We start from the raw sequence: 56,208 nt of genomic DNA, 5'->3' as shown, positions 1-56,208 counted from the left end.
GAAGCTTCCAGGGTCGATCCGTTGGCTCTCGGCCTCCTGCCGTTCATGGAGGAGGATCAAGGCGTGTGGTTCATGGTCGCGCGCCTCAACGGCGCAGATGACCCGCCGCTGGTAGTTTCTTTTGATGTGGTGGGACCCGAGATGCAGTGGCAGCCGCATGTGGCGCGCTTCTCCGATCTGATCTACACCCGCCTGTGGGACGTATTCCCGGACGGATTTTCCCTAAGCGGTCGAGCGCTACCAGTAACCCAGGTCGATTTGACGACGCTCGGAACAGAGCTCCAACAGATGCAGTCTTCGTTTGAAGTTCCTGCCGGGACCACTTTCCGGTATGCCGACCGGTCCGGCGACCAGCGGGTGCTTTTGGTCGAGAGGTCACCGAACTGCTGGGATATCACCTTGTGGTCGGCAGGGAGAGAACTACTGAAAGATCTCGCTGCAAGGCTGGGATCAGTCAGCTTCCTACCAGAGCTTGCCTGATATCGCTGAACACCACAGCCACCCGCGCCTGACACTGCGGGGGAAACCTGTTGTGTTCATCCCCAGATGAGGGTTGTCCCGGCAGAAACCGGGACAACCCCGCAGCCCCAACAACAACAAAAAGCTGCCTTCAGACGCGAAAGCAGCACTCGTGCGATCGCTCATCTGAAGGACAGGAAGATCCCCACCACCCACTACCGCGACCCCCTCGGCGCCCTTTCTCTCGTCGCCAAGACAATCACCGCCCTCGACTTCCAAGAGCTGGTGAAACCCCTGTCACCAGGCCAGCGGCCAAGGCGCGACACGAAATGCCGATCCGACCCCTCAGAACAGCGCCAGGCCTTCACCCCTGGTGTCGGCGATGACCGGCCGGGACTGGGCGGGCAGGTCGTCCAGGCGGTCGGGGCCGGTATCCCGCTCCCTCGAACGGCAGCCTGTCGAAAAGATCCCGGCGCTCGATCCGGGACAGGCCGTATGGAAGGTCGGTCCGGACTACGTCGACATCATCCAGACCGTCCTCAGCGAAGAGGAAGCCACGCTCACCGACACATCCTCGCGCCGCCGCAAGGCGCAGCAGGCCCTGGCCTCGTTGTTTCACGGCGGCGGTCGGTTGATCTTGCGTCCGTGATGTCGCGTTGATTCCTGTCCGGGGACGGTGCCGGTCAGGGGCGCGCGTCGGCTGACGTACCGGATGACGCCGGGTTCCACGGGCCCGGGGCCTGCTGGTGGCCCCCTCTCGGCGTTCGATGTGATCGTTTGTGCTGGTCAGATGGGGTGCGGCAGAGCGAGGATGCGCCGGAAGGCGCGGATGATGATGCCGGCCCAGGGCCAGGTGCCGGGAAGTTTCAGGCGTCGTTTCCGCTGGCCGCGGACGAGGCGGGCGGGCACGTGGAGGACGCGGTAGCGCAACGTCTTCGGAGTGGCCCTGGCCATCTCGCCGTCCAGGGCGAGGAGCTGGAACCAGCAGCGGAGATCGGCGGCGAGGGTGGTGGCGGTGAGCCAGGAGGCGTTGACGTTCAACTCGCGCGAGGGCAACAGGCCGATCCCGGACGCCTTCTGATCGCGGATCTTGGGCTCGATCCTGGCGTGCTTGCGGTGCCGGCCGTCCAGATGGGCGATCTGTCCCCGGCGATGGTTGGTCGCGAAGGTCTGGTAGCGCGCCTCGTGCTTGATCTCGTAGGCGCTGGCGTCCTTGACGTAGCGGGGGTGGAGGGGTTCCTTGCGGGGTCTTCGAAGTTAAGCGGTGCGGAGGTGTCCGCGGGCTCGGCGGGTGGTCACGCAGCGTGTGCGTAGGCGCTGGCTGACGGCATTGCGGAAACCGAACGCGTTGCGGGCGACCAGCTTGATCACGCGGTTGATTCCCTCGCTCTTGGCGTTGTGGTGTCCGGTGTCGATGAACTCGGCGATCTCGGGCGTAGCGCCAGGCGGTGGCCGTGCTGATGCCGAAGCCTGCGGCGATCTGTTCGAGGGTGTCGTGCTTGCGCAGGTAGACCAGGGTGCACCGGGCCCGGTCGTACGGACGCAGTCTGCAGCGCCGGCCGGCTTCACAGGACACGATCACCATCGTGACCAGCTCCAGGAGCTCCGGATCGACATCGCATCCGGCACCATAGGAGAACACGGGGCATCTCCGCAGGTGAAGGTTATGTCTGGCGACTCTCCAAACCAACGGGATGCCCCGTTCGGCACGCCACCGGCAACACTTTGCCGACCCTCACCCGCAGGCCGTACAAGTGAAAAAGGCTCATTGACGTCGACTACTGAGACTGGGAGTCAGGACGCGAAATTCCTACCATCGATGACCCCCGAATCCTAGGAATATTATCGCCGCCCGTGTTCACCTCTCACGAGGCCGGAAGCTCAGAAGGGGTGTGGCTGCGTCTCGGCGCTGGGCTGTTGCGGCTGCTGACCCGGGACTGGTGCGGCTGCTCCGCTGCCGCTGGGCCGATAGGCCTTGGTGACAGACGCGGTCGCGTACGTGAGGGAGACCGCGACGTCTTCGGCATCCATCTCGACGACGGTGCGGCGCTGTCCCTCGTTGTCGTCGAAGGTCCGCTGCTTGAGCCGTCCGGTGACGATGATGCGCATGCCCTTGGTCAGGGACCCGGCAGCATTCTCGGCGGGCTGCCGCCACAGCGAACACCGCAGGAACAGCGGCTCGCCATCCACCCACTGGCCCCGTTCACGGTCGTACGTGCGCGGCGTCGATGCAACCGTGAAACCGGCCACCGGAATTCCTGCCGTTGTGAACCGGAGTTCCGGATCAGCGGTCAAGTTCCCCACAACCGTCGCCAGCGTTTCGCCCGCCACTGCCCACCACTCCCACCAAGATCGTTCAGGATGTCCGGCCACAGTAGCCGGTCCCCCTGACGGTGGAGGCATCAACGGCTGAAGGCACAAGCGCAGACCGGCAAGGTGCGCGCGTACGCATGCGGCAGCCGGGCTTGCTTCGAGCCGTGGCAGCCCGGGCTCAACAGACGGCGCCAGGTCAGATCCCGGGTCCGTAACCGGGGGCCGGGTGCTGGCGCGGGGTCCACCACTCCGTGAGCGCCCCACACCCCGAATGCGAGCGCGGCCACGGCCGCGAGTGCCGCGGCCCGGGGGCGGCGCACCCACCGTATGGTCAGCACCCAGGCGAAGGCCGGAGCCAGAGCGCCGCCAAGCACGATGAGCGGCAGACCGACGAAGAGTACGCTCAGATCACGGCATGGCCTTCGAACCCTCCATCGATACTGAACGCGGCCCGCGGCGCCCACACGAGCGCCGCGATAGCAGCACCGAGGCCGGCGAGGAGGCATCCGACGCCGCCGGAATTCTTCGAAGTCATGGTCAATGGCCTCCAGTGATGGTCGCTCGTGCTCGCGATAGACGTTGGCGGCACGGTTCGCAGTTCCGACCGGCAGGGAAGAGTGATCCCGCCGACCGGGAAATCCGATTTCCTCAAAATGGGCAATCGCCTCTTCCAAGGTGAGTTTCAGACGGTCAGCCGCTGCTATCTGACCAATCCCGGTCCTGGATTTCTGTGCCCTCGGGGCCCAGTCCAGTGCGGTCGGCGTGTTCTCGCATGCGACTGCCGTACTCGGCGTGGTGGGTCAGCGAGGTGTAGTCGTCGAAGTCCAGGTCGATCACTCCGGCGAGTTCGGCCAGGTACACATCGAGTCCCGGGTACATCACGGCGACATAGGGCAGGTCGTCAATATCGGTCACCAGGATGGGGTATTCACCGGTGGAGTCGGCTTCCCCCGGATACAGCAGGCGCCGGGAGTCGCAGCCACCGACGAGGGGGAAGCACCGCCCAGGCAGCAGCCCCTCGAAAGCGGTGAACACTTCCACCCATGGGCCGTCCTGTTCGGTGAACCCGTGCATCTGCGCCGTGGTCTCGCCCAACGGCTGGCCTTCCAGGAGGGGGTGCTGTGGGCTCTTGAGCCAGCCCAGCTCGGTGAGCCACGAGCCGTCGAAGGCGAGCCAGCGCTGCAGGCTCGGCGGCAACGACCTGTCTCCGGGCAGTCGCAATCGGGCTATCACTTCTGCTGGCACCGGCACCGGATCGGAAATGACCGGCGCATCCGTCGTGTCCCAACCGTGCTGCGTCACCTGCTCGACCTCGGGTATTCAGCCGGGCGAGCCGGTCTGACTCGGAGTTAGCGAAAGGTGCCCCGTGGCCTGCGAGGATGCGAGTGTCGAGGTCGTATCAGCGCAAGAGTCAGGTGCACCTTTCTGGGACCGGCGGCTGTCTGTGACGGCTGATGGGAAGGGGCTGGTCGGGCATGCCGGGGTGCTGCTGCACGGGTCGCGGACCAGGTCGGGCTGACCGCCGCGCTTGCGCGGCTGTGGCCGGCAGGCGGGAGCGCGAACTGGCGGGACCGTACGCACGTGCTGCTGGGCCTGGCCTCGGCGATCGTGCTCGGGGCGACGAACCTGTCCGACGCCGGGCAACTCCAGGCCCACCACCAGGCGATCTTCGGCCCGGCCGCGTCGGACTCCACCGCGCACCGTCTGCTGGCCGACCTCGACCGGCGGGCGCGCGGGCGGATCGCGAAAGCCCGCGCGCGGGTACGCCGCCGGGTGTGGGACGTGCTCGCGCTGCGTCCCGGCGGCTTCCCCTGGCTGACGGTGGCCGGCAAGGTGCTGACCGGCTGGATCGTGATCGACATCGACGCCACGATCATCAACGCGTCCTCCAAGAAGGAGGGCGCCGCGGCCACCTTCAAGAAGACGTTCGGCTTCCACCCGCTCGCGGCGTGGTGTGCCAACACCCAGGAGTCGTTGGCCATGCTGCTGCGCGAGGGCAACGCGGGCTCGAACACGGTCGCCGACCACCTCGCCGTGCTCGCGGACGCGCTTCGGCAGATCCCCGACAGCTCCCGCGCGAAGATCCTGGTCCGCGTCGACGGCGCGGGCGCCACCCACGAACTGCTGGAGCACCTGGAGAAGCTGAACACCGCCCGGCGCACCGTGCGCTACCTGACCGGCTGGACCATCACCGCCGACGACGAGCAGGCCATCGTGAAACTGCCGGCCGCAGCCTGGGACGCGCTGCTCGAACAGGACGGCACACCCCACGAAAGCTATGGGGTCGCGGAGTTGACCGGGCTGAACCGGCGGCCGGGCTGGCCGGACGGGATGCGGCTGCTGGTCCGCCGGGTCAAACCGTCCGGGCGGCAGGTCAAGAAGCTGACCGCGTTCGAGAAGAAGACCGGCTGGAAGTACAGCATCGTCGCCACGAACATCCGCCACATGTGGGGCATCGCCGGCTCCCACCAGCCGCAGTGGCTCGATGCCCTCAGCCGCTCCCACGCCACGGTCGAGGACCGCGTGCGTGGTGACAAGGCGATGGGCCTGCGTAACCTGCCGTCCAAGAAGTGGCAGGTCAACCAGGGGTGGATGCTCGCCGCGAACATCGGCCACGACCTGGACTGCTGGGTCCGTCTCCTGGCCCTGCACGACCAGGACGATCTGGTGCGCGCCGAGCCCGACACGATGCGGTTCCGGATCTACCACCTTCCCGCCCGCCTGGCCCACCACGCCCGCCGCCGGTGGTTGCGGATCGAACGCACCTGGCCCTGGGCCCACGCGTTCACTCTGGCCTGGCAGCGGCTGACCGACCTCCCGGCCGTCACTTGACGGTCGGCCACCATCCCAGCGAGGACCAGGAAGGAGCAGACCGGAAGGACTCCGGCCCCGTGGAGGCCGGCGCACCCGCAGCGTCACGCGACGGCCCGTCCTCGAACGGCAGAGGACAAAACGGGCAGCCCGCCAGGCCAGTCAGTCGATGGCCACCGCTGAAGAATCGAGGTCGATCACCCGATCGACCAGGTGGACCCCATGCATATCCACGTTCATGGTCCGGACGATCTCATGTGCCGTTGACAGCGGCTGAGCGCAGCACGTACTCAGTCTCTGCTCTCTCGGTGTACCCGGACCCGGTCCTGTGGATTTCCGCTACCGCGGAGGTAAGTGTCCTGTGGTACCAGCACGACGCGCTCGATCAGCGAGTCCCGTTTCTCGACATGGTTACCGGGCTGTGAGCGTCGGGCATGCCGGTCCAGCGGCAGAGGAGGGAATCAGAACGAACGGCCGGAGGACATTACGGGCGAACTGTCGAGCAGGTCAGCTACCGAGTCCTGCTGACGAATCGAGGTTGGGGACCTGGTGATCTGTAGGGTGAGCGGGGGCAGACCTTGGACTACTCGTGGGGCGCTGGAGCCTTGGACAGTGAAGGGGACTCTGTGTCCGTGCAGCCCGAGCATCCGGCAGACAGCCGGGTTGCCGCGATCCCTCGGACCATTAGTGCCATCGGCGACTCTCTGACTGACGAGGACCGTGCGCGCTTTCACGGCGAGGTACTGACCGTTGAGGAGGACGAGGTTCCCGGCGTGATGCGCCGCTGGTGGAAGGCCGTCATGCTCGACCGTGCCCGGGAGGCCGAGACCAGTCGGGTCAGCGCCAGCCGCCCTCTGTTCGCGGTCGAGGACCTGTTGGAGCAGGTAGAAAAGGGGGTCGGATGACCGGCCGGCCACGGCGCGGCTGGACGGTATGGACGGAGGAGATCCCGGCGAGTGTCATACTCGATATGCCCCCGGAACTGTCCAAAATGGTCCTGCATTTCTTGCATGCCCTGGGAATCGAGGCGGGCACCGCTGTCGATGCCAACCGTAAGCCGCCCGGCGATCCGATGGACGACTCCGGCATCCGCTACTCGCTGGAAGTCCCTGAAGAGTCAGTCATCATCGAATACGCGGTCATCCGGGAAGAACGGCAGATCAGGGTTTCGGCCCTGGTCTGGTTTCATTGAGTCTCCCACGGCCTGGGCCTCGTCCTGGCGGACCCACAGCGGGGTAGAGCACCTCCCTGGACCATCAAAATCCATTGTCAGGGTGTCCACTCCCAAAGATCAGCCTCACCGCGCGCGGGGTCGGGCAGGGGATACTCACGGCCGTCGCTGTGCTTGAGAGCCTCGCCTCGATAGCCGGCCTGCCTTGAAGTCCAGCACACACACGGGTGGCCTTCGCGTCCGAGACGGCGTGCCACAGCCGATGCCGACGCTGCTCCTGACGGACCTGAAGCCACCGGCTGGCCCACCGCTACGGGCCTGGAGAGGTTCTGGCCCTGCCGGGGACACTACGGGGCCCCGGAGGTTCAGTCTGGGCACGGCATACGAAGTACTTCCGCGACCTTGCTTCACCGCATCCTTGTTTGAGTGCTTCAGTCGCCTGCATACGCCGCCGCTCCAGATCAACTGGACTCAGCTTGTTCTTTTTCTTCCGGCCCCGAACGGTGTCTCGAACTAAGTCGCTCACCTGAGGGTTCGTCGGACGTGGGGGCGGCCTTCGTCTGATCATGTGCTCCGACCAAGGTGCACGTGACCACGACGAAGGCCGTGAGGATGAGTCTGCTGCCTGATGCTGTCCGCAGGGAAGCGTTCGCGGAAGCGTCACGCTTCCGGGGCGAGTTCTACGAGTGTCTGACCGCTCGGCGCGACGAACTGTTCGAGTTGGTGGACGCGGTGCTGTGTGCCGATGGTGCGGTGAAGTCCGCGGTGGACTTGACCCTTCTGCCCGAGCATCGGCGCGGGCACGGAGCGATGTACGGAGGCTTGAACCGCGGCCGGATCGACGTCGACCGGCTTCGGACGCTGCTGGCAGGGCTGCCCTTGCCGCGTTTCGACGGCGGGCGCCTGGTCTTGGCGGTCGATGTGTCGCCGTGGCTCCGCTCGGACGCGCCGTGCTCAGCCGACCGGCTGTTCTGTCACGTCTATGGCCGCGCGAAGACGGCATCGCAGTTCATTCCGGGCTGGCCCTATTCCTTCGTGGCCGTCCTGGAGCCGGGTGCCACGTCCTGGACCGCGATCCTGGACGCGGTCCGGCTCGGCCCGGCGGACGACGCGACCGCGGTCACGGCCTCCCAGCTGCGGGGTGTCATCGAACGGCTCATCGCCGCAGGCCAGTGGCAGGTCGGGGGCCCGGATATCGTGCTGGGTCCTGCGCGACCTGCCCGTCGAGCTGGTCGGCCGGGTCCGTTCCGACCGCGTCATGCGCCTGCCGAAGCCGCCTCGCGTCCACGACCCGAAGGGCGGGCGGCCACCCAAGCACGGCCCGGAATTCCGCTTCACCAGGCCGGAAACCTGGCCCGAGCCCGCGATCACCACGGTCACTGACACCACCAACTACGGCAAGGCCGAAACCCAGGCCTGGGACCGGGTCCACCCACGGCTCACCCACCGCTCCTCATGGCTCGACCACGACGGTGAACTTCCCCTGGTCGAGGGGACGTTGATCCGGTTGAAAGTCGAGCATCTGTCCAAGGACCGCGATGCCCCGCCGGTATGGTTATGGTCCTCCAAGACGGGCGCCACCCCGGAAGACGTGGACCGCTTCTGGCAGGCATTCCTCCGCCGCTTCGACCTGGAGCACACCTTCCGATTCGCGAAGCAGACCCTCGGCTGGACCACTCCGAAACTGCGTACTCCCGAGGCGGCGGACCGCTGGACCTGGATCCTGATCGTCGCTCACACCCAGCTCCGGCTCGCCCGGCCCCTCGCCGAAGACCTCCGCCGGCCGTGGGAGAAACCCGCCACCTCCGACCGGCTCACCCCGGCCCGGGTCCGCCGGGGGTTCAGGAACATTCGCGCCTACCTCGCCTGCCCGACCCGTGTTCCCAAACCCCGAGGCACCGGCCCCGGACGACCACCCGGCGCCAAGAACAGACACCGGGCACCCCGCTACGACGTCGGCAAGACCGTCAAACGCCCCGAGAGCCTCAAAGCCATCGGCAAGCCGGGAAGGTCTTGGTAGATAAAGAACAAGCTCAGTGTCTGTCTGAGATCTCTGGCCCTACGTTCCGGTGATCGGGATGCTGGGCGGTATGGCGTCTGGTGGGGTGGTTCGAAGGTATTGCCGGGAGTGTGGGGTGCCGCTGTCGCCGGCGAAGCTGGCGACAGCGGTGTTCTGTTCGGGTAGGTGCAGGTCACGGCGGTGGCGGGTGCTGGATCAGGCTCGCCGACGGGTGGCGGCGATGCAGCGTGGGGACGATGCGGTGTGTCCGGTCTGCGGCCGGGGATGGACGGTGGGGGTTGAACATCGGCGATCGGCGGTGTTCTGTTCGTCGCGGTGTCGCACTCGGGCCTAGAGGGGCAGGGTGCCACGGGATTCCGTCACGGTGACGTCATAGGCGAACGCTGCTTCCGTCCCGGCAGGACCACAGGTTCCGCAGAGGGGTAACGGCCTCGTCGTCGCGCATCGCGCGCCTCCCTCGCGCCTGCCGCTGGGGAAAGCGGGGCTCCACTCTGGTCGTGACCTGGGCTGATGTGTTGTCGTGCGGCCGCTGTCCGGTGGGTGGCCCTGCCCGGGATGAAGAGGGTGGAGGCGGTATGTCGGAGCGGGTCGGGAGCGTGTCACGGACGCGTTACGAACAGCTGGTGGCCGAAGCGAGGGAACTGGTCGCGCAGGTCGCGAAGACCCAGTTCGCTCTCGGGGACAAGGCTGTGGAGATCGAACCGATAAGGCCGGTGGGCGGATCGGTGGCCAAGGGCACCGAGGAGCTGTTCACGGTCGAGGAGCCGCTGCAGATGTTCGCCGACGACATCGGGGTGGCCCTGGCCACGGTGACGGACTGGCGGTGGACCGCGTCGCGCTGGCCGGCCGGCAGGCGCAAGGACGGAGTGCCGTTCACCGTCCACAAGATCCTTGCGTCGATTCCGGACGAGGCCGAGCGGTGGGCCGCCATCGAGGACGCCCCGTTCAACCCTCGGGCCAACAAGAAACAGTGGACCACGGACGGGGCGAAACGCCTGGTCGGGCAGCAGGTCGACCGGCCGGTGACGGTCGAGGAGAAGGTCCGGGCGGTCAGGGATCTGACCCGCGACGACGAGGTCGCCGTGAAGGTCACGGCCAGTCTGCTGAGCCGTCCGGAGACCGCGGCCGCGCTGCCGGCCGCTGACCGGGTCCGCGTGGTGAAGGAGCTGACCCGCGATGACGAGGTGGCCACGCACGTCACCTCCGAGCTGCTGCAACGGCCCCGCGTCGCGCGGCAGGCCATGCGCAACGACGACACCCGCTTCACGGTCAACCGGGCCCAGTTCGACAACAGCGAAGAGACCCGGGAGAAGATCCGCGACCGTATCCCGGCGGTCCGCAGGATCGAGCACACCCTCGAATACTTGGACCTGGTCGGCTCCTGCCACCAGTATGTCGCCACCCTGGGCCGGCTCGTCCCGCGGATGCGCGACCAGGAGTTCACCAACGACGAGCGCGAGACGATCCGCGGCGGGATCGCGAAGGTCCGCGGTGCCGCGGACTGGCTGGAGGCCGCGGTCGACACCGGCCACTTCACCCTGGACGAGCAGCTCGCCCAGCTCTCCTCAAGGGCGAATGAGCCATGGCCGCCCTCGCGCAGCACCGGCCGGCCAGACGATCTCCACAGGGAGCCCGTAGGCCTGGGCTGTGGCTACGACATCCGCCGTCCCACCGCGCCCACCCTGGATGCCGTCCCACACGGCCATCAGCAACTCGGCACGACCCAGGAGCACACGGTTGGCGGCAACATAGGCATCATGCGTGGTCCGCCGGTACGGCATCACCTTGATTTCAGCGGCCGCCTGGCACAGGCGATCAAAGTCATCGGCATGACTCGGATCCACCATGCGTTCCCGGTAGTCCCACGAGGGGATCACCGCGATTAACCGTCCTCCCACGGCCAAAACGGCATCCGCGAAGACCCTGTCCGCACCTGCGGCCAGGCAAGATATACCAGCCAACTCCAAGGCTGGGTATCGGAGGAGCCTAGACACCAGGGCTTCTCTGATCAGAGGCTTGCTCACCTCCGTGAGGTTCGCATGCCCAGTCACTGCGATCGATGTCATCTCATTCACTCGGTCTTTTAGCGGAGCTGGCATGGAAAACGGCTGATCGTGGCGCTGGAAACAAGGCGAGCACGCGCCCCTGCCACCCTACGAAATCCCGATGAAGCCAGACCATCTTCTCCAGCTGAGCAGATCACCTGGCCAGAGATTTCGAACACTCACTTAACGTGAAACATTGCTGGGCTGATGTCAACTCGACTCAGGAGAAGCGGAATTGGGCTTCTCATTTGTCGGTGTCGTGCCGTAGAAACGAGTGGCCCACACAAGACAAGGGGCGCGCCCTGACACTTTGGCGAGAGGCAGGCGCGCCCCTTGAGAGGATCAGGAGGGACATGTCCGTCCCGACCCCCAGTGCACCGCCCGATCGGCAGCGACGGCACTATGGGTACTGTTCCAGTCGCTGACTGATCACAGCGTTCGTCGACTTCAGGGGGGTGGGGTCTTGCCGGTGCACAGTCCGTTCACGGCGGTATGGGGCGACGGTCAGCGGGAGGGTAGCCTGCCAGCCCAACGACCCCGCCCTGAGTAGCCGACTTGTGTGAGGGCTCGTCAGACTGCAGAGTAAGGCCGTTGCTGTTGATGAAGGACGGGAACACAAACCGGGGCTTGTGAATCGCCCTCCCGGCCTCATCCCAACCGAAGCGGCGAGGCTAGCTCCAGATCACGAGGTGAAGGCACCGACCTTGGCGGTTGTTCCTCCCATGTATATAGCTTCGCCCCACTTTTCCACCGCGAGGTAGCCAAACTCGTCAAAATTGAGCTGCGCGCTTTCAAGGGACGGCTTGGACGCGTCTACTGTGTACCAGAGTAGTGCTGTCGCCGTTGCGTGAGGCTTGAGGGTGATGGGGGCCTGGGCGGCGTCCGTAGTGCTCTTGACGGGCAAATCATTTCCGGCGGCGCCGAACGTGGCGTCCAAGACCTTCGGCAACACGCAGTCCTTGGACGACGTGTTCTCCACCATGAACCTGCCCTTGCCTCTGGTTCCCGCTTCGGAGAGACCGTCGAGACTGGCCTTCAACTTCTGCTTGTCGCACAGCATGGCGTGCTGTCCGTATCCATCGCCATCGCTGTATTCGTCTGGGCCAGGTGCGCCGTTTCCGTATCCATCGCCATCGCTGTATTCGTCTGGGCCGGGCGCGCCGTTGCTGCTGCCGTCCGTGGTGCCCTTCGACCCGCCGGAGGAACCCGTTCCTTCGGAGCCCTTAGTGGGTGCCGACGGGGATGCCTTGCCGTTATCTCGACCGGCTTTGGTTGATGTGCTCGCGGAGGACTTACTGGCCGCCTTGCCTGTCTCTTCGTCGGTAGTGCAGGCCGTCAGGGCCGCGAGACTGGCCAGCAGAAGGGCGGCGATGGTAAGCCGATCGCTAGTTGACAACACCAAATGCTCCTTGCGCCTTCGAAAGCAGGTCAGGTGGGGGATCCAAAGATTCTGGCACCCCCCGTTCCGCTGACTACCCTCAGCTCAGGCAGCGCCCCCTGACTAGAGCAGCCGATACTCGATAGCGTGAACTGTCAGGGTTTTCTGGATCTGATCCGAAAATGAAGTAGTGCCCGGGCAGGTCGAGTTGACTCTCCGGCGTCGGTGTCCTGATGGATGCGGCAGGCGGGGAGGGTTCAGGTGGTGGCGGGGCAGGATTTTGGAACAGCCCTGGGCCCCACCTGATCAAGGGGTCGGTGTCCAGGGCGATTGCAAAGTCCTTCGATCGTGTGTCGCGCAGGTCAGTTGAGGCCGAGTAGGGCCAGTGGCCGCTCGTAGGGGCGGAGGGCTGTGGTGCGGAGTCCGGCGGCGATGTTGGTGTGGCCGGCGTCGCGGAGTTGGTTGATGGCGAAGCTGCGGAGGGTGGCCATGTTCTCCGGGCTGTGCCCGGTGCGGATCTTGGAGGCGTCTTCGCGGAAGGCGGTGTCGCGGACGAAGTGGAGCCTGTTTTCGATCACCCAGTGCGCCCTCAAGATCGTTGCGATCCGTTCGGGAGACGCTTGGCGGCTGGTCAGGTCGGTGATCACGTAGACCGTTTCCCGGCTCTGCTTGCCGGTCTTGGTGTCGGTGCGGTGGCGTACGGCCTTGGCGACCTGGGCGGCGTGGGGTACTCGACCGTCCGGATCACAAGATCGTTGACAGAACCCTGATCTTGACGTTGATGGCATCGACGAACAAAACGGGGTAAACACCTTGAGTTCTATTGGTTGTTGCGAACGCTCCGGAAGGAGAGTGTTTGCATGCCGAGGTACGCCCCCAACAGAGTGCCGACTGCGGTGAAGAAGAGGTACTTCGAGCTGCTGCACGCGGGGTATCGAGGTGCGGCTGCCGCCCGCCAGGTCGGGGTGTCCACGAGCTGCGGTTCGTTGTGGTTCATCGATGCTGGGAGCATGATCATTGCTGACCCCGGCCCGATATCGCCGCGCTTCCTCACCCAGGACGACCGCATCGCGATCGCCGACGGCCTGCACTCCGATCAGAGCGTGAAGCGGATCGCGGCCTCGATCGGGAAGAGCTTTCAGAGCGTCTACCGGGAGATCGAGCGCAACAGCAAGCCGGACGGCCGCTACAACCCCTGGTGGGCCCACAATCGCGCCCTCCTGCGTCGCAGGCGTCCCAAAGAGGAGAAGATCCGGGTCGGCGAGCCGCTGCGGACGTTCGTGCGCGAGAAGCTCACTGAGAAGTGGTCTCCTCAGCAGATCTCGCGTCACCTGGCCCGCGAACACGCCCACGACACATCGATGCGGGCATGCCCGGAGACGATCTACCGGGCCCTGTTTGCCGGCCTCCTCGGCCGGCGCGACGCTCAAGCTCCGCACCGGCCGAACCCGACGCAAGAAGCAGCGTCGCGGCGTGCCCACCCTGAACAAGATCAAGAACATGACGCTGATCCACCGGCGCCCCGTTGAGGTCAACGACCGCAGATCTCCCGGGCATTGGGAGGGAGACCTCATCATCGGCCGCGGACAGGGCTCGGCGATCGGCACCCTGGTCGAGCGCACCACCCGTTACGTTCACCTGATCCACCTGCCCGGCGGCTGGAAGGCCCCGCAGGTGCGCAACGCGCTGATCACGCAGACCGCGCATATCCCGCCCCAGATGAAGAGAACCCTCACCTGGGACCAGGGGCGCGAACTGACGCTCCACGAGGACATCGAGGCCCTCACCGGCTTCCGGATCTACTTCTGCGACCCTCACTCGCCCTGGCAGCGCGGCACCAACGAGAACATGAACGGCCTGCTGCGGCAGTACTTTCCCAAAGGCACCGATCTGTCAGTCCACACCGCACAAGACCTTCGCGCCGTCGCCCGCCAACTCAACCACCGACCCCGCATCGTCCTCGGGGACAAGACCCCGGCCGAGGCCATGCAAGAATGCCTCACAGGCCCATTGACCAGGTGATTCGCAACCACTGATGGAAACCGCCCTTGCTCCCAGCCGGTGAGGTCGAAGCCGTCGAGCGGCGCCATGTCGACGTCGGTGGCCAGGAGGTAGGCGCACATGTCGGCTCCGGGCAGCATGCGTTCCAGGAAGTTGCGGGCGTCGAAGATTTTGCCCTTCAGGCGTCCTTGCATGTCCGGTGCGGCGAGCATGATCTGGGAGATGGTTCGCTCCTCGACCAGGGTATGGAGCGTTTTCATGGAGAGCGTGCGCCGGGGCCGGGGGCCTTCGACGGGGGTGGTGGGTGCTGTGGTCATCAGTAGCCTCCGGTGAATCCGACGGCCTCACTGGGCAGAGCGGCGTGGGCTGCGGTGAGCTGGTAGTCGCGTTTGCCGCGGGTCATCCAGGTGATTGCGGCCAGCAGGAGAGCTACCAGAAGGCTCAGGCTGGCGTAGTTGAAGGATTGGGCGGTGATCGGCGCGGTCTGCGGCAGGCAGAACACCACGGTGATGATTACGACGTAGGTGATGGCGATGACGCCGATGGGCCGCCGCCACCGCCCCAGGGACCAGGCCCCGGGCTGGTAGTGGCGGCCCTTGCGCAGGGCGAGGAAGACGGGGATGCCGTAGGCGGGGACCATGCCGACTGCGTTGATCGCTGTGATTGCGCCGTAGGCGGCCGGAGACCACAGGGCAGGCAGGGCGAGGATGAACGGGACCGCGGTGCAGAGCCAGACGGCTCGGGTGGGGGTCTTCGTCCTCGCGTTGACCTGACGCCAGCTCTGCCAGCCGGGCAGGGCGCGGCTGCGGGAGAACGCGTAGACCATGCGGCTGCCCGCGGCTACCTCGGCGTTGCCGCAGAACAGCATCGCGATGATGACGACCAGGAGGAGTGCCTTAGCGCCTTGGGCGCCGAGGACGTCGAGGAAGATCTGTGCGGGCGGCACGCCGGTCGCGGTGTTCTGGGTTCCGGCGTAGTCCTGGATCGCGAAGAGCATGCCGGCCAGCAGGACGAACCCGGCCAGCCAGGAGACCCAGATGGAGCGGACGATGCCCTTGGGGGCGGAGGTGGAGGCGTCGGTGGTCTCTTCGGCCACGTGGGAGCTGGCGTCGTAGCCGCAGAACGTGTAGCCGGCCAGCAGAGAACCGACGACGGCCACGTAGACGGGGCTGGTGAAGCCGGTGTCGTTGTGGAAGTGCGTGAACACGAAAGCAGCGGACTGGTGTGGGGCCGGGGCGAGCATGAGGGCGCCGACGATGGCCGTTACGCCCAGGAGCTGCCACCACACCGAGATCGAGTTCAGGACGTTGACTCGGCGCACGCCGGCTGAGTTGAGCAGTCCGTGCAGGAGGAGGATGGCCCCGAATATCAGCAGGGTGCCGGTAGTGGTGGGGGTGATGTCCCACTGGAGCTGTGCGAAGGCGCCGATGAAGGCCGCGGCTCCGTAGTCGATGCCGGCGATCGCGCCGAGCAGGCCGAGCAGGTTCAGCCAGCCGGTGTACCAGCCCCACCGTCTGCCGCCGAGTTTCTCGGCCATGAAGTAGGGGCCGCCGGAGGTGGGGTAGGCGGAGACCACGTCGGCCAGCGACATGCCCACCAGCAGCGTCATGCCGCCGATCACGGCCCAGCTGCCGAGCATGACGACCGGTCCGCCGTGGCCGAGGCCGAATCCGAATAACGACATGCCGCCGGCCAGGATGCAGATGACCGAGAAGCTGATCGCGAAGTTCCCGAAGGAGCCCATCTTGCGGGACAGCTCCGGCTTGATCCCGAGGGCGGCCAGGACGTCATCGTCATCCAGCACATGCGGACTGGCACTTCTGTGAGACACCAGAAACCTCGTTCCAGACAGGAAGGGACGAGAAGGGGCGGGGTGGGGGTGGTGTGGAGTGAAGGTCAGATGCGGGAGCGGTGAGGCGGTGCGCGGATGGTCATGCGGACACGGCCCTATCGAGGACAGCGGTTCGGATGCGCAGGAACTCGTCCGCCCACTCTTTGGAGCGGCCGAGGCTGTCGTTGACGTCCTTCCACGGCTGCGGCGTCGCGTAGGGGCCCAGAGCGCGAAACACCTTCGCCGCCCGCGCGGTTTGTCCGCAGGCCACCAGGGCGTGCGCCAGGTGGTTCAGGTCCCAGTGCGACACCCAGCAGTACTCGGTCGGCGGGACATGGGCGAACCACTCCTCGTAGGCCCTGGTGGCGTAGTGGGCTACCTGGGCTGTCTGCCAGAACTGGAGTGCACCGCTCTGGCCTTTGCCGTGCTGAGCCCGGTAGAGGTCCATCAGCGCGTACAGCGGCAGCATCAGCAGCTCGGGATTCTCCAGGCGGCCGGAGACGAGCCACTGCGCGTACTGGAGAGAGACACCGGCGCCGGCGCGGTACAGGAAATGCTCGCGCATGCGGTGGTGGCCGTCCCGGCTGCCGGGGTGACGCACATTGGCCTCAGCCAGAAGGGGCCAGGGCCCGGGGAAATGCATCGTGGGGTCGTTCAGCCGGTCCCAGGGCAGGGGACGGCTGCGCCGTAAGGGGTCTAAAAGGATCGGATCGAACGGCAGTCGGCTCAGCTGGAGGCGGCCGCACCACGGTTCCGGAGACTGCGGCCACAGGTCAGCCGCCCTCTTCCATTCCTGCTGCGCCATCGAGGCGGCGCGGCCCATCACGCTGAGGCTTTGGCCCCTGCGGGCGAGGTCGGTCGCTCCCTGGGTGAGCGCGCGAGCCCACAGCATGGACGCGTACTGGTTGGCCGGTTCCTCATCCCGCCACATCTTGAGGATGCCGCGCAGGCCCGCGTCTGCCGCCAGGAGCTGGCTGCGGCTGGCGAGGAGCGACCAGTTGGAGCCTGTCCGGTGCAGCAGGTCGCGGGCGGCCGCGTAGCGGCCCAGCTTCAAGTCCTCCAGTGCTGCCCGCAAATCGGAATCGGCACCGACCGGGCTGAGGATGAGATGCATGCCATTGGGGGGCGCCGTACGGACTCCGCGGCGGGTGGGCGCACCACTGGTCACTGATGAATCGGGCATGGGGAGCCTCGGCGAGGTTGGGGGTGGTGGGGCCGGTTCAGTCAAGGTCCGTCGGGGCCAACTGGGTCGCTCGAGGACGCCGACAGGACGGCCTGCACGGTCTTCCCGGTATGTCCGCCCGAGTGGTCCGAGAGGAGCTTCCAAAGCAGACGTCCTCGGTAGTGGCTCACCCACCAGGGCGTGGGGCTACGGCCTTGGCAGGGTGCACGAGGCAACGCCTCACGGTCTCGTGCTGTCGTCACGGTCCTCTCCCATCGATCGCATGTCACGTGGTGCGAGTCCGGCGCGGGGCGGGGTAGGCGGGGGGTTTCCCGCGCCGGACGCTCAGGCCTGCCCGATGGCCTTGGGATTGTCAGGCAGGGGTTTGTGCCTCTGCCAGCTCTCGTTGCAGCGTGTTGAGGTCGAGGACGCGGAAGCTGCTGAGCCGGCGGATGAGCTGGGAGGCGAGGAAGGTCGTCAGATTGGGGTGGCCGTAGGGCAGGGGCTGGTCGGGCTTGGCCACCACGTGGACGCCGTCACCGTTCAGGCCGTAGAGGGTGCCGGTCACCCCGTACAACGGGGCGCTGGTGGCCAGGAAAACCATCGGCTTCGCCTCCAGGTGCGGGCACAGCGCGGCAGCCGTACGGGCATGTCGTGGGCAGACGGGGGGCTGGTTGGTGAGGATCTGCGGCTGGGTGGGGTCGTGGTCGCCCGGCCCGGCGAGGAAGATGAAACCGAGTGGAGTGCGTGCATGTCGGGTACACACCTGGCAGCGCAGCGCCTGCATCGTCATCATCTGCCGGTAGGGATGCATGAGTTTCCATAACGGCGCGCCCGTTGGCATCCCACGCTCGTCGACCGCATTGAAGGCGCAGCGCGCCCACAGCACCCCGCGCAGGTCCCGGTCCCTTACGTCCTCGTCACGGTAGTGGAGCCGGTAGTTGCCGGGTCCGTGCTGGAGGATGAGCAGGTTGTCCGGTGCGGCCTGTTCACCTTCCCGGTGGGTGATGAAGGGAATGAGGCCCGGCTCGCTCACGGAGTGCATGGATCGGTTCGTCTTTCTCGTCTGCGACAGGCTGTAGGAGATGAGTGGGGGAGCGGTCATGTCGCTTCGTTGAGTCGCTTGCCGCGGCCAGTTGATCGAGGAGCTCGTTGACGGTCCAGGCCATGCGGCGCAGGCGCTCGACGGCCTGCCTGACGTCTTCCGGCAGTTCCTGTGCGCGGAATTGCGTGCTGGCCAGCCAGCGGGTTATCGCTCGAGCCTTTGTGGCTGGCTGGGGATGCGGCGGCGATGTCGGCCAGCTGTATCAGGTGCTCGTGGAGCCGTTGGGCAAGGACGGCGAGGTTGTCCTTGCGAGGTGGCACATCGTCGAGGGCGTCACAGATGTCCTCGAGGGGCGCGTCACCGTCGAAAGTCCCCCACTGTCGCATCTTCCCCAGCAGCGCGCTCAGCGCTGTGGCATCCAGGCGTGATGCCCAGGCCTGCGCGGATCGGGTGGGCATGGTGGCGGTCGGTGTCATGGTCGTTCCTGTGCCGAAACGGCCAGAGTGCACCAGGTGGTGGCGCCGGCGTTGTCGGTGCCCCACGTCCCGTTGTTTACCTCCGCGATGGCCTGGACGAGGTGGAGGCCGCGCCCTGATTCGCTGTGAGTGCCCCCTTGCCGGCGGGTGGCGGTGCCCGGCATTCCGTCCGTGACGGTGACGCGCAGGAAGCCGCCCTGGACCGTGATGACAAGGCTGATGTCCTGGCTGCCGCTGTGCAGGACGGCATTGGTCAGGAGCTCGGAGACGATGATCATGACGTCGTCCGTCATTGAGGCCAGTCCGCAGTACCTGAGTCGTGCGGCGGCGATCCGGCGCATGATTCCCACCCGGTATGCGTCCTCGGCACGGGGCGGGGCGTCATTGGGGCAAGGAGCGACCTTGAAGCGCGCTTGCATCACTTCGCCGCTGCAGTGGGGTGCCGCGCGAGGCGTCCGTACGGATGTCGTCATCATCACGTCCTCTGGGGGCAGGAGAGGGTGCAGAGGCGACTTGCCCCGCCACGCCTGCTTGCTTACGTGTAGTCAGACAACCGCTGTGCAAGGGGTCGTGTGGATGCCGTATAGGCCGGGACTTGTCTGCAACCCCTCTGCCGTTTTGACGCTCTCTTTAATCTTCGCTGTGGCGAGGAGACCTAACGTTTTGACATGCCGGAAGCACGGAACGACACGTTCGCATCGTGGCTGCACGAGCACGGAGTGCCAGTGGGGGAGCTAACGTCCCTGGTCAACACGGCAATCAGTGATCTGACAGGTCGCTACGGAACAGTGCACGACCGGCACATCTACAAGCTGCTTAGCGGGGAGCACCGGTCGCCCAATGCACTGATGAAGGCAGCGCTCCACAAAGTGACGGGCCGAACAGCCGCAGAGTTAGGCTTCGTTCCCCGGGGAAAGCAGAACTCAGATTCCCCAGCACCCGAGGACGACCCCGTGTATCGACGCGCTTTCCTGGCCGCGGCCACCGCCGCAGGCGCTTCACTGACCGCGCCCTCCGCCACGCAACGCCGGCTTGGATCGGCCGACGTGGACCGGATGAATGCCAAGTTGGCGGCCGTCGTCAGTATGGATAACAAGTACGGGGGCACGGCGGAGCTCCAACGGCACGCCGCCGGGCTCGCCGAGGAGACTGTGCGCCTGCAGAACTCTCATGCCGCATCCAACCGCATTCGGTCCGAGCTGTACGGTGTCGCGGCCGCATTCACGGCGAGCGCCATGTGGGCCGCTATCGACGGCCGGCGCCTCGACGAGGCAGAGCCCTACCTCAACCAGGCCGTCACTCTTGCTGGCCTGGCCAACAACCGTCACGTCCTCTTCCGGGTATGGGGCCATGCCGGGATCATGTACCGGCACCTTGGCCGTCCCGCCGATGCCATTGCTGCCGCTGAAGCGGCCCGTGCGACGTCTATCACTCGCAGTGACCCGCTGTACGCTTCTCTGGCGCTGGCGCGACTCGCGACCTTCCACGCCGACGCGGGAGACGAGCGCAGTGCGCTCCGGTCGATCAGTCTCGCGCAGGCCAGCTACAACCGGGCCGACCAGACGAAGCACCGCCCGCCGTGGATGGGCTTCTACGATCAGGCGGAACTCGACAGCCTGGCCACCTTCGCTCACCTGCGGCTCATGAAGTGGGAGGACGCCGAACGTCACGCACACCGTTGCCTTGCTGCGCTGCAACCTGACCTCGAACGGAACCGCGCCCTGACGCATGCCAACCTGGCCCTCGCCCAGCTCGGTCAGGGCGACATCGAGCCAGCCGTCACGGCGGCTCGAACCGTTCCGGCTGGGATGGTTGGGCACGGTCGCATCTCCATGCTCTTGCACAAATTCACCACCCAACTCACGTCCGTGGCGCCGCGCAGTCCAGAGACCACTGCGTGGCTCGAGCACCGGAAGGCAGCCGCATGAACGACAGGATCGCTTACCGTCGGACCCGTGACGTAGAGAAGGTCCGGGAACTCATTGTCGGGATCCACGTCGAAGTGCGTGGAGAGTTCGGGCTGATGGATCGGCCCTTCTACCAGCGTGAGCGGTTCAACGAGCGGCTGACGGCGTACTCGTCCCGCCCCGGCTGGGAGGCCGTCGTCGGATATCAGGGCGAGGAACCAGTCGGATACGTCTTCGCCGTGCCGCTCGGCGAGGACACCGGATGGTGGTCTGCCGAACGCGAGCCCCTCGCCGCCAAGTACGTGACGGAAGACGGCACGAGGACCCTGGCCCTCAACGAGATACTCGTACGCCGACAGTGGCGGGGAGCCAAGGGCAAGGGGGCTGCGCATGCCCTGCACGAGGAGCTGCTGTCGCAACGCCAAGAGAAGCGCGTCACACTGCTGGTCAATCCAGCGCTTTCCGAGGGGCGCCTCAAGGTTGTGTACGAGTCCTGGGGCTACAAGCAGATCGGTACTCAGCAGCCGTTCGACGACTCGCCGGTCTTCGCGACGATGATGCGGGACCCGCTGCGTTAGCGACAGGCTCCTTCTCGAGTGGGTCTCTCTTGTCAGCCGCGGCTGCCTCTTCCCCGGCGCGTGCCTTCTTCACCGCGGCATGCCAGGGATGGTAGGGCAGCCGGAGTCAGCTGGAGGGTTGGCGCAGGGATCGGAGCCGCTCGGCGATGTCGTACGAGTCGAGCTGCAGGGCACGGATGTCCGCGATCAGTTTGCGCCACTCCTCGAACTTCGTGTTCACTCGCTCCCCGTGCAGGCCCAGGTAGGCGACGGCCACACCGAAGCCGTACAGCTCGTTGCGGGTGGGCAGCGGGCGCAGCAGGATGCACTCCTCCAGCATCACCGCTGCCCGCCAGAATGCGTCGGGCTGGTGCTGGTCATGGCGGGGTGGGTCGACCTTGTGTCGGGCCGCAAGGCCTACGAACACGGAGTAGTCGTTGACCGAGAGGTCGTCCAGCAGCTCCGCTTGCCGTTCCAGGAACCACCGGTAATCGACGTAGTACTCGGCAGGCACTGGTCAGGCTGCCCGAGGGGCGTGCTCGGCTTGCGCCGGGCCGCCGTACTCGGCGTCGAAGGCCGCGACCGTGTCCGGGTCGCCGGTCACCCGGCGGAAGATCTCGGCGCCATCGGCCAGCGCACGCTCGCGCCGCTTCTCGTCGGCTACCTGGGCCAGATAGCCGTCGAGCGGCAGTCCAGCCGCGTCGGCTAGGGACTGCAGCGCATCCCGGGTGGTGTCGTCAATCTCGATGCCAGCCATGCGTCGAGTATGCCGCGTACCGCCCTCCTCAGAGTACCCACTGGGGAGAGTGGCCTGGACCTGCATCTTTATGACTCCGTCGTCTCCGGCGTCCAGCGGGTCGCCGGCACCCGGCGGACGGCCCGCACATCCTCTCGAATCCCGGCGAAGCGTCACTTGCCCCTGTGACTGGCATTCGTTTTGGTGGTGAAGGCCGGTGGGATACACCCATACTCGGTAGTGTTGACTACTTTCCGCTACCGTCAGTCACATGAGATAGCGCTGCTGGAGGATCTCGCGTGCCGGGTCGCCCGGGCCGTTGAGGAGCTCGGTCATGAGCTGCTGTGAACGATCACGTAATTCCCCGGGCCCGGCGTCACGTAATTCCCCAGGTCCTGGCCCTGTCCATGTCTACTTGATCGAGGGCTTGTTTGTCTTGTCGGTGCCCGCTCGGGGGCGCTTGTTGGGCCGGTAGCTGGGGCCGTTCATGATGACCTGGTGGCTGGTGTTGATCAGCCGGTCCAGGAGCGACTCGGCGACCACGGGGTTGGGGAAGAGCGGATACCAGTCGCTGGGTGCCCGGTTGGGGCTCAGTGTGATTTAACGTCTGCGGGTTCGGGAGTGTCGGCGGGTGGGCTGATGGTGTAGTTCCACTGGCCGTGGGTTTCGTGACGGGTCAGCGGGAGGGCCTTCATGGCCTTGTCGCTGATCTTGATGCCTGTGGGGTAGACACCGGTGTCCAGGGCCGCGGACACGGTCAGGCCGGTCTCGGTCGTCGTCGCACCGATCAGGGAAACGGCGGCCTCGTGGCTGGTCAGTGGTGTCCCGCGCCAGTTCATGGTGATTGCGGAGAACAGCCGGTGCTCTATGCGATTCCACTTCGAAGTACCCGGCGGCAGGTGCAGCACGGTGATCGACAGGCCGGTCTCGGCGGCGAGGGCAGCCAGCCCGGTCTTCCAGGCCCGTAGTCGGCTGCCGTTGGATCCGCCGCTGTCCGCGGTGATCGTCAGTGTCGTGGCCTGCGGATATGCGGCCCGGCCGACGTTGTTCCACCAGGTCCGCAGGGTGTTCACGGCGAACGCGGCGGTGTCGTGATCCATGCCGACGCTGACCCAGCCGGCGTTGGCGCCGATGTCGTAGACGCCGTAGGGGATGGCTTTGCCGGCCGGTCCGGGGAAGTCGTGGACGTTGACCTTCACCGGGTCCCCAGGCGGTCGCCATTCCTTGCCGACGTTCTTGAAGTTCCCGATCAGTTCCTTTTTCTTGCAGTCCACGGACACGACGGGCTGTCCGGCAGCGAGGGCCGCCCTGACCTGATCGTTGAGGTAGCGGAACTGGGCGTCGCGGTCGGGGTGCTGCTTGCCCTCGACGGTTTTGGCGTTGCCCTGCAAGGAGTAGCCGGCCTCGTGCAGCAGTCGGGCCACGACGTTCTCGGTGCACCGGTGTCCCCGATTGACCAGCTCGGCAACCAGGTGCGACAGCGATTTCGTGGTCCAGCGCAGCGGGTTCATCGGATCACCACGAGTCTCCGGCTCGACCAGGGCATCCAGGTCCACGGCCAGTTGCGGGTCCAGGACCTCGGCCCGTCTGCGGCCGCCTCCCGGCCCCCGGGACCGCCCGACCGCCAGCGGCTGCGGATCGTCCAGTTCCCCGCGGCCCCGTCGGATCGTGTCCTGGGACACCCCGGTCGCCTCACAGACGATCCGTGCACCGCCGCCACCCAGCTCACGAGCCTCGTTGCCGAGCCACAACCGTCGCTGCCGCTCGGTCAGGTGATCCCGGATCGCCTCGTAGCGCCGGGCCAGGGACTCCATATCGATCGGCATAGCAGGAAACGTACGCGCCGCGCGACTGATTCATAACTTGTTTCGCTACGAGCCCTTACTGGTCAGGATCAACGACCGGCCCTGGCGGTCGCTGACCAGTTCGTAGAGGTCGTCGGCCTGGGCCGCGGTGAGCTGGCGCATCGCGAAGTCGTCGAGGATGAGCACGTCGGGACGTACCAGCTCGCGCAAGTGTCGGTCCCAGGTGCGGTCCGCGTGGCCACCGGCCAGGTCCGCCAGGATGCGGCTGGTCTTGGCGAAGCGGACATTCGCGCCCTGCCGGATCGCCAGATGCCCCAGCGCCTGGGCGACGTGTGTCTTCCCGACACCGACCGGCCCGAACAAAATGACGGACTCTCCGGTGTGCAGCCAGCGCAAGGCCGCCAGGTCGCGGATCTGGGCGGCCGGGAGTTTCGGCGAGGCCGAAAAATCGAACTCCTCCAGGGTGACCTGATGCTCGAACTTCGCCCGGAGCAGGCGGCGTTGGAACGCGACGGTGTCTCGGCGGGTGATCTCATCCTGGCAGAGCGTCTGGAGGAATTCCAGGTGTCCGAGCTCGCCGCCGTGAGCCTGGGCGAGGCGGGCGTCCAGGGTTTCCAGCATGCCGGAGAGCTTCAGCGCGCGGAGCGCGTCGCGCAGGGCGGTGTCCATGATGCTCATCACGCGACTCCTTCTTCGTGACGGTGGTCATCACGGCCGGCGTTCGTCATGTCGGGGGTCGCCGCGGTCGCGAAGAGCCGCTTGGGGCCGTGCAGGAACGCGGCGGCTCCGCCGTCGCCGGAGCTCTCGGGTGCGGGTTCGGTCTCGGTGCCGGCGATGAGGATGCCCTTGATGGTGCGGTAAGACGGGTCGCCGACCGTGCTGGCCTTGGCGCAGGCGGCCTCCAGCCGGGCATCGCCGTAACTTCTTGCGCAGGCCGAGGACTCCCTGGGCGGCGCGGAGCCGGTAGAGCGCGTTGATCTCCAGCAGCCCGTCGATCACCTCCTTTCCTTGCAGGCGGCGCCGACCTGCGCGGACTGGGTGCGGCACCAGGCAGGGGTCCGCATAGGGAAAGCGATTTTCTCCGGCGGGTAGTCGCCGTGGTGGGTGCGTTTGCCCTGCTCAAGTGCCGCGTGGGTCTTGACCAGTTCGCCGTCGTGGAAGATCTACACGAAGGCGGCCGTGGAGCGGACGTCGACGCGGGCGCCGATGAGTTTCCAGGGCACCGAGTAGAGGGTGCGGCCGGCCTTGATGTGGATGTCCGGGCCGACGGTCGCCGTGCTCCAGCGGGCCAGCACGAACGGCGTCTTCGGCAGCGGCAGCAGGGCGCCGGCCTCGACGGCCTCGAAGACCGACAGCGGAGAGGCCCCGCCCAGCGGCCGGCACTGCCGACGGCCCGCCACCTCGGCGCACCACTTGATGGCCTCGGTCTGCATCTGCTCGATCGAGACGAACTCCCGGCCCCGCCACCACGAGTCACGTATATAGGGCATAGGGCGCTCGACCCGGGGCTTGTCTTTTGGCTTCAGGGCGCGAGCTGGATCTACCAACGCGCCGTAATGGGTGGCGAGTTCGGCATACGCCTTGTTGATTTTCGGGTCGTAGAGGTCGGGCTTGTCCACCCCGGTCTTGAGGTTGTCGGGCACCAGCCGCCGCGGGATGCCGCCGAAGAAGCGAAATGCTTCGACGTGGGCTTCGGTCCAGGCGTCCTGGTCCAGGTGGATCACCGGCCGGACGAACATGTGCCGCGAGCACGGCAGCACCATCACGAACGCCCAGATCCGGTGCCGTTTCCCACTGCGCGGGTTGATCCACTGGCCGAGGAAGCCGTAATCGATCTGGGCCTCCAGCCCCGGCTCGACCTCGTCACGCAGGACGGTGACCTGCGAGCGGCGGGTCTCCTCGGGCAGCGTCGCCGCTATCCACCGCCGCAAGCTGGACACCGACACCGTCAAGGCGTGTTCGTCCCGCAGCCGCTGGTGGATCGTGGAGACGGTCACCGTCCCCAGCAGGCTCTTGATGTAATCACCGTGTTTGTCGATCTCCGGCCAGGTCACCTGCCGCAGCCGGACGTCGCCGAGCTCGGGAAACCAGCCCTTGATCAGCCCGGCCCAGTCCCGCTCGGTCATCGCAGGGCCGCCCGGGGTGATCCCGGCAGCCTCCGCCGGGGCCAGGTACTTCCTGATCGTCTTGCGGTCTACTCCCAGCGACGCGGACAGCTCACTCTTCGAGCGGCCCGCATACCAGTGGACGTAGATCTCGGTCACGTCGACCACGTTGAACGTTCTCCTTGCCATCGTGCGCTTCCCTCGACCTCGAACCACTGATCGAGGAAGCGTGCGTCTTCTCAACGGCCAGGACTATGACCCCCGCCACCCGCGATCCCCCTGGGGAATTACGTGACCGCGAGGGTGGGGAATTACGTGACGCGGCACCCGCCCCACCTGGGGAATTTCGTGATCGCTCACACGACCCGACCTTCAAGGCTTACCACGTCCTCGGCACCTCGATGGACCCCTACGACCCGGTCGCGAACATCACGGCGGCGTGCAACTACGCGGCGGTGAAGTACGGCTCGATCGACAACGTCAACGGCCCCTACTGAGACACGCTCTCGCGGGGGCATGGTCAGGTTGAGTGGAGGCCTCCTCGGCTGGCATGATCGTCCGTCTGGTCGGATCGCCGGGAGGGCTGCTCGTGGACGCGGTGTCGTACCGGGGGTTCCGTTTCCCGCCGGAGGTTCATCTCCCACTATGTGTGGCTGTACCACCGGTTCAGCCTGCGCCTGGCGCGACGTCGGGGGAGTTGATGCTCGAGCGTGGTATCGAAGTCAGCCGCGAGACGATCCACCAGTGGACGCGCCGGTTCCCGCCTGTGCCGCCGCGCTGCGTCCGGGCCGCCCGGGGCAGGGCGACAAGTGACGTGGACCGTACCGGGGTTCAGTGGCGCTACCTTCCGCACGACTTTCCCCACTGGAACACGGTCTACGGCTACTTCGCCAGGTGGCAGCAGGAAGGCGTGTTCGCCCAGCTCAACGGCCTGCTCAGGCAACTCTTACGGCAGAAGGAAGGACGGGAGGCCGAACCGTCGGCCTGCGTGATCGACGCGCAGAGCGTGAAAACCTCCACCCGCGTGCTTGCCTCCGGCGGCATCGACGCCGGGAAGAAGATCGTCGGGCGTTATCTTGAGCCCGCTGATCTTGTAGGTGCCTGACCTGGTGCGTTGTGTGGAGGACGCTGTCCTTGACGGTCTCCTCAGCACGGTCCCATGACGGCAGAAGATTTCTTGTTCGGCATCACGCAACTCCCGGTTCTCGGCCTCCAGTTGTCGGTTGCGCTCGGTGGCAGCCTCCAAACGTCGCAGAAGGGAGGCGTCGGAGGCTCGTTGCCGGTCTGGAACCGGCCGGGCCGCGGGGATCGGCCGGCGGCCGGCGCGGAGTCGCTCGAGCTCGGCTCTCAGGTCCGCCTGGTTGTAGAGCCAGGACCGGGAGACGCCCGCTTCGCGGGCGACGGTCTCGAAGGTGATCGCGGTGCCGGTGGCGTCCATCCGCAGCAGGAAGCGGCGACCGCCCGTCGGCGGGTCGCCGCGGATCGGCGACGGGCCGCGTCGACGATCAGGTGGGAGTTGTCAGCCGGCATCCGCGGTCTCCTCGCCCTCGCCGTGACCTTCTTCCATCTCGCCGATCATGCGGTCGAGGTTGTCGGCGACCTGTTGGTTCATCTCGGTCATGCGGCTGTGACCACAGCTCTTTGCGTTGTCGATCAACGTCAGGGTGCGGGTGCGCTGTTCGCGGAGCTCCGGCAGAAACTCCGGCCCGGTGAGGAAGACCGGGCAGGTCAAACAAGCATTGGCGTGTGGGCAGGTCTTCTGAACAGGCAACCCGCAGTAGCCGTTGGGTAGGGTCTGGGTGGCGATGCCGTAGCGCGTCTTGGCCCACTGGGCCTGACCGAGCGGTCCGTCGGGATCAAGGACTACGCGTTCGCCCTTGATGTTGACCTTGGTTGCCTGTTCCCAGTGCCGCCGCACCGTCTGGTCGGTGATCTTGGCGTAGTGCGAGGTCATCTTGTGCGAATCGTGGTCCAGGAGGACGCGGACAACCTCTTGCGGGACGTCTCGGTTGATGAGTCGGCAGGCGAAGGTATGCCGCCATTGATGGGGTGTCAGGTGTACTGGCCGGCCGTGTTCGTCACGCACCTCGCAGGTCTCCAGCCAGCGGCCGAGCATCCGCCGGTAAGTGCCGTCCGCCAGCGGGAGGTTCCCCGAGACGTTGGCGCGTTGGCGGGGAAACAAGCAGACCGTCCCGTCCGGCCACCGGTCCAGCATCCGGCGTTGTTGCTCGCGTATAGCTGCTTCGAGTTCCTCGTCAATGGGCACGGCCGCCCCGCGCCTCATCTTGGTGTTGAAGTAGGGCGCCCTGGCCGTCGTGGAGGAAGCAGTCGAAGTCGAGGGCCAGAGCGCTGGAAATGCGCAGTCCGCAGCGGGTGAGGATGAGGGTGACCAATCGGCCTGCCGCGTCGGGCCAGCGGTCCAGGTTGCCGGGCGACTCGATCTGGGTCATGACGTACTCGGCAAGGCGCCGGTCGACTTGCTCGGGGACCGGCGGGACGTCGCCGACGTAGAAGGCCGCGGTGCCGGACAGGGTCTCCTCCCAGCCGTACTGCCGGATGTTCTGGAAGAACAGGTTGAGCGCGCCGATCCTCGTCTTCTTCATGCTGTGCCCGCCGGGTTGTGACATCACGTGGGCGAGGTAGCGCTCCAGCAGCGGCCGGTTCACTTCGGCGAGCGCATCGACGCCGGCGGACGTGAGGAAACCGCCGAAGCAGATGAGCGCGTCGACCCCGGCGCGGGCCGCACCAATGCTCAACCCGGACGTCAGCCGCAACCTCGTCCATCGTTTGCCCAGCTCACGGAGCCAGAACTGGGGGATGCGGTCGAATCGCAGCCGGGCGCGTGGACAGGGACGTCCAGCCGGGGTGGTGATGCCGGGCAGTTTGTGGAGCCGCCACACATCTCTGGGGTACTCGATCCCCCAGCCAGTTCCGTCGCGCAGGGCCTCCAGCCCGTCACGGGCGTCGAGGAGGAACAGAGCCGACTCGTCGGCCTGGGCCCCGACCTTTTGGCGCCGCTGCTGTTCCGATAGGTCCAGCAGCGAGGCGACCCCGAGTGCCTTGACGCGTCGGACTGCCGGCATGACCAGGCGAGGGGCGGCGATGCGGGAGCGGGCGTCGTGGCGGCATTGCAGCGCGTACTGGATCTCCAGTTTCAGTTGTGGGGCCAGGTCACGCAGATCGATGCTGGCGGTTCCGACCAGTTCGCAGTCGGCGATGAAGTGGTCGGGGTCGGGGCGGCCGTGGCGGTGCCAGCGGTCGTCGTGTCCGTGCAGAAGAGCTTGGCGGGGTTTTCGACCAAGAGGTTGCAGAACGGCAGACGGCACTCGGACGTCGTGGTGTCACGTGGGGCCAGGTCAGGGGCATTCCAGGTGGCCGGGTCGGGCTTGCCGGCCCGGCTCCAACGGTCGTGGTGTTTGGAGCACAAGCCGTTTCTGGCGCGGCGTCCGTAGCGACAGCCGTCGATGACGCAGGCGGCCAGCGATCTGCGGCCTCGGACCGGTGGGCCGGGTTCGGCGAGGAAGTCCGTCATCGGCGGGCGGCCGCGCTTGCGGAACCGGATGTCGTGGGCGTTGCAGAGTCCGCGCCTGGCCGACGCTGCCGTCGGTCGCAGTCCATGACCGCGCACTCGTCGGCGATGAAGACGGGGTCGTCCGGAGCGGGGACGTAGATCTCGGTGCGGAACTCGGATCGGACGACGGCCATGAGCTGCTCAAGCAGCTCGTCCGTCCCGATGCCTTCTCGGCGGGAAGGTGCGGACGCTGGAGGCCGCAGGCTGGTTCACCGGCCGGGAGGTCCGGCTGTGACACTCCTTCACCGTCTCCATCCCGGCCCCGCGGCGAAGCAGCCAGGTGGCGTAGGTGTGGCGGTATGGGTGGGGTTCAAAAGCGATCCCGGTGGCCTTCCGGAGCCGTCTGACCAGGTCATAGACGGCCGGATAGCCCCAGGGGCGGCCGTGGGGTTCGGCGAAGAGGTTCACGAAGACGTAGTCGGAATCCAGGGCGCCGTACTCGCGGTGCAAGCAGTCCGAGTACAGACGCATCAGCTCCGCGCTCGCCGGAATGCTGCGGGACCGGCCGGCCTTCGCGCGGGCCCGGTTGTCGTTCTGCCGCGGCACCACGGTCACATGCCGTTCGGCGATCGCGATGTCGTCGTGCCGCAGGCCGAGGGCCTCACCGATGCGGACCCCAGTGTCCAGCAGCAGGGCGAACAGCAGCCGGTCCCGCAGGTGTTCGCAGGAGTCCAGGATCTTCTGGACCTGGGCGGCAGTCAGGACGCGGGGGTGCTTCCGTCCGGTCTTGAGTTTGATCGTCCGGGTCCGCTCGGGCTTGCCGGAGGCGATGTGCTGCAAGAACGGCTTGTAGGAGGTGGCCGCCGATCGATGCGGTCCGGCCGGGCGCATCGTCACCAGCAGGTCGGCGACCTCGATGCCGCTGCGGGCGTGGAACTCGTAGAACGTGCTGACCGCGAGAGTTTGCGGTTCACGCTGGAAGCCGTGCAGTGGTACTCGACCGTCGGCAGCACCGCCACCGTCCCGCTCCGGGCTAGGGGCGGCAGCCGAAGCCAGGCCACAAAGGAGCCCGCTGCCTCCAAGTCCACTGATTTCCAGTCCAGTTCACGACCGTCGAGGTAGTACCACCAGTCCTTCAGGTCGTGGGCGTACGCCTTGACGGTGTTCGGCGACCGCTCGATCGCCGTCAGGTAGGCCAGGAACGACTCGACCGGATCGACCGGTCGCAGATCATCCCCCAGCAGCGTCCACGATTCCGTCGTCGACCCGGGTGCCAGCACCCTCTGTACGCGCATCGCGCATTCACCCCTTCCGTGTTGGACAGCAGCAGATAACCGCATCCACGACGGGAGTTGGGGAAACTTCAGAGTGCTTCACGCACATGAAGGACACACTCGTGCGGGCTCAAGATAACGGGCGCAAGCGGCACGTCGTGGTCGACACGCTCGGCCAGCTGCTGGGGGTGATGGTCACCGCCGCGGACACTGGCGGCCGCGCCGCCGCCCGGGTGCTGCTGGAAGAGGTGGCCGACGCGCACCACCGGCTCGCCCTCATCTGGGCCGACGGCGGCTACACCGGCCCCCCCGTCGAGTACTGCCTCACCGCGTTCGCCCTGGTCCTGGCGATCGTCAAGCGCAGCGACGACATGCGCGGCTTCGTGGTGCTGCCCAAGCGGTGGATCGTCGAGCGCCTCTTCGCCCACCTGATGCGCACCCGCCGCCTGGCACGCGACTACGAACGCCGCACCACCAGCGCCGAAGCGGTGATCTACTGGTCGATGATCCTGCTCATGACCCGCCGCCTGGCCCGGCCACGGTCTGCGCGAGGGTGAATCTGCCCGGCGCGGGCTCGGCCAGCCAGCCGCGCGCGACCAGGCGTTTCGCCGTCGACCGCAGCGCCTCCATGCGTGCCGGCACCGCGTCCATGCCGAACGCCGCGGCCCTCTCCTGGCAGGTCAGCGGCCCTTGATGGAGCCGGTGCCGGTCCGCGAGCACCTGCAGGATGCGCTGGTAGTCCACCGACAGCACCGACCAGGCCAGCCCCTCACGCCACACCGGCACCTGCGGCTTCATATTCGCCGCATCCGGCACCTGCGACGTCTTTCCGGCCTGCTCCCCGGCGGCCGACGCGGTCCCCTCGACCCGGGCGCGGTCCTGCCCGCTCTCGTCCGCCGGGGCCAGCACCTCACCGACCCGCGAGCAGGCGATGGCCCACTCCTTCCATTCCCGCTCGGCCACGGCCAACTCGGCCTGGATACGGTCGGCCTCCTCCCGTAGCTCGTCTACACGACGGCGAGCACCCAGCTCACGCTGTTCCAACAGCCCGACCACCGACGGCATCCACGACCTCCCAGGGAGCGACAGCACGACAGGCCACTACTCCCACCGAATCACCGACCCCACGCCCGACCAGCAAAAACGCGGCGATCACGTCCGGAAAGCCAACAGCTTCTGAGGTCATTCGGCGGTCTGGGTAAGACTGCTGGAGTGGGCGGATCGCTGGCTGGCTTTGAGGAACAGAACAGCGCTGAGGGCGCCCAGGGCGGTGCAGAGGCCCCACCAGGGGATGAGGCCGACGGCGGTGAGAGCCAGTCCGGCGGTGGCCGGGGCGATGAGGCCAGCTGCCGAGGTAGTGGAGGCGGCGATGCCCTGGTAGTAGCCGTGGCGGCCGTCAGGGGTCAATCTGGCGGTGAGGGTCGCGAAGGCGGGGGTATAAAGCATTTCGCCCACCGTCCACACCACGACGGTGAGGGTGTAGGTCGAAGCCGTGTCGGCCAGGGCGGTGAGTCCGAAGCCGAGACCTACTAGTGCGCCGGCGACAGCGAGGATGCGGTTTTCGTTCTTTCCGGTCAGCCAGCGGGTCAAGGGGACTTGCAGGGCGATGATGAGCACACCGTTGACGGCCAGGGTGGTGCCGTAGACGGTGCTGCTCAGGCCGTCGGCCTGCAGGGAGACCGGGAGGGTCACGGAAGCCTGCTTGAACAGCAGGCACACCAGGAAGGAGCCGATGAGCGCATACGGCAGACTCCCGCAGCGCCAGGCCGCAGGAGACCGGCGCGGGAGGGCACTTGGGTCGGGAGGCGCTGCTTGGCCAGGTTGCGCTGGCCTGTGGACGGCCGACGCCGCAGCTGCGGCGTCGGGCATGGGGGGAGGGTGGCCTTGTGGGATCCGGTAGCCGAACAGGGCGCAGGCGGCGGTGATGGCAGCGCTGCCGGTGAAGAGCCAGGCGCTGTGGTGGTCGATGAGGACGCCGGTGGCGAGGGGGGCCACGCCGTAGCCGATATTGGTGGCCCAGTAGGTGTAGGAGAAGGCTTTCAGACGCTGGGCGGCAGGCACGATGTTGGTGATCATCGCGGTGCGGGCGGCACGGGCGGTGCTGGTGGTGAGCCCAGCCAGGCCCGCGCAGGTGACGATGAGCCAAGGGTGACGGACGTGGCCGAGGGCCAGCAGGGCTGCGGCGCTGGGTAGTTGGGCAGTCAACATTATGGGGCGGGGGCCGAAGCGGTCGGCGAGGATGCCACCCAGGGGCGCGGCGAGGGTGCCAGCGCCGAAGCAGGTGATAGCCAGGCCGGCGAAGACGGGGCTGTGACCGAGGCTTTCGGTGAGGTAGGGCGTGAGGAATAGGACGATGAAGCCGCCCAGGGCGGTGAGCAGGGATAGGGTCCACAGCTGCCAGTAGGAGCGTGGCAGCCGGTCCGTTGCTTGGACGGGTGAGGGCTGGATCGACGTCACAACGGGGTGGTTGCCTGGTGGGCTTGCATCCGCTGCCAGACGTTGGTGGTTTCGAACACGAACGGCTCAGCCGTTACGTCTGTAGTCCGCTCTCGGGGACGGGCGAGCAGGTGGAGCGCTTTGCCATTGCTTTTGAGATCCGGGCGCTCGGTGCCGATGGACTCCCACAGCCGGTCGGCCTCCTCGGACGGCAGGCCGTCGGCTTGTGCCTGGTGCAGGTGCCGGGGCCAGTTGCCGTCGGGCCAGGAAGCGTCCATGGCTCTATGCACCTGCCATGCCCTGCTGTTGGCGCTGATCAGCCCTGCCGCCTCTGCCCGGTGCAGCCGGTAGCGCATGTTCACCATGGCTTCGGAGACGGGCCGGTAATCGTACTCGGCTGCGGCATACGCCAGCACGACTTCGTCCGCAGGACTTCATTCGCCCAGAGCAGTTCCCTCACCTCGCGCCGCAGCTGGGCGAGTTTCTCCTTTTCCTCGGTGGCGAGCAGGTCGTCCTGCTCACCGGTGTTGGCCTCGGCCTGCCGGATCCAGCCGCGCAAGGCCTCGTGATGCAAGCCGAGTTTTTCGGCTATACAGCGGATGACCGGCTTCGGCTCGGCAGCGCGGTACATCCGCACCGCACGCTCAGGCAACTCCAGCGGGTACGGGGCAGGCATCGCCTGGGCTCCTCTCATGCAACCCATCCGCCTCTCTGCCAACGCCTGCCGCAACTCGGGGGAACCTCAAGGCGTTGCCCGTGGCGACACTGTTGACCTTGAGCTTCAGCACTGGCCTCGGGGTTGTCTCCACCCCAACACGCCCCGCCGCAACTTGGCTGAGCAATCACTACTTGCTTCTATACGCGGGGCTGCCCGGTTTCGATCGGATCTGTAAGAGCGACCGAGGATAGGTGACACTTCAGGCGACGGGTTTGGGGCGGGTGTCCTATAGGTAGCGGTTTCGGGCCTGTTGGATGAGGCAACGCATGGTGACGAACGTGGCGGCGAGGTAGAGGTAGAACTCGACGTGGAGCTGTCACGTTGGCTGGCCGGTGCGGGATGATCATGCTCGGGAGGGGGCTTGCCGTGGGAAGCGCGTTGCCGTCGTTTACCGGGGGCACCGGTATCCAGTGGAGATCATCTCCCACTGTGTGTGGCTGTACTTCCGGTTCCCGCTGAGCTTCCGCGAGGTCGAGGAGCTGATGGGTCACGTCCCCTGTGATGGTGTAGGCGATCAATCCTCCGTAGTGTTCGGGGTGTTGGGGAGTGCATGGGTGGTGTGGTCGGCGTGTTCGGCGGCGTAGATGGCAGTCATGCTGCCTTCGGACAGGTAGCGGCGGGGGAAGGCGATCCATTCGTCGTGCATCTCGCTGAGCACGGCGGTGACCAGCCGCTCGAGGGCGGCCGGGTTGGGGAAGACCTGCACGACGTCGGTGCGGCGCTTGATCTCGCGGTTGATCCGCTCCAGGGGATTTGAAGACTGGATCTTCTTCCAATGCGAGATGGGAAAGGCAGCGAAGGCGGTCAGGTCCTCCTTGGCGTCCAGGAGCATCTGCCTGACCTTGGGAAACTGCTGCCCGAGCATGTCGGCCACCGCATCGAGTTGGTGATGGACGGCTTCGGCGGTGGGCTGGATGAAGATGGTGCGGATGGTCGCCGCGACCATTTCCCCGGATTCCTTGGGGATCACGGAAAACACATTCCTCAAGAAATGGACACGACAACGCTGCCAGGCGGCACCGAGCATGACCTTGCGGATCGCTGCCACCAGGCCGCTGTGACTGTCGGAGATGACCAGACGGACCCCGCCCAGGCCGCGTTCGCGCAAGGAGCGCAGGAACTCGCTCCAGAACGCTTCGGTCTCGCTGTCACCGACCATCACACCCAGCACCTCACGGCCGCCGTCCTCACTGATGCCGGTGGCGATGACCACGGCCTGGGAGACGATCCGGTGGTTCACGCGCACCTTGCAGTAGGTGGCGTCCAGGTAGAGGTAGGGGAAGCGGCTGTGATCCAGGGGCCGGCCGCGGAAGACCGTGAGCTGTTCGTCCAGGTCACCGCAGATCCGTGAGACCTCGCTCTTGGAGATTCCGCTGTCCGCGCCGAGCGCCTTGACCAGGTCGTCGACCGAGCGGGTGGACACCCCGTGCACGTATGCCTCCATGATGACGGCGTAGAGCGCCTGGTCGATGCGGCGCCGCCGTTCCAGCAGGCTGGGAAGAAGCTGCCGCTGCGCAGCTTCGGTATCGCCAGGTCCAGATCGCCGGCCTGGGTGGCCAAGGTCTTCTCCCGGTGGCCGTTGCGGAAGGCGGTGCGGGCTTCGGTGTGCTCGTTCCACTGGGCGCTGATCCGGCCGCTGAGCTCGGCCTCGATCAGCTCTTGCAGCATGCGCTCGGCGACGTTGCGGACGAGCTCGATCCCGTCCGCCGTGCGTAGTGACTCCAGCAGGCGTTGTAGGTCAGACTGGGACAAGGCCATCGGGCACCTCCAGGGTTGAACTGGCCGTTCACCAGGGAGATTTGCACGGTGGCCTGCCTCATGCGCAGGGAGCGGAGACCGTCACCGGATGCACGCCCCGGGCACCCGCCCGCGCACACCCACACGGTGATCGCCTACACCATCACGCGGGACGCCATCAGCTGATGCTCGAGCGCGGTGTCGTCGTGTCCTACGAGACGGTGCGCCGGTGGTGCCTGAAGTTCGGACAGGCCTACGCGAACGGCCTGCGGCGCCGCCGTCCCCGGCCCGGTGACAAATGGCACCTGGATGAGGTCTTCATCACAATCAACGGGGAGCAGAAGTACCTGTGGCGGGCCGTCGACGCCGACGGCAACGTGCTCGACATTCTTGTCCAGAACCGCCGCGACAAGGCTGCGGCCAGGCGTTTCTTCCGCAAGCTCCTCAAAGGGACCCGCGCGGTGCCGCGGGTGGTCGTCACCGACAAGCTCCGCTCCTACGGCGCCGCCCACCGACAAGCTCCGCTCCTACGGCGCCGCCCACCGCGAGGCGACGCCCTCGGTCGATAGCTCCCACAAGGGACTGAACAACCGGACGGAGAACTCGCACCAGCCGACCAGACAACGCGAACGTGCGATCGCCTGTTGTAGCGCCGATATGTGACATCCAATGAGGAATCCAGCACTAGGCCGGCGAGCGTTTTGCGGCGGGTACGATCCTGACGCCCCATCACAGCGACGCCTATCAGCTTCAACAGCACCGCTGGCGCACCGAACACTAGCCCTGGGTATTCAGCGGAATTGGGTGATCTGACGCCCCGATAGCAGAAAGGTGCCGTTGACCTGCGAGGATGCGAGTGTCTAGGTCGTATCCGCTGCAGAGAGCAAGGCACCTTTCTGGTGGTCGAGAGTACAGGGTGGGACCGTCGGCTGTCCGTGGCGGCTGACGGGAAGAGGCTGGTCGGGCATACCGGGGCGGTGCTGCTGCGCCGGTGCGCAGACCGCACGGGACTGACGGAGGCGCTGGCCGGGGTGCTGCCGTCCGGCACAGTGGCCGGTTGGCGGGACCGCGCAGGGGTGCTGGTGCACCTCGCGGTCGCGATCGTGCTGGGAGCGGCGAACTTCTCGGAAGCCGGGCAACTCCAGTCGTATTACCGGCCGTTGTTCGGGGCTGCGGCCTCGGACTCAACCGCCCGCCGCACGCTGGCCGCCCTTGACGTGGCCACCCTGTCGAAGGTCGCAAAGGCGCGGGCGAGGGTGCGCCGGCACGTGTGGAGCCTGCTGCACCTGCGGCAGGGCGGCTTCCCCTGGCTGACGGTGGCGGGCAAGCGGCTGACCGGCTGGATCGTCATCGACCTTGACGCCACCGTCATCACCGCAGCCTCGAAGAAGACCGGGGCTGCGGTCACCTTCAAAAAGACGTTCGGGTTTCATCCACTGGCCGCGTGGTGCGCGAACACCACCGAATCGCTGGCCATGCTCATGCGACCGGGCAACGCAGGGGCGAACACGGTGGCCGACCACCTCGCCGTGCTCACCGACGCGCTCGCCCAGATCCCCGGCTCCTCCACGGCGAAAATCCTGGTGCGGGTGGACGGGGCCGGCGCTACCCACGGGCTGCTGGAACACCTCGAAGCACTGAACACCACCCGGCGCACGGTCCGCTACACCGTCGGCTGGAAGATCACCGAAGACGACGAGAAGGCCATCGCAAAGCTGCCCGAAAGCGCCTGGGAGACCTCCGTGCACCAGGACGGCAGCCTCCAGGAGGGCTACTTCGTCGCGGAGCTGACCGGGCTGAACACCCGTGAAGGCTGGCCCGAGGGCATGCGGCTGATCGTGCGCCGGGTCAAGCCCACCCGGCGGCACCTGAAGAAACTGACCGCGTTCGAGAAGAAGACCGGCTGGCGCTACTGCATCACCGCCACCAACATCCGCCACATGTGGGGCATCGCCGGCTCGGGCCACAGCCAGTTCCTGGACGTGCTGCACCGCTCGCATGCCGGTGTGGAAGACCGGGTGCGCACCAACAAGGCCATGGGGCTGGACAATTTACCCTCCGCGTCATGGGAGGTGAATCGCGGCTGGATGCTCGCCGCGAACCTCGCGAGTGATCTCGACGCCTGGGTGCGGCTGCTGGCCCTGCACGACAACGAGGGCCTGGCCGACGCCGAGCCGGACACCATGCGCTTCCGCCTCTACCACCTGCCCGCCCGCCTCGCCGACCACGCCCGCCGCCGATGGCTGCGCATCGAGCGGACCTGGCCCTGGGCATCGGCGTTCACTACCTGCTGGCAGCGGCTCACCGCCCTCCCGGCCGTCACCTGACGGCCGGGAACTGCCCCGACGAGGATCAGGAAGGAGGAGCCTCGCAGTCTCCGGGCCCGTGGAACCCGGCGCAGCCGCAGCGTCACGCGACGACCTGTCCTACACCGGCCAAGGACATTACAGGCGAACCGCCGGACCGATCAGCGATCGAACCCCGCTGACGAATCGAGGCTAGCCCCGGGCCACCATCGCCCATTACCGCCGCGACGACCCACTCCCCGCACGACTCCGCCCCTGGAAACACGCCGACCAAGAACGACCACTCACTCAAGATCTGCTGCTGTAGTACTTGAACTCGGCCGTGTACCGCTTACCCGAACTGCTCTTGCTACTCACGTGACTGGACTGCTTACTGCGGGACCACCCCGTCCCAGTATCAACCTGTCCAGATCAACGGGGGACTTCAACACGAAGCGCTCCTGCAGTACCAGACACAGGACGTTAGGAATCACTACGTCAGGTTGGGGCGCCGCTCTGAGTATCAACTACTCAAGCCCTCGCTCACGGGAGGTACATATTATCGTGGAAATGCCAAGCTCTTCAGTAAGGGATTAAGTCTATGAATAGCGGTATGTTTTCCGGAAACTTCGTCCTTGATGAGGCCGCCGTGGAGAAGTTCTCCGATCTGCTGACCGACGAAGGCCCCATGTTTGCAGGTTACCACGCCCTCTCTGAGGGGATCACCGACGTCAACCCGGAGACCCCTACTGTCGCCAACTGATTTATTCGGCGGCCGGTCGTTGTGGAGCACCTAACTGCTCCACAACGACCGTCGGCAGTTGATACCGGTCCGCCGCCACACCGAACCGTTCGGACCTATTGGGCGGAGGGCGCAACGTGCATCGGATGACCTCAAGCCTGCGAACTGCACCGCTGGCCGAAACTCTGTCGCGGGCGAAAGTAGCAGCGAAAGAACTCGGCATTGTTAGAGTGACGGATACTACTTGGCTCGACTGCATTGGCATTCCAGTATTTGCCAGCATTCGCCCGGACTCCAAATCTCTCTGCGTCAATGCTGGAAAGGGCGCATATCCGGAAGAAGCCCGAGTGGGGGCCTACATGGAGGCCATCGAATTCGCGCTCGCAGAATACCGAAACCGCGAGATCGAGATTATCATGTCCACTCCGCGCGAGGTGGCTTCGCAGCAGTGGGCGGATTTCGAATTTGTCGACCTCTGCCCGGTTATGGGGGTTCCGGTCGACCCGGACGGAGCTCTTGCCTGCGTCGAGGCTGAAGACGTTACTACAGGACGCACATTGCTGGTCCCCGCAGAGCTCGCCTACCATCCTTTTCCAGAGAACCCGGGGCAGCGGATATTCGGCTCCGGAACCAATGGGCTATGTTCAGGAAACTCGATCGATGAGGCCACGGTGCACGGCCTCTGCGAGGTCATCGAACGCGACATTAGGTCACTTAACTACTTCAAGAACACCTCACGTCGTGTAAATTTCGGTGACCCAACTGCCCATATTGAGGTTCTCCGTTCCAAAATTGTGTCCGCTGGTCTTGAAGCGGTTATCCGCTACACCCCGAACGAGTTCGAACTGCCCTACTTCGACGCATTCCTCCTAGAGTCGTCCGACGATGCTCCGGTTGCCCTTGCCTACGGCGCCGGACTGCACCTCGTGAAAAACATCGCAGCTGTCCGCGCGCTGTCTGAGGCCGCCCAGTCGCGGCTCACTCATATCCATGGCGGCCGCGACGACCTCGTCGACCGCCACGAGTACTTCGCTCGCTATGGGCGGGAGTTCGAGAAACAGGCGATGAGCGCGGCCCGTGAGCAGGCCATCGACTCCGCAGAATGCATTCAGTACTCCGCCATCCCCGACGCTTCGAACGCCGCGATCGACATTGACAGTGCGCTTGGCACACTGATTGAAACACTCGGCCGGCGCGGGATCCGGCAGGTCCTTCGCGTGGTCCTCTCCCAGCGCTTCGCACCACTTTCAGCCGTCAAGGTCGTCGTCCCGAAGCTCGAACATTTCCAACCCGAGCTAAAGCGTGTGGGCCCTCGTCTTGCAACTCTCGTGAATTCCTGAAGGCGCGTGTCGTGACCACTGAGCTCATCGTCTATGTCGGCCCGACGTCTCACGGCATTGACCTTCGGGACACCTTCGGCGAAGATGTCCGGCTATATCCGCCGGTGCGGAGGGGGGACATTCAGGAGCTAATCCGATCCCACGGGCCCGGGCGCGTCGCGATTGTCGATGGTACGTTCCACAGCTACCCCTCCGTCGGCCACGCCGAGCTCCGTGCCGCACTCGAAGCCGGCTGGCAGGTTTGGGGCCTCTGTTCCATGGGTGCAATCCGGGCCGCCGAAATGCGCCACCTCGGCATGCATGGCTATGGCGCAGTCTACGAGCAGTACATCGCAAACGAGGACTTCGACGACGATGAAGTCACCCTCATGCACGGCGTCGATGCCCCATTCGTGCCGCTGTCAGAGCCCATGATCCACATCCGTACCTTCATCGCCGACCTCGTGGCACGGGGCCAGCTCGCGAGCGAAACCGGGCGGCAGATCACTGCAAACCTCAAGCAGCGCTGGTACGCGGAGCGGACCCTGTACAGCCTCAAGCGCGCCCTAGTCGCTTCCCTGGAATTGGCACCCCATCAGGTCGACTCTGAGATGGCCGAGTTCGACCATTTCCGCCTCAAAACTTTGGATCTGCTCGGATTCGCGGCTGAAAAGCCCTGGCTGACAGTAGAGAAGCTGAGCACGGCCGCCCGGTGATTCTGCTGACGAAGACGGGAAAACGACCTCTCATGGCCTGCACTTTGCCATCTTTACCAACTCACTTGCTTAGTTCGCCGAACTCGCGCTTCGCCTACCTGGCGAGTTGATTTGCCCGATTCGTGACGCCCCGGCCAGGCGCTGGACGTACTGACAGCCGCGTTGCTTGGGAATAGAGCAACAGAGTCTTTCACCACAGACTTGTTGCTCGGTGCCTGCCAGTTCTTCCCGGACTCGCGGGCTCTCCATCAGAGCGAGGCGCCGTTCCGGTCAAGACCTGAGCGGCACCGCTGCTCCGGAATCAGATTGACCAGCACAGAGAACACGGGAGACCTCATGGGTGACCAGCGCGAGGACCAGTCATATGGAAGCTTCAGTGACCTGGTTGACGAGATAGGGGGCTTGCCCTTTCTCGACGATTCGTTCCGGCCCTCGACACTACTGACACTCGTCGCCACCATGCGCCGCAATCTCGATCCCACCGGGCACGCGAGCCTCGTCGACTACCTTGACCCCGGAAATGCGACAGCCATCTACCGGAAGATGACCGATGGCCAGGGCAACGACTACGACTACCACTGGGTGCCGCTCACGGGCGATCAGGAACGCCGTGTCTCCAGTGCGCTCACCGGGGTGGCGGGAGCTGTCGCGAGTTGGGCGCCGCTGTTCGCGATCCCGCTTCGCTACCGTAAGATCCAAAAGCTGGGAGTCCGCAGTGCCACCGACCTCCTGATTCCCCAGACCATCTACCTGGGTGAAGGTGCGTTCTCCTCTCCACATCCGCTCGAGGAAATCCTCGTGCACGAGCAGGCCCATGTATGGCTCCACTTCATCGCGGAAATTTGCGACCTCCAGAAAGGCGACGCTCCGGAGGACTTCGTCCTCCCGTCGGGAACTTCTGACAGGACACTGCGAGGTGTACTTGTCGCCGCTCATTTCGCCGCTTCCGCCATCAAATTTTACGCTTGCGCTGGCGCCGGGATGCCGGACGGTGAAACCCGTGTACGCTATCTGATCGACTACTTCTCCGGCTGTCTCGACCTGGCTGCTGGCCACCCGTCCCTGACTCCGATGGGCCAGGTTGTCCTCGATAGGCTGACAGTCCACCGTGAGGCGTTGTGGGAGCGGTGTCAACTTGGCGTGAGGGTTGCAGGTCGAGGGCGTGCTGGAGGGTACTGATCTTTGACGCGGCGTTTGATATCAGGTTCGTCCGCGAGTACGCCGCTACAGGCAAATATGCGGTCCTCCGGCGGCAGGGCCTACGGCCGGCCGCCGGCGGGCTTGCCCCGACCCCGACGCCGCGCACCTCGGCGGGTGCTGGTGAAGCAAGTGGTAGCAGAGGGCGGTCTGTTACGGATCGTGGCGAGTACGGCATCGACGATCTCGGCGTCGTGCCCGGCCCGTGGGGTTCTGTCGAGGCGTAGGCATAGCGGCTGCGAGCGCCGACTCGCGGACGGTGCGGTCGGCTGCCTGGTGTTCATCACGTTGACCGTCCGGCGTCTTTTCTGCGACAACCCGGGCTGCGCGAGAGTGACGTTCGCCGAGCAGGTTGATGGTCTGACTGTGCGTTACGGTCGGCGGACTCCGCAGCTCACGGGCCTGTTGGGCGCGATCGCGGTGGTCCTGGCGGGCCGCGCCGGTGAACGCCTGGCGATCCGGCTGCCGGCTTCGGTCAGCGACGCCACTCTGCTGAGTCTGGCCATGGCCCTGGACGATCCGTACGCACAGACGCCCCGGGTCCTCGGGGTCGATGATTCGCCACCCGAAAGGGCCACAAGTACGGCACCGTGCTGGTCGACTGCGAGACCCATGCCCCCATCGACCTGCTGGCCGACCGGGAGGCGGCGACGTTCGCGGCCTGGCTCACCGACCACCCCGGAGTGGAGATCATCTGCCGCGACCAGGGCGGCGCCTTCGCCGACGGCGCCCGCGCCGGAGCCCCCGAGCCCGTCCAGGTCGCCGATGTGTGGCATCTCTGGCATAACCTCGCCGAGGCCGTGAAGTCCCTGGTCAGCAAGCACAGTTCCTGCCTTCGCGAACCGGCCCCCGCTCCGGATTCGCCCCTGAAATTTTGCACCCGCCACTCTCTCACGCGGGCCGGCTGGCTGAGCGGGCCCGGCAGCACCACACCGCCGTGCAAGATCTCCTCGGCCAGGGCCTCACCATCCGGGCCATCGCCCGCCGCCTGCAACTGTCCCGCAACACCGTCCGCCGCTATGCCCGCGCCGTCACCTGGGAGGAGCTGGTCACCGGCCGCTGGCAGAACCACCCCAGCACCCTGGGCGGGAGAAGACCCGCAAGGGCCTGCTGCATCAGCGGTGAAGGACCTTGATCGCGGTCTTGGGCGAAGGCCGGATCGCCGTGTTCGTTCCGCAGGGAGAGGCGCAGGTGGAGGCCGTTGCCGATTCCTGTCTCTGGGGCTGCCATGAAGGCGGGCACCATGCTGCGCCGGCCGGCGACATCGTGTGCGATGTCGCGGAAGACGGCGTAGTCGTCGCATGCGGTCAAGGCTGCGTCGTAGGCGAGGCTGACTTCGATCTGGCCGGGCGCGGCTTCTACTTTGATCGCTTCGTAGCGGATGCCTGCGACGATCAGCCTGCTCAGGTCGTGGATGAAGTCGGCGACGAGCGGCGGGTGTTGGAGGCCGTAGTCGCGGTTGTCTGCCCCTGCCCCTGCCCCTGCCGGTGCCCGGCGGCCGGAGTCGTCCTGCTGGTAGAGGACGGCTTCGACTTCCACGCCTACGGCTGGCCAGTATCCGAGTTCTGCCAGCCGGGCGAGCTGTGTCTGCAGGAGGTGGCGTGGGGCCACCTGGATGGGGGTGTCGTCCCGGTGGAGGGCGGTGCCGATGATGAGGGCGGTTTCACAGCGGTGGGGAAGCACGCGGATGCTGGGCAGGTCAGGCTGGACGAAGACATCGCCGAAGCCCTGCTCCCAGCCGGTGAGGTCGAAGCCGTCGAGCGGCGCCATGTCGACGTCGGTGGCCAGGAGGTAGGCGCACATGTCGGCCCCGGGCAGCATGCGTTCCAGTCCGTACTCCGCGGCGGGTGGGCCCACCACTGGTCAGTAATGAATCGGGCATGGGGGAGCCTCGGCGAGGTTGGGGTGTGGTGGGGCCGGTTCAGTCGCCGTGCGTTGGGGGCCACACTGGGCCGTTCCAGGACGCCGGCAGGACAGCCTGCACGGCCTTCCCGATAGGTCGAACCCAGTCGTTCATGAGGACCGTCCAGGACCGGCGTCCTCGGTGGTCGCTCACCCACCAGGGCATGGGGCTACCGCCTTCGCACGGAGCGCGAGGCAACGCCCCACGGTCTCTTGCTGTCGTCACGGTCCTCTCCCATCGATTGCACGTCACGGGGTGCGAGTCCGGCGCGAGACGGGGGGTGGGCGGGGGGATTCCCGCGCCGGACGCTCACGCGTGCCCTGTGGCCTTGGGGCTGTCGGGCAGGGGTCTATGCCTCCGCCAGCTCTCGCTGCAGCGCATCGAGGTCGAGGACGCGGAAGCTGCTGAGCCGGCGGATGAGTTGGGAGGCGAGGAAGGTCGTCAGATTGGGGTGCCCGTAGGGCAGGGGATGGTCCGGCTGCGCCACCACCTGGACGCCGTCACCGTCCAGGCCGTAGAGAGTGCCGGTCACCCCGTACAACGGGGCGCTGGCGGCCAGGAAAACCATCGGCTTCGCCTCCAGATGCGGACACAGCGCAGCGGCCGCGCGGACGTGTCGTGGGCAGACGGGAGGCTGATTGGTGAGGATCTGCGGCCGGCTGGGGTCGTGGTCACCCGGTCCGGCGAGGAAGACGAAACCCAGCGGAGTGCGTGCGTGTCGGGTGCACACCTGGCAGCGCATCGCCTGCATCGTCATCATCTGCCGGTAGGGATGCATGAGCTTCCACAACGGCGCACCCGTCGGCATCCCACGCTCGTCGACCGGGTTGAAGGCGCAGCGCGCCCATAGCACGCCTCGCAGGTCCCGGTCCCTGACGTCCTCATCACGGTAGTGCAGCCGGTAGTTGCCGGGCCCGTGCTGGAGGATGAAAAGGTTGTCCGGCGCTGCCCGTTCACCCTCCCGCTGGGTGATGAAAGGGACCAGGCCCGACTGGCTCACGGTGTGCACGGATCGGTACTTCCTTCTCGTCTGCGAGGGCTGTAAGGGGGCACGAAGGTCGGTGATGCCGCTCTTTTGAGGGACACGCCGCGATTAGGCGTTCGAGGCGCGGTGGCGGTCCAGGGCGCGGGCCGTGTGGGTAGGTCAATGGCCGGTGTTACGGCCGCCCCGGCGCCGAAATAGCCAAAGTGCACCAGGTAGTCGCGCCCGCGTCCTCTGTGCCCCATCTCCCGCCGTTCATCTCCGCAATGGCCTGGACGAGGTGAAGACCGCGCCCCGACTCGCTGTAGTCGCTGCCGCACCGGCGGGTCGCGGCGACGCCTGGCCGTCCGTCGGTGACGGCGATACGCAGACAGGAGTCTCGAAGCGTGATGCTCAAACCGATGTCCTGGCTGTCGCTGTGTAGGACGGCGTTGGTGAGGAGTTCGGAAACGACCACCATGACGTCGTCCGTCATCGCGGTCAGGCCGCAGTATCTGAGCCGAGCAGCGGCAATCCGACGCATGACACCGACCCGGCGGGCATCCTCGACACGGGGAGGCGCGCCCTTACAGCGAGGGGCGACCTGGAAGCGCTCGTTCATCACATACCCCTCGCGGTGGAGCACCGTGCGAGGCGTCCTTAAGGCTGTCGTCATCATCCCGTCCTCCTGGATCTTGCGAAGATGCGGCTCGGGGACGGGTGCTGCACCACGCGGTTGCGTACGCTCGTCGCCGACCCCGAGAAAGTTCGCTGTTGCCGTCATGCGCAATCTCTTCGAGTGAGGCAGTGCATGACTCGTACGACCCGCCCTAATTGCCGAGCTCGGCTCACAGACCATTCGAAGAGCAGGCTTGGAGGCCAACCCCGGACAGGGGCGGGGAAGCCGGGTGGTCGACCCGTCGGGGGTCGGCCGGTCTGCTGGCTGGCGGCCGTGAGGGCCATGCCAGTCACCAGACCGCACAAATCGCTGATGAAGATGATGAACAGGGCGCCAGCATGCGGCCGATGGCACGCACCACAGCAAGACCTGCCTGTCATCGTTCGAATGGCCAGGCGTGCGGTCAGTTCCTTCCGCGTACTGGGCGCCACGTTGTTCTGTAAGGCGCCCCACTGCTTGCCGCTGCGGACCGGCCACACCCGCACGTAGGCCCCGGCCTCACCCATGACGACGCCGATGTGTCCGGTGGCCCTGTCTTTCGCCAGTTCACCGATGGCTTGCCATGCACAGGAGCATCCCGACCCGGTGAGGGGCCCCGAAGTTTCCGGACAGGGACCCAATAGGGTTGTCCTGAACAGGAAACGAGGAAGAAGTGGCGCCACCCAGTAAGTACTCGCCGGAGTTCCGTGAGGAAGCAGTCCAGATCGCGTTGAGGTCAAGCAAGACGATCTCCGAAGTTGCCCGGGAGCTTGAGCTGAACTCGGAGACGCTACGCGGCTGGGTGAAGAAGCACCAGAAGCAGCAGGAACCGGCTCCCGATGCAGAATTGACGGTGAACGAGCGGGTACGCCTGAAGGAACTCGAACGGCGGAACCGTGAGCTGGAGATGGAAAACTCCTTCCTGAAAAAATGCGCGGCGTACTTCGCGAAGGATCCCCGGTAGCAAGCAAGTACGAGTTCATCGATGAGATGCGGCTCGACACTGCGGAGTGCGCATACAGCGTCGAGTTCATGTGCGGCAGACTCGGCGTCTCCAGATCCGGCTACTACGACTGGCGATCCCGCCCGGAATCCGCGACGGCACAGCGGCGCGAGGAACTGAAACTGCTCATCAAGAAAGCCTTCGACATTTCCGACAGCACCTACGGCCACCGTCGCATCCAAGCCCAGCTGCACCGCTGGGGCATCAGCGTCGGCCTGGAACTGGTCCGCCGCCTGATGCGCGAGCTGGGACTTGAGTCCTGCCAGCCACAGCCGAAGAGGTTCAACCTCACCAAGGCCGCGGCCGGCCAAGTGCCGGACCTCGTCGGCCGCAACTTCACCGCGGACGCACCCGGCGAAAAGCTCGTCGGTGACATTACTTATATCGGGACCGGGGAAGGCTGGCTGTACCTCGCGACGGTAATCGACTGCTGCACGAAGGAAGTCATCGGTTACGCGATGGACGACCACTACCAAACCCCACTGATATCCAAGGCGATCCGTAACGCGGCACGGAACAGGAACCTCTCGGCCGACGCGATATTTCACTCGGATCGCGGCAGTAACGGTGGATTCAACTGGTCGTCGCAACACCCTGATCTCGGAGGTGTGCGACGTGGCCACGGCGGACTGGAGTTTGAAGACCAGCGATGTTCCGGAGGGGCGGCGTCGGCAGTGGCGCGCTGACCGTGCGTTGCGGCCGGCGATGCGTTCGCCGGGGCGGCCTGATCCTTCTCGGGTCGTGCAGCGCCAGTTCTGGCGACTGATCGCCACGGGGGTCACGACGGTGGAGGCGTCGTTGGTGGTCGGCGTGTCGTGGCCGGTGGGTGCGAGGTGGTTTCGTCACGCTGGCGGCATGCCTCCGATCTCGTTGGCCGAGCCCTCGGGCCGGTACCTCACGTTCGAAGAGCGCGAGGAGATCGCGATCCTCATGGCGATGAGCAAGGGCGTGCGCGAGATCGCCCGCGCCCTGGGGCGAGACCCCGGGACAATCTCTCGCGAACTGCGCCGCAACGCCGCCACGCGCGGCGGCAAGCAGGAATACCGCGCGACGGTCGCCCAGTGGAAGGCTCAGCAGGCGGCCAAGCGCCCGAAGAACGCGAAACTCCTGGGTAACGACCGGTTGCGTGAGTACGTAGAGGACCGGCTCGCCGGCAGCATCCGTCGCCCCGACAAGATGACCGTCACCGGGCCCAAGACGCCCGCATGGAAAGGGCTGAACAAGCCGCACCGTCAGGACAGACGTTGGGCGACGGCATGGAGTCCGGAGCAGATTTCGCACCGACTCCGTGTCGACTTCCCCGATGATGAGTCCATGCGCATCAGCCACGAAGCGATCTACCAGGCGCTGTTCATCGAAGGCCGTGGCGCGCTCAAGCGGGAACTGGTGACGTGCCTGCGCACCGGCCGGGCGCTGCGGGCTCCCCGTGCACGGTCGCAGAACAAGCCGCAGGGGCATGTCACCGCGGACGTCGTCCTCAGCGAACGCCCCGCCGAGGCCACGGACCGCGCGGTCCCCGGACACTGGGAAGGCGATTTGATTATCGGGACGGGCCGCTCCGCGATCGGCACGCTCGTCGAGCGCAGCAGCCGCTCCACGCTCCTGGTGCACCTGCCCCGTCTGGAGGGCTGGGGCGAGAATCCGCCCGTGAAGAACGGCCCCTCGCTCGGGGGCTACGGCGCGATCGCGATGAACGCGGCGCTCACCACGTCGATGACGCAATTGCCTGAGCAGCTACGTAAGACCCTCACCTGGGACCGTGGGAAGGAACTCTCCGGTCATACCCAGTTCGCTCTCGATACCGGGAGCCTTTTTCACTTGTACGGCCTGCGGGTGAGCGTCGGTGAAGTGTTGACGGTGGCGTGCCGAACGGGGCATCCCGTTGGTTTGGAGAGTCGCCAGGCATAACCTTCACCTGCGGAGATGCCCCGTGTTCTCCTATCCTGCCGGATGCGATGTCGATCCGGAGCTCCTGGAGCTGGTCACGATGGTGATCGCGTCCTGTGAAGCCGGCCGGCGCTGCAGACTGCGTCCGTACGACCGGGCCCGGTGCACCCTGGTCTACCTGCGCAAGCACGACACCCTCGAACAGATCGCCGCAGGCTTCGGCATCAGCACGGCCACCGCCTGGCGCTACGTGAACCACACGATCGGGCAACTTGCGGAGCACGCGCCGTCGTTGACCGAGGCGCTCACCAGTCATCACACGGACGGCTACGTGCTGCTGGATGGCACCGTCGCGGAGACCGACCGGGTCCAGGCGCCGGGGCACTTCTCCGGCAAGGTCCGCCGCGAGGGCGTGAATCTGCAGGTCATTGCGGCAGAAGAGGGCAAACTGCTGTGGATGTCACCCGCCCTTCCGGGCGGCACCCACGATGTGACGGCCGCCCGCGAGCACGCCATCGTCGACACCTGCGCGCGACTGGACCTCGAGATCCTCGCGGACAAAGGGTACGTCGGGGCCGGCGGCACTGTGATCACCCCGATCAAACGACGGCCCGGAACTGAACTGCCCGACAAGCACAAGACGTCGAACAAGGTCCACGCCGCACTGCGTGCTCCCGTCGAGCGAACCATCTCCCGGATCAAGCAGTGGCGGATCTTCCGGCATGCCCGCGTCAGTCCGAACAGACTCACGTCAGTAGCTGCCGCGATCCTCACCCTCATGATCTACACGTGAAAAAGGCTCCGGGACGAAGGTGTTCTTCGCCGATCCGCACTCGCCCTGGCAACGACCGACGAACGAGAACACGAACGGGCTGCTGCGCCAGTACTTCCCGAAGGGCACCGATCTCTCCCGCTGGTCGTTCACGGACCTCGAAGCCGTCGCCATGGCGATCAACAACCGGCCCCGCAAAGTCCTGGGCTGGCGGACGCCGGCCGAGGTCTTCGAAGAACAGCTACGCTCGCTGCAACAGCCCGGTGTTGCAACGACTGGTTGAACTCGCCAACTACATGTCAGCCGAGTTCGGGAGGACGCTGGACCGGTTCGGGCTCCGCAGATCTGCCGGCCGCACCGGGATCTGTTTCGACAACGCCATGGCCGAATCATTCTTCGGCGCCCTGAAGAACGAGCGCGTATCAAGGGTGACTTACCTGACCCGCGAGGTCGCCCGGCAGGACATCACTCGCTACATCGAATTCTGGTACAATCGCAAACGCCTCCACTCGGCGGTGGGGTACCGCCCTCCACGCGAAGTCCATGCCGAGTACGAGAAGTTGCGAATCGCCGCGTGAATAAACGGTCAGAAGCCTGTCCGGAAAACGCGAGGCCCCTCACGGATACCCCAGCCAAAAGGTCAGGCTGGTTACCCAACTTGGGTAATATCGCAGCGAGTAGAATCCGCGACGTTGCATAGCCCTCGCAGTGGAGCATGCCCAATGCCCGACGCCGACTGGCCGCAGGAACTGCCTGCCCGCTTGCTCACCGATCCCGAGATGATCAATGCGTGCCGAGTTCGGGACTTCGGCAGAGTGTTCCGACTGGTGAAGACGAGAGCAGGCATTTACCCGTCGATGATCGCAAGGCGATGCGAGCTGACGCCGAGCCGCGTCGGCGAGGTCATGGCGGGGCGTCGCCAGTTGCTGTACATGGACGTCATCGAGCGCATCGCCGACGGCCTGCGGATTCCAGGGCACATGCTCGGACTTGCGCGACGTCCCTGGGAGACGCCTCAAGCGCTCGTAGTCACCGAGCGTGAGGAGGCCCAAGTGCCAGAGCTGGCGCAGAGCCCCCCTGCGTCCCTGCCTGGGCCCGATGTGGACAGCATCCTGGCACTGACCACGCCAACCAGCCTTAACGCAGCGACTCTTGAGGCATTCCGCTCCTCCGTCGAGGACTACTGGCGACGAGACGACCAGCACGGCGGGGAGGCTCTTAGAGGTCCTAACAAAGGCGTTGGACGTGGCGGTGGGTGATCAGGCAGACGGCGAGCCCGAGGAACGCTTCGTGGATGTCGTCGCGTCGCTCCCAGCGGATGCGCAGGCGGCGAAAGCCATGGAGCCAGGCGATCGTGCGCTCGACGACGTAGCGGAAGATGCCCAGACCGGTGCCGTGCGGCTCGCCTCGCTTCGCGATCACGGGGCGGATCCCTCGCTGCCAGAGCAGGCGCCGGTACTTGTCGTGGTCGTAGCCGCGGTCGGCCAGCAGCGCGTCCGGCCGTCGGCGCGGTCTGCCGGCCCGGCCCGCGACGGCCGGGATCTTGTCCAGCAGGGGCTCGAGTTGGGTGACGTCGTTGCGGTTTCCGCCGGTCAGTGACACCGCGAGCGGGATGCCCTGTCCGTCGACGATGAGGTGGTGCTTGCTGCCCGGACGTGCGCGGTCGACCGGGCTGGGTCCGCTTTTGGGCCCCGTCGGGCCGCGCGAACGTGCGAGGAATCGATCACCGCCCTCGACCAGTCCAGCTGGTTCTTCGACCGCAGTTTCTCCAGCAGCAGCACGTGCAGCTGGTCCCAGACGCCGGCCTCGTTCCAGGCCGCCAGGCGCCGCCAGCAGGTCATCCCCGAGCCGAAGCCCAGCTCCTGGGGCAGGTACTCCCACTGGATCCCGGTATGCAGGACGAAGAGGATCCCGCACAGGGCCTGGCGGTCCGGCACTCGAGGTCTGCCCTCGACCTGCTTCGGCGCCGGCTCGGGCAGCAACGGCTCGATGAGTGACCAGAGTTCATCCGACACGATCCACGGTCGCGACTGGCGTTTCCCCACGACCAGACCAACGAGCAGACAAGCCAACAGTCACCTGATCGACAACTTTTGTTAGAGCCAGTTAGGCCGGCCGTCGTTGGTCAGCTTCGCCATGTGGTCGGCCTTCTGAAAGAGAATCGCCCTCCGGCCATCCAGAACGGCCTGTACGAAATCGCGGCCGAGCTCGCACGCCTCACTGACTGGATTCACTTCGACGCCCGTCAATACAATCAGGCGCGCACCTACTTTGCCAAGGCCCTGCAACTCGCGAAGACCATCGACGACCGTCAGTTCATGGCCAACGTCCTCGCCTGTATGAGCTTGCAGGCGACCTATCAGGACAAGCCCGCGGACTCCCTGGCACTCGTGACCGCCGCCCAAGACCAGGCCCGCTCGGCGAGCGACACCACCCCGCGCGTCCGGTCGATGCTCTCTATGCGGGAAGCCTTCGCCCATGCCACGCTCGGCAGCCAAACATCCACTCACCGGGCGATCAGGGAAGCACACCGTCAGTTCGAGCAGATCCAGGCGAGCGACCCGGATCCGGTGTGGGTTGCCTACTTCGACGAGCCGAAACTCATCGTGGATACTGGCATTGCCCATGGCCGACTGGGCGAGGCTGCGATGGCTGAACCGTTGATTGCGGACGCCTTACGTCGGGAAGCTCGCGCCAATCAGCGCGGCCGCGCGTTCCACGCCTTTTGGCTGGCTCGCACACAGCTTGACCAAGGAAAGCTCGATCAGGCGTGCCACACCGCGACGCAAGCTCTGGAATCAGCATCGGCTGTGGCTTCGGAGCGAGTGTCAGGCCACTTTAGGGAGTTCTATGACCAGTTGGCCCCACACAGGCAAGAGCCCGTAGCCCTCGCCTTCGAGGCGCGGCTACGGGAACTCCTGCCACCCGTCAGTGGATCGCTTCATCCATGAGCACGTACAGGAGGCCGACAAGAGATCCGCTGCTTACGATCTCTCGGCGGTCGATCATCCCGCGTATTTCGCTGAGCGGAATCCATTCGATGCGGTCGGACTCGTTCTTCTCCGTGGGCGGGCCGTCGTAAGTCGCCCCGTCCGCCCGGAACACGTGATGTTGCGAGTCCGTGATGCCGTTGGCCGGCTCGGCGTAAATCAACGGCTTGATGGGACCGGGACGCCAGCCCGTCTCCTCCAGGACTTCGCGGGCCGCAGCCGCTTCAGGAGTCTCGCCCTCCTCGACCAGGCCCATTGGCAACTCCCAGGCCCATGCGTCCGTGATGAAGCGGTGCCGCCACATCATCAGCACTTCTTGGTGGTCGTTGACGACGGCAGCCACGGCCAGGTGCCGGAGGCGGACGACGTGGTATTCCCACCTGCGCCCGTCAGGCTGTTGGACGTCGACCAGACACAGATTTACCCAAGGATTGGTGTAGATCTGTCGTTCACCGTGGGTCTTCCACTCCATACCTGCGGCCCCTCTCGATCGGTCTCCAGGATCTCAGACCGATCCGGAGAGGAAAACAAGATCGCCTTTTTCGCGTCAGCCTGACGAGAGTGCGGAGGGGGGACAGCTTGGAGCAGCACTTCCGCTGGGGCATCCAGCCACCGATCATGGAGCCAACCATGCGGCTGCCACCCCCCAGCACGACCTCGATTCTGCTTTCGCTCTGCTGACCATCTGATGCCCGGGTGTCGTGTGTGGTCGGGGAGCCGGGGAGTCCGGCTGTCGTGCAGTGCCTCAGTACTGTTCGGTCTCCACGAAGCCCGCGTCCGCGTCGTCGTCGGCGCCGAACGCGTCCGCCGCGGCGGTCGGGTCGAATCCGGGCGGGCTGTCCTTGAGGGCCAGGCCCATGCCGGCCAGCTTCGCCTTGACCTCGTCGATGGACTTCGCACCGAAGTTGCGGATGTCCAGCAGGTCGGCCTCGGAGCGGGCGGCGAGTTCACCCACGGAGTGGATGCCCTCACGCTTGAGGCAGTTGTACGACCGGACGGTGAGCTCGAGCTCCTCGATCGGCAGCGCGAGATCGGCGGCCAGGGCGGCGTCCGTGGGCGAGGGGCCCATGTCGATGCCCTCGGCGTCGATGTTGAGCTCACGCGCCAGACCGAACAGCTCGACCAGGGTCTTGCCGGCCGACGCCATGGCGTCACGGGGACGCATGGCCTGCTTGGTCTCGACGTCGACGATCAGCTTGTCGAAGTCGGTGCGCTGCTCGACACGGGTCGCCTCGACCTTGTAGGTGACCTGAGCACGAGGTGTTGCCTCCAGTGGTTCGGCGCCCGCTATGTGACGCCGTGGATACCACGAAGGGTACGTGCGACAGGGGCGGTAGAGCCGTTGCACAGGCCCGAAGAGGCCTCCCCACATCGCCCGGTTCGGTGGCCGGAACACCACCGGGCACTCCAGTCACAGAGCCGTCGGCCAGCGGTGAGCTATTCCAGCCGACCTTCTTCCACGCACAGACCGCGTCGGCGTTCTTGCAGTGCTCGGAGCCGGGATCGCTGGATGTTTGCGTCGCCGTGGGCGATGGCGTGTGCGGTGTGCCGTCATGACTGCGTGAGCGCTTGCCATCGTCGCTCGAAGTCGGGTGACCACTCGGCGATGTGGGCGGAGGTGATGGGCCGGTTGTACTGGGCGGTGATCCCTTGGCTGGTGCAGGAATGCGCAACGTCTGTGGGTGTGGGAGCGGGGGTGCGCCGGCGCTGTTGGGCCCAGACGTTGTAGATCCTCCACTGGAGGAAATGCCGGCGGAGGTTGGCAGGGCTGATGGGTTTGCCACCGCGGCCGAGGAGTCCTTTCTGCGCGCAGTAGGCGGACAGCTCCTCGTCGGTGGGCTCGTTGTCTTTGGCGTTCTGGTATTCCATCCATGCCAGGTAGTAGCGGTCGGATGCGGTCAGGCTGCCCTGATCGCGGGGTGGCCCCTCTTGCCCGGCTGGGTCGGGTGCGGCGTCGTGGAGGGGCGATCGATGCTTGACGGCCTTCCGTGGGTGCAGGGCTGGGGTGTGGATGCTGTGGGCGTCTGCCGACTGGGGGTAGTTGGCGGGCGATAATTCATCCACTGCGAGGGCTTCCACTGATTGAGGCGCGAAGAGATCTTGGAGTTCAAGGTCCTGGGGCAGGGGCTGTTGTTGCGGGGGAGATGGCGCATCTGCGGTGGTGGTGATGCCGTACTGGCTATCAGGCAAGACCCTCCACTGGTCGGTTGGTGCCTCGCCGTCGGAGGGCGCCACCTTCGGGCTGGCACTGGTGGCCTGGTTCGCGGCGTCCTCATTCAGGTTTCTGCCGTCTGTCACGGTTTTCAGCGCTCTGTCTTCCACCCGGATGGCGTCCGCGGTCTGCCGGACGGTGTGTGGGACCACTGATTGGATGGCGGCGGGGCCGGCTGGGGCCCCCTGTGTCAAGGGGATGCCGTAGCGGGCTGCCAGGCGCAGCGGCATGAGGGATTCCACCGGGGCCTTGCGCCGCCATGCCCGGCCGAAGCGGGAGCTAAGGGCTCGTAGCGAAACAAGTTATGAATCAGTCGCGCGGCGCGTACGTTTCCTGCTATGCCGATCGATATGGAGTCCCTGGCCCGGCGCTACGAGGCGATCCGGGATCACCTGACCGAGCGGCAGCGACGGTTGTGGCTCGGCAACGAGGCTCGTGAGCTGGGTGGCGGCGGTGCACGGATCGTCTGTGAGGCGACCGGGGTGTCCCAGGACACGATCCGACGGGGCCGCGGGGAACTGGACGATCCGCAGCCGCTGGCGGTCGGGCGGTCCCGGGGCCGGGAGGCGGCCGCAGACGGGCCGAGGTCCTGGACCCGCAACTGGCCGTGGACCTGGATGCCCTGGTCGAGCCGGAGACTCGTGGTGATCCGATGAACCCGCTGCGCTGGACCACGAAATCGCTGTCGCACCTGGTTGCCGAGCTGGTCAATCGGGGACACCGGTGCACCGAGAACGTCGTGGCCCGACTGCTGCACGAGGCCGGCTACTCCTTGCAGGGCAACGCCAAAACCGTCGAGGGCAAGCAGCACCCCGACCGCGACGCCCAGTTCCGCTACCTCAACGATCAGGTCAGGGCGGCCCTCGCTGCCGGACAGCCCGTCGTGTCCGTGGACTGCAAGAAAAGGAACTGATCGGGAACTTCAAGAACGTCGGCAAGGAATGGCGACCGCCTGGGGACCCGGTGAAGGTCAACGTCCACGACTTCCCCGGACCGGCCGGCAAAGCCATCCCTACGGCGTCTACGACATCGGCGCCAACGCCGGCTGGGTCAGCGTCGGCATGGATCACGACACCGCCGCGTTCGCCGTGAACACCCTGCGGACCTGGTGGAACAACGTCGGCCGGGCCGCATATCCGCAGGCCACGACACTGACGATCACCGCGGACAGCGGCGGATCCAACGGCAGCCGACTACGGGCCTGGAAGACCGGGCTGGCTGCCCTCGCCGCCGAGACCGGCCTGTCGATCACCGTGCTGCACCTGCCGCCGGGTACTTCGAAGTGGAATCGCATAGAGCACCGGCTGTTCTCCGCAATCACCATGAACTGGCGCGGGACACCACTGACCAGCCACGAGGCCGCCGTTTCCCTGATCGGTGCGACGACGACCGAGACCGGCCTGACCGTGTCCGCGGCCCTGGACACCGGTGTCTACCCCACAGGCATCAAGATCAGCGACAAGGCCATGAAGGCCCTCCCGCTGACCCGTCACGAAACCCACGGCCAGTGGAACTACACCATCAGCCCACCCGCCGACACTCCCGAACCCGCAGACGTTAAATCACACTGAGCCCTAAGCCGGGCCTGGTAGACGAGGCGTTCCTGCTCGAGCTTGATGACCTGGTCGTAGGAGCGCAGCTCCCACAGCTTCATCCGGCGCCACAGCAGGAAGGTCGGCAACGGGGAGAGGAGCCAGCGGGTGAGGCGGACGCCCTCCATGTGCTTGTCGGCGGTGATGTCGGCGATCCGGCCGATCGCGTGCCGGGCCGCCTCGACGGAGACCACGAACAGGATCGGGATCACCGCGTGCATGCCCACGCCGAGGGGGTCGGGCCAGGCCGCCGCGCCGTTGAACGCGATCGTCGCCGCCGTCAGCAGCCACGCCGTCTGGCGCAGCAGCGGGAAGGGGATCCTGATCCACGTCAGCAGCAGGTCCAGCGCGAGCAGGACGCAGATACACGCGTCGATGCCGATCGGGAAGACGTACGAGAAGTTCCCGAAGCCCTTCTTCAGGGCCAGCTCGCGGACCGCCGCGTACGAACCCGCGAAGCCGATGCCGGCGAT

General features: G+C 66.1%; 50 protein-coding genes and 19 pseudogenes (2 of these 69 running past the window's edge). 32 read left to right on the top strand and 37 right to left on the bottom strand.

Features of this window, described 5'->3' with window-relative positions:
* A protein-coding gene (locus tag OG985_RS00595; RefSeq protein WP_371666437.1) for a hypothetical protein crosses the window boundary here: on the top strand, positions 1 to 480 show its 3' portion. Its footprint begins 321 nt before the window's first position; 480 of the gene's 801 nt are visible here — the last part of the coding sequence; the start codon falls outside the window, past its left edge; the stop codon is at positions 478 to 480.
* Between the two features lie 361 nt (positions 481 to 841).
* A complete protein-coding gene (locus OG985_RS00590) occupies positions 842 to 1,108 on the top strand; it encodes a hypothetical protein (RefSeq protein ID WP_371666436.1) in 267 nt (88 codons plus the stop codon).
* 137 nt (positions 1,109 to 1,245) lie between these two features.
* On the opposite strand, the gene OG985_RS00585 is transcribed toward OG985_RS00590, so the two are convergent.
* The 6 genes and pseudogenes from OG985_RS00585 to OG985_RS00560 all read right to left on the bottom strand — a co-directional run bounded on the left by OG985_RS00585 (position 1,246) and on the right by OG985_RS00560 (position 4,074).
* Complete coding sequence (locus OG985_RS00585) at positions 1,246 to 1,653, bottom strand: transposase (RefSeq protein ID WP_371674202.1); 408 nt, start codon at positions 1,651 to 1,653, stop codon at positions 1,246 to 1,248.
* Positions 1,654 to 1,716: 63 nt separating this feature from the next.
* The gene (locus OG985_RS00580; RefSeq protein ID WP_371674201.1) at positions 1,717 to 1,887 is read right to left on the bottom strand and encodes a transposase; all 171 of its coding nucleotides are present in this window, start codon (positions 1,885 to 1,887) and stop codon (positions 1,717 to 1,719) included.
* A gap of 19 nt (positions 1,888 to 1,906) precedes the next feature.
* A pseudogene (locus OG985_RS00575) lies at positions 1,907 to 2,044 on the bottom strand (transposase family protein); the annotation flags it as partial.
* A 296-nt stretch (positions 2,045 to 2,340) separates the two neighbouring features.
* Entirely contained in the window at positions 2,341 to 2,790 is a 450-nt protein-coding gene (locus OG985_RS00570) for a single-stranded DNA-binding protein (protein WP_371666435.1), read from the bottom strand.
* A 178-nt stretch (positions 2,791 to 2,968) separates the two neighbouring features.
* Positions 2,969 to 3,307, bottom strand: a pseudogene (locus OG985_RS00565) (hypothetical protein).
* Between the two features lie 155 nt (positions 3,308 to 3,462).
* A complete protein-coding gene (locus tag OG985_RS00560; RefSeq protein WP_371666434.1) occupies positions 3,463 to 4,074 on the bottom strand; it encodes a hypothetical protein in 612 nt (203 codons plus the stop codon).
* A gap of 213 nt (positions 4,075 to 4,287) precedes the next feature.
* On the opposite strand from OG985_RS00560, the gene OG985_RS00555 reads away from it, so the two are divergent.
* From OG985_RS00555 to OG985_RS00535, 5 genes and pseudogenes are all read left to right on the top strand, one after another.
* On the top strand, positions 4,288 to 5,604 hold the full coding sequence (locus OG985_RS00555; protein WP_371674200.1) for an IS1380 family transposase: 1,317 nt from the start codon (positions 4,288 to 4,290) through the stop codon (positions 5,602 to 5,604).
* 605 nt (positions 5,605 to 6,209) lie between these two features.
* Positions 6,210 to 6,488 (top strand): hypothetical protein, encoded by a 279-nt coding sequence (locus tag OG985_RS00550; protein WP_371666433.1) that lies wholly within the window; start codon positions 6,210 to 6,212, stop codon positions 6,486 to 6,488.
* Positions 6,485 to 6,775: a hypothetical protein gene (locus OG985_RS00545; protein ID WP_371666432.1), complete on the top strand. Its 291-nt coding sequence runs from the start codon at positions 6,485 to 6,487 to the stop codon at positions 6,773 to 6,775. The genes OG985_RS00550 and OG985_RS00545 overlap by 4 nt, the downstream gene beginning before the upstream one ends.
* 591 nt (positions 6,776 to 7,366) lie before the next feature.
* A pseudogene (locus OG985_RS00540) lies at positions 7,367 to 8,774 on the top strand (NF041680 family putative transposase).
* A 575-nt stretch (positions 8,775 to 9,349) separates the two neighbouring features.
* The gene (locus OG985_RS00535) at positions 9,350 to 10,660 is read left to right on the top strand and encodes a DUF6192 family protein (RefSeq protein ID WP_371666431.1); all 1,311 of its coding nucleotides are present in this window, start codon (positions 9,350 to 9,352) and stop codon (positions 10,658 to 10,660) included.
* A gap of 841 nt (positions 10,661 to 11,501) precedes the next feature.
* Here OG985_RS00535 and OG985_RS00530 read toward each other — a convergent pair.
* A complete protein-coding gene (locus tag OG985_RS00530; RefSeq protein WP_371666430.1) occupies positions 11,502 to 12,218 on the bottom strand; it encodes a DUF4232 domain-containing protein in 717 nt (238 codons plus the stop codon).
* 341 nt (positions 12,219 to 12,559) lie between these two features.
* On the bottom strand, positions 12,560 to 12,985 hold the full coding sequence (locus OG985_RS00525; protein WP_371666429.1) for an ISAs1 family transposase: 426 nt from the start codon (positions 12,983 to 12,985) through the stop codon (positions 12,560 to 12,562).
* A gap of 222 nt (positions 12,986 to 13,207) precedes the next feature.
* On the opposite strand from OG985_RS00525, the gene OG985_RS00520 reads away from it, so the two are divergent.
* Both OG985_RS00520 and OG985_RS00515 read left to right on the top strand, forming a co-directional pair.
* Positions 13,208 to 13,726: a transposase gene (locus tag OG985_RS00520; RefSeq protein ID WP_371666428.1), complete on the top strand. Its 519-nt coding sequence runs from the start codon at positions 13,208 to 13,210 to the stop codon at positions 13,724 to 13,726.
* Positions 13,671 to 14,219: an IS30 family transposase gene (locus OG985_RS00515; protein WP_371666427.1), complete on the top strand. Its 549-nt coding sequence runs from the start codon at positions 13,671 to 13,673 to the stop codon at positions 14,217 to 14,219. The genes OG985_RS00520 and OG985_RS00515 overlap by 56 nt, the downstream gene beginning before the upstream one ends.
* Positions 14,220 to 14,514: 295 nt before the next feature.
* Here OG985_RS00515 and OG985_RS00510 read toward each other — a convergent pair whose 3' ends face one another.
* The 3 genes from OG985_RS00510 to OG985_RS00500 all read right to left on the bottom strand — a co-directional run bounded on the left by OG985_RS00510 (position 14,515) and on the right by OG985_RS00500 (position 18,236).
* Positions 14,515 to 16,029 (bottom strand): amino acid permease, encoded by a 1,515-nt coding sequence (locus OG985_RS00510; protein ID WP_371666426.1) that lies wholly within the window; start codon positions 16,027 to 16,029, stop codon positions 14,515 to 14,517.
* Between the two features lie 100 nt (positions 16,030 to 16,129).
* Positions 16,130 to 17,143 carry a hypothetical protein gene (locus OG985_RS00505; RefSeq protein WP_371666425.1) on the bottom strand — a complete coding sequence of 338 codons (1,014 nt, stop codon included), beginning with the start codon at positions 17,141 to 17,143 and terminating at the stop codon, positions 16,130 to 16,132.
* 421 nt (positions 17,144 to 17,564) lie between these two features.
* The gene (locus OG985_RS00500; protein ID WP_371666424.1) at positions 17,565 to 18,236 is read right to left on the bottom strand and encodes a hypothetical protein; all 672 of its coding nucleotides are present in this window, start codon (positions 18,234 to 18,236) and stop codon (positions 17,565 to 17,567) included.
* Positions 18,237 to 18,421: 185 nt separating this feature from the next.
* Here OG985_RS00500 and OG985_RS00495 point away from each other — a divergent pair, with 185 nt between their 5' ends.
* The gene (locus OG985_RS00495) at positions 18,422 to 18,664 is read left to right on the top strand and encodes a hypothetical protein (protein WP_371666423.1); all 243 of its coding nucleotides are present in this window, start codon (positions 18,422 to 18,424) and stop codon (positions 18,662 to 18,664) included.
* Between the two features lie 44 nt (positions 18,665 to 18,708).
* Here OG985_RS00495 and OG985_RS00490 read toward each other — a convergent pair whose 3' ends face one another.
* Positions 18,709 to 19,053, bottom strand: a complete 345-nt coding sequence (locus tag OG985_RS00490; RefSeq protein WP_371666422.1) for an ATP-binding protein — start codon at positions 19,051 to 19,053, stop codon at positions 18,709 to 18,711.
* A 327-nt stretch (positions 19,054 to 19,380) separates the two neighbouring features.
* On the opposite strand from OG985_RS00490, the gene OG985_RS00485 reads away from it, so the two are divergent.
* The gene (locus OG985_RS00485) at positions 19,381 to 20,640 is read left to right on the top strand and encodes a Tat pathway signal protein (protein WP_371666421.1); all 1,260 of its coding nucleotides are present in this window, start codon (positions 19,381 to 19,383) and stop codon (positions 20,638 to 20,640) included.
* Positions 20,637 to 21,197 (top strand): N-acetyltransferase, encoded by a 561-nt coding sequence (locus OG985_RS00480; RefSeq protein WP_371666420.1) that lies wholly within the window; start codon positions 20,637 to 20,639, stop codon positions 21,195 to 21,197. The genes OG985_RS00485 and OG985_RS00480 overlap by 4 nt, the downstream gene beginning before the upstream one ends.
* Before the next feature lie 106 nt (positions 21,198 to 21,303).
* Here the strand turns inward: OG985_RS00480 and OG985_RS00475 are convergent, their stop codons facing one another.
* From OG985_RS00475 to istA, 6 genes and pseudogenes are all read right to left on the bottom strand, one after another.
* Entirely contained in the window at positions 21,304 to 21,690 is a 387-nt protein-coding gene (locus OG985_RS00475; protein WP_371666419.1) for a toxin Doc, read from the bottom strand.
* Between the two features lie 3 nt (positions 21,691 to 21,693).
* Positions 21,694 to 21,933, bottom strand: coding sequence for an antitoxin MazE7 (locus OG985_RS00470; protein WP_371666418.1), 240 nt, complete (start codon positions 21,931 to 21,933; stop codon positions 21,694 to 21,696).
* Positions 21,934 to 22,323: 390 nt separating this feature from the next.
* Positions 22,324 to 22,455, bottom strand: coding sequence for a hypothetical protein (locus OG985_RS00465; RefSeq protein WP_371666417.1), 132 nt, complete (start codon positions 22,453 to 22,455; stop codon positions 22,324 to 22,326).
* An 89-nt stretch (positions 22,456 to 22,544) separates the two neighbouring features.
* Positions 22,545 to 23,738: pseudogene (locus tag OG985_RS00460) on the bottom strand (ISAzo13 family transposase); the annotation flags it as partial.
* A gap of 45 nt (positions 23,739 to 23,783) precedes the next feature.
* A complete protein-coding gene (locus OG985_RS00455; protein ID WP_371666416.1) occupies positions 23,784 to 24,395 on the bottom strand; it encodes an ATP-binding protein in 612 nt (203 codons plus the stop codon).
* Positions 24,395 to 25,990: pseudogene (gene istA / locus OG985_RS00450) on the bottom strand (IS21 family transposase). The gene OG985_RS00455 and the pseudogene istA overlap by 1 nt, the downstream one beginning before the upstream one ends.
* A gap of 532 nt (positions 25,991 to 26,522) precedes the next feature.
* On the opposite strand from istA, the pseudogene OG985_RS00445 reads away from it, so the two are divergent.
* Positions 26,523 to 26,894 (top strand): annotated as a pseudogene (locus OG985_RS00445) (transposase); the annotation flags it as partial.
* Between the two features lie 165 nt (positions 26,895 to 27,059).
* Here the strand turns inward: OG985_RS00445 and OG985_RS00440 are convergent.
* The 6 genes and pseudogenes from OG985_RS00440 to OG985_RS00415 all read right to left on the bottom strand — a co-directional run.
* Positions 27,060 to 27,260 (bottom strand): annotated as a pseudogene (locus OG985_RS00440) (DUF6262 family protein); the annotation flags it as partial.
* A gap of 81 nt (positions 27,261 to 27,341) precedes the next feature.
* Positions 27,342 to 28,088 (bottom strand): tyrosine-type recombinase/integrase, encoded by a 747-nt coding sequence (locus OG985_RS00435; protein WP_371666415.1) that lies wholly within the window; start codon positions 28,086 to 28,088, stop codon positions 27,342 to 27,344.
* On the bottom strand, positions 28,078 to 29,148 hold the full coding sequence (locus tag OG985_RS00430) for a hypothetical protein (protein WP_371666414.1): 1,071 nt from the start codon (positions 29,146 to 29,148) through the stop codon (positions 28,078 to 28,080). The genes OG985_RS00435 and OG985_RS00430 overlap by 11 nt, the downstream gene beginning before the upstream one ends.
* Before the next feature lie 202 nt (positions 29,149 to 29,350).
* Positions 29,351 to 29,527 carry a hypothetical protein gene (locus OG985_RS00425; protein WP_371666413.1) on the bottom strand — a complete coding sequence of 59 codons (177 nt, stop codon included), beginning with the start codon at positions 29,525 to 29,527 and terminating at the stop codon, positions 29,351 to 29,353.
* A gap of 7 nt (positions 29,528 to 29,534) precedes the next feature.
* Positions 29,535 to 30,173 carry a tyrosine-type recombinase/integrase gene (locus tag OG985_RS00420; protein WP_371666412.1) on the bottom strand — a complete coding sequence of 213 codons (639 nt, stop codon included), beginning with the start codon at positions 30,171 to 30,173 and terminating at the stop codon, positions 29,535 to 29,537.
* Positions 30,174 to 30,226: 53 nt separating this feature from the next.
* Entirely contained in the window at positions 30,227 to 30,628 is a 402-nt protein-coding gene (locus OG985_RS00415; protein ID WP_371666411.1) for a site-specific integrase, read from the bottom strand.
* A 101-nt stretch (positions 30,629 to 30,729) separates the two neighbouring features.
* Between OG985_RS00415 and OG985_RS00410 the strand changes: the two genes are divergently transcribed.
* Positions 30,730 to 31,164 (top strand): transposase, encoded by a 435-nt coding sequence (locus tag OG985_RS00410; RefSeq protein ID WP_371666410.1) that lies wholly within the window; start codon positions 30,730 to 30,732, stop codon positions 31,162 to 31,164.
* On the opposite strand, the gene OG985_RS00405 is transcribed toward OG985_RS00410, so the two are convergent.
* From OG985_RS00405 to OG985_RS00390, 4 genes are all read right to left on the bottom strand, one after another.
* The gene (locus OG985_RS00405) at positions 31,121 to 31,672 is read right to left on the bottom strand and encodes a hypothetical protein (protein WP_371666409.1); all 552 of its coding nucleotides are present in this window, start codon (positions 31,670 to 31,672) and stop codon (positions 31,121 to 31,123) included. The two genes, OG985_RS00410 and OG985_RS00405, sit on opposite strands and share 44 nt — an antisense overlap.
* A gap of 117 nt (positions 31,673 to 31,789) precedes the next feature.
* Positions 31,790 to 33,064, bottom strand: coding sequence for an MFS transporter (locus OG985_RS00400; RefSeq protein ID WP_371666408.1), 1,275 nt, complete (start codon positions 33,062 to 33,064; stop codon positions 31,790 to 31,792).
* Complete coding sequence (locus OG985_RS00395) at positions 33,061 to 33,459, bottom strand: hypothetical protein (RefSeq protein ID WP_371666407.1); 399 nt, start codon at positions 33,457 to 33,459, stop codon at positions 33,061 to 33,063. Before OG985_RS00395 ends, OG985_RS00400 begins: the two co-directional genes overlap by 4 nt.
* A complete protein-coding gene (locus tag OG985_RS00390; RefSeq protein WP_371666406.1) occupies positions 33,402 to 33,719 on the bottom strand; it encodes a transposase in 318 nt (105 codons plus the stop codon). Before OG985_RS00390 ends, OG985_RS00395 begins: the two co-directional genes overlap by 58 nt.
* 452 nt (positions 33,720 to 34,171) lie before the next feature.
* Between OG985_RS00390 and OG985_RS00385 the strand changes: the two are divergent.
* Positions 34,172 to 34,246, top strand: a pseudogene (locus tag OG985_RS00385) (IS6 family transposase); the annotation flags it as partial.
* A 29-nt stretch (positions 34,247 to 34,275) separates the two neighbouring features.
* Here OG985_RS00385 and OG985_RS00380 read toward each other — a convergent pair.
* Positions 34,276 to 35,519 (bottom strand): annotated as a pseudogene (locus OG985_RS00380) (IS256 family transposase).
* Positions 35,520 to 35,680: 161 nt separating this feature from the next.
* On the opposite strand from OG985_RS00380, the pseudogene OG985_RS00375 reads away from it, so the two are divergent.
* From OG985_RS00375 to OG985_RS00340, 8 genes and pseudogenes are all read left to right on the top strand, one after another.
* Positions 35,681 to 36,134, top strand: a pseudogene (locus tag OG985_RS00375) (IS6 family transposase); the annotation flags it as partial.
* A gap of 263 nt (positions 36,135 to 36,397) precedes the next feature.
* Positions 36,398 to 37,825 (top strand): IS1380 family transposase, encoded by a 1,428-nt coding sequence (locus tag OG985_RS00370; RefSeq protein WP_371666405.1) that lies wholly within the window; start codon positions 36,398 to 36,400, stop codon positions 37,823 to 37,825.
* Positions 37,826 to 38,384: 559 nt separating this feature from the next.
* Positions 38,385 to 38,546, top strand: coding sequence for a hypothetical protein (locus OG985_RS00365; protein ID WP_371666404.1), 162 nt, complete (start codon positions 38,385 to 38,387; stop codon positions 38,544 to 38,546).
* A gap of 125 nt (positions 38,547 to 38,671) precedes the next feature.
* Positions 38,672 to 39,865, top strand: a complete 1,194-nt coding sequence (locus OG985_RS00360; RefSeq protein ID WP_371666403.1) for a YcaO-like family protein — start codon at positions 38,672 to 38,674, stop codon at positions 39,863 to 39,865.
* 11 nt (positions 39,866 to 39,876) lie between these two features.
* A complete protein-coding gene (locus OG985_RS00355) occupies positions 39,877 to 40,560 on the top strand; it encodes a TfuA-like protein (RefSeq protein WP_371666402.1) in 684 nt (227 codons plus the stop codon).
* Positions 40,561 to 40,896: 336 nt separating this feature from the next.
* Positions 40,897 to 41,739 carry a hypothetical protein gene (locus OG985_RS00350; RefSeq protein ID WP_371666401.1) on the top strand — a complete coding sequence of 281 codons (843 nt, stop codon included), beginning with the start codon at positions 40,897 to 40,899 and terminating at the stop codon, positions 41,737 to 41,739.
* A gap of 608 nt (positions 41,740 to 42,347) precedes the next feature.
* Positions 42,348 to 42,536 (top strand): annotated as a pseudogene (locus tag OG985_RS00345) (ISL3 family transposase); the annotation flags it as partial.
* A gap of 158 nt (positions 42,537 to 42,694) precedes the next feature.
* Positions 42,695 to 42,745: pseudogene (locus tag OG985_RS00340) on the top strand (hypothetical protein); the annotation flags it as partial.
* A 29-nt stretch (positions 42,746 to 42,774) separates the two neighbouring features.
* Here OG985_RS00340 and OG985_RS00335 read toward each other — a convergent pair.
* From OG985_RS00335 to OG985_RS00325, 3 genes are all read right to left on the bottom strand, one after another.
* The gene (locus tag OG985_RS00335; protein ID WP_371666400.1) at positions 42,775 to 43,614 is read right to left on the bottom strand and encodes a hypothetical protein; all 840 of its coding nucleotides are present in this window, start codon (positions 43,612 to 43,614) and stop codon (positions 42,775 to 42,777) included.
* A gap of 395 nt (positions 43,615 to 44,009) precedes the next feature.
* A complete protein-coding gene (locus tag OG985_RS00330; RefSeq protein ID WP_371666399.1) occupies positions 44,010 to 44,669 on the bottom strand; it encodes a hypothetical protein in 660 nt (219 codons plus the stop codon).
* Between the two features lie 148 nt (positions 44,670 to 44,817).
* On the bottom strand, positions 44,818 to 45,405 hold the full coding sequence (locus OG985_RS00325) for an ATP-binding protein (RefSeq protein WP_371666398.1): 588 nt from the start codon (positions 45,403 to 45,405) through the stop codon (positions 44,818 to 44,820).
* Between the two features lie 547 nt (positions 45,406 to 45,952).
* On the opposite strand from OG985_RS00325, the gene OG985_RS00320 reads away from it, so the two are divergent.
* The 7 genes and pseudogenes from OG985_RS00320 to OG985_RS00290 form a co-directional block, all read left to right on the top strand.
* On the top strand, positions 45,953 to 46,243 hold the full coding sequence (locus OG985_RS00320; RefSeq protein WP_371666397.1) for a transposase: 291 nt from the start codon (positions 45,953 to 45,955) through the stop codon (positions 46,241 to 46,243).
* Positions 46,210 to 46,968 carry an IS3 family transposase gene (locus tag OG985_RS00315; protein ID WP_371666396.1) on the top strand — a complete coding sequence of 253 codons (759 nt, stop codon included), beginning with the start codon at positions 46,210 to 46,212 and terminating at the stop codon, positions 46,966 to 46,968. Before OG985_RS00320 ends, OG985_RS00315 begins: the two co-directional genes overlap by 34 nt.
* Positions 46,919 to 48,091: pseudogene (locus OG985_RS00310) on the top strand (IS30 family transposase); the annotation flags it as partial. The gene OG985_RS00315 and the pseudogene OG985_RS00310, both read left to right, overlap by 50 nt.
* A 121-nt stretch (positions 48,092 to 48,212) precedes the next feature.
* Entirely contained in the window at positions 48,213 to 48,962 is a 750-nt protein-coding gene (locus OG985_RS00305; protein WP_331718606.1) for a transposase family protein, read from the top strand.
* Positions 48,963 to 48,969: 7 nt separating this feature from the next.
* Positions 48,970 to 49,224, top strand: a pseudogene (locus tag OG985_RS00300) (IS30 family transposase); the annotation flags it as partial.
* On the top strand, positions 49,208 to 49,519 hold the full coding sequence (locus tag OG985_RS00295) for an integrase core domain-containing protein (RefSeq protein ID WP_371666395.1): 312 nt from the start codon (positions 49,208 to 49,210) through the stop codon (positions 49,517 to 49,519). The pseudogene OG985_RS00300 and the gene OG985_RS00295, both read left to right, overlap by 17 nt.
* A gap of 144 nt (positions 49,520 to 49,663) precedes the next feature.
* Positions 49,664 to 50,164, top strand: a pseudogene (locus OG985_RS00290) (helix-turn-helix domain-containing protein); the annotation flags it as partial.
* A 4-nt stretch (positions 50,165 to 50,168) separates the two neighbouring features.
* Here the strand turns inward: OG985_RS00290 and OG985_RS00285 are convergent.
* Positions 50,169 to 50,986 (bottom strand): IS5 family transposase gene (locus tag OG985_RS00285; RefSeq protein WP_371666394.1). Its coding sequence is split into 2 segments (ribosomal slippage): positions 50,169 to 50,635 and positions 50,635 to 50,986, totalling 819 coding nucleotides; the frame shifts between segments, so codons are not numbered across the junction.
* A gap of 54 nt (positions 50,987 to 51,040) precedes the next feature.
* Between OG985_RS00285 and OG985_RS00280 the strand changes: the two are divergent.
* Positions 51,041 to 51,892 (top strand): annotated as a pseudogene (locus tag OG985_RS00280) (hypothetical protein); the annotation flags it as partial.
* Here OG985_RS00280 and OG985_RS00275 read toward each other — a convergent pair.
* From OG985_RS00275 to OG985_RS00265, 3 genes and pseudogenes are all read right to left on the bottom strand, one after another.
* On the bottom strand, positions 51,870 to 52,403 hold the full coding sequence (locus OG985_RS00275; protein WP_371666393.1) for an NUDIX hydrolase: 534 nt from the start codon (positions 52,401 to 52,403) through the stop codon (positions 51,870 to 51,872). The pseudogene OG985_RS00280 and the gene OG985_RS00275 overlap by 23 nt on opposite strands.
* A 273-nt stretch (positions 52,404 to 52,676) precedes the next feature.
* Positions 52,677 to 53,195, bottom strand: a pseudogene (locus OG985_RS00270) (DNA-directed RNA polymerase subunit alpha C-terminal domain-containing protein); the annotation flags it as partial.
* 287 nt (positions 53,196 to 53,482) lie between these two features.
* The gene (locus OG985_RS00265; RefSeq protein WP_371666392.1) at positions 53,483 to 54,373 is read right to left on the bottom strand and encodes a hypothetical protein; all 891 of its coding nucleotides are present in this window, start codon (positions 54,371 to 54,373) and stop codon (positions 53,483 to 53,485) included.
* A 108-nt stretch (positions 54,374 to 54,481) separates the two neighbouring features.
* On the opposite strand from OG985_RS00265, the pseudogene OG985_RS00260 reads away from it, so the two are divergent.
* A pseudogene (locus OG985_RS00260) lies at positions 54,482 to 55,714 on the top strand (ISAzo13 family transposase).
* Here OG985_RS00260 and OG985_RS00255 read toward each other — a convergent pair.
* Positions 55,711 to 56,208 (bottom strand): annotated as a pseudogene (locus tag OG985_RS00255) (DUF2637 domain-containing protein); its annotated part runs 72 nt beyond the window's last position; the annotation flags it as partial. The pseudogenes OG985_RS00260 and OG985_RS00255 overlap by 4 nt on opposite strands.

This window comes from Streptomyces sp. NBC_00289 (genome assembly GCF_041435115.1).
Taxonomy (GTDB): domain Bacteria; phylum Actinomycetota; class Actinomycetes; order Streptomycetales; family Streptomycetaceae; genus Streptomyces.
Note: the sequence above shows the minus strand (reverse complement) of the source record. Positions and strands in the feature narration are given on the sequence as shown.

Bases quoted from the DNA above. Each gene is read 5' to 3' on its own strand.
- OG985_RS00325 (WP_371666398.1), bottom strand. From the start codon at position 45,405: ATGACGGCAACAGCGAACTTTCTCGGGGTCGGCGACGAGCGTACGCAA.
- OG985_RS00360 (WP_371666403.1), top strand. From the start codon at position 38,672: ATGACCTCAAGCCTGCGAACTGCACCGCTGGCCGAAACTCTGTCGCGG.
- OG985_RS00520 (WP_371666428.1), top strand. From the start codon at position 13,208: ATGATCATTGCTGACCCCGGCCCGATATCGCCGCGCTTCCTCACCCAG.
- OG985_RS00590 (WP_371666436.1), top strand. From the start codon at position 842: ATGACCGGCCGGGACTGGGCGGGCAGGTCGTCCAGGCGGTCGGGGCCG.
- OG985_RS00365 (WP_371666404.1), top strand. From the start codon at position 38,385: ATGAATAGCGGTATGTTTTCCGGAAACTTCGTCCTTGATGAGGCCGCC.
- OG985_RS00425 (WP_371666413.1), bottom strand. From the start codon at position 29,527: ATGGCCGTCGTCCGATCCGAGTTCCGCACCGAGATCTACGTCCCCGCT.
- OG985_RS00485 (WP_371666421.1), top strand. From the start codon at position 19,381: ATGCCGGAAGCACGGAACGACACGTTCGCATCGTGGCTGCACGAGCAC.
- OG985_RS00525 (WP_371666429.1), bottom strand. From the start codon at position 12,985: ATGCCATCAACGTCAAGATCAGGGTTCTGTCAACGATCTTGTGATCCG.
- OG985_RS00405 (WP_371666409.1), bottom strand. From the start codon at position 31,672: ATGCCGTCGGTGGTCGGGCTGTTGGAACAGCGTGAGCTGGGTGCTCGC.
- OG985_RS00505 (WP_371666425.1), bottom strand. From the start codon at position 17,143: ATGCATCTCATCCTCAGCCCGGTCGGTGCCGATTCCGATTTGCGGGCA.
- OG985_RS00470 (WP_371666418.1), bottom strand. From the start codon at position 21,933: ATGGCTGGCATCGAGATTGACGACACCACCCGGGATGCGCTGCAGTCC.
- OG985_RS00350 (WP_371666401.1), top strand. From the start codon at position 40,897: ATGGGTGACCAGCGCGAGGACCAGTCATATGGAAGCTTCAGTGACCTG.
- OG985_RS00480 (WP_371666420.1), top strand. From the start codon at position 20,637: ATGAACGACAGGATCGCTTACCGTCGGACCCGTGACGTAGAGAAGGTC.
- OG985_RS00265 (WP_371666392.1), bottom strand. From the start codon at position 54,373: ATGCCGCTGCGCCTGGCAGCCCGCTACGGCATCCCCTTGACACAGGGG.
- OG985_RS00545 (WP_371666432.1), top strand. From the start codon at position 6,485: ATGACCGGCCGGCCACGGCGCGGCTGGACGGTATGGACGGAGGAGATC.
- OG985_RS00275 (WP_371666393.1), bottom strand. From the start codon at position 52,403: ATGGAGTGGAAGACCCACGGTGAACGACAGATCTACACCAATCCTTGG.
- OG985_RS00535 (WP_371666431.1), top strand. From the start codon at position 9,350: ATGTCGGAGCGGGTCGGGAGCGTGTCACGGACGCGTTACGAACAGCTG.
- OG985_RS00500 (WP_371666424.1), bottom strand. From the start codon at position 18,236: ATGCACTCCGTGAGCGAGCCGGGCCTCATTCCCTTCATCACCCACCGG.
- OG985_RS00455 (WP_371666416.1), bottom strand. From the start codon at position 24,395: ATGAGCATCATGGACACCGCCCTGCGCGACGCGCTCCGCGCGCTGAAG.
- OG985_RS00415 (WP_371666411.1), bottom strand. From the start codon at position 30,628: ATGCGCGTACAGAGGGTGCTGGCACCCGGGTCGACGACGGAATCGTGG.
- OG985_RS00390 (WP_371666406.1), bottom strand. From the start codon at position 33,719: ATGCCTGCCCCGTACCCGCTGGAGTTGCCTGAGCGTGCGGTGCGGATG.
- OG985_RS00315 (WP_371666396.1), top strand. From the start codon at position 46,210: ATGCGCGGCGTACTTCGCGAAGGATCCCCGGTAGCAAGCAAGTACGAG.
- OG985_RS00490 (WP_371666422.1), bottom strand. From the start codon at position 19,053: ATGCGCCGGATCGCCGCCGCACGACTCAGGTACTGCGGACTGGCCTCA.